Consider the following 55,507-nt stretch of genomic DNA (forward strand, 5'->3'; position numbering starts at 1 on the left):
GCCGCCCGGCACCGGGGTGATGGCGCCGGCGACCTTGGCCGCGCTGTCGAAGTCCACGTCGCCGACCAGCCGGGTGCGGCCGTCCTCCTCGATGCGGTTGATGCCGACGTCGATCACCGTGGCGCCGGGCTTGACCCAGTCGCCGGGGATCATCCGCGGCCGGCCGACGGCGGCGACCAGGATGTCGGCGCTGCGGCAGACCTCGGCCAGGTTCTTCGTGCGGCTATGCGCGATGGTGACGGTGCAGCTGTCGCCCAGCAAGAGCTGCGCCATCGGCTTGCCGACGATGTTCGAGCGCCCGACCACGACCGCGTTCAGCCCCGAGAGATCGCCCAGCCGGTCGCGCAGCATCAAGAGGCAGCCCAAGGGCGTGCAGGGCACCATGCTCTTCTGCCCGGTGCCCAGAAGGCCCACGTTCAGGATGTGGAAGCCGTCGACGTCCTTGGAGGGCTCGATGGCGTTGATCACCGCCTCGGCATCCATATGCGCGGGCAGCGGCAGCTGCACCAGGATGCCATGCACCGCCGGGTCGGCGTTCAGTTTCCCGACCAGCGCCAGCAGCTCCGCCTGCCCGGTCTCGGCCGGCAGCTTGTGCTCCCAGGAGGCCATGCCGGCCTCGCGGGTCTGGATGCCCTTGTTCCTGACATAGACCTCCGAGGCCGGATCCTCGCCCACCAGCACCACCGCCAGCCCCGGAACGATCCCCCGCGCCGCAAGACCCGCAACCGCATCGGCAACACGCCCCCGCAAGCCCAAGGCAAACGCCTTCCCGTCAATGATTTCTGCCGTCATACACTATCCTCCTTCGCTTTCCGCCCCTGCTGGCCGGTTCGTTCCGACCGCCATTGCGGATAGCGCAGGCACCGAGACCTGCAAACCCATACCTTGGCTGAGGCTTGCCCGGTTCCGGCCGCGCATGTCTTGCCATTTTCGCAACCTTTTTCAGGCCGTTCCCCGCCGGAGCCGGGCAGTTTTGCGACGGAAGGATGCGATTTTGCGACCCGGCCTGCGTCAGCCGAGCAGAGATTTTGCGACGGTGACGAGGCCGGTTGCCATCAGCCCGATGGCGATCAGCCCCAGGAACCAGCGCAGCGCCTGCGGCAGCGTGCCGCGGCCGCGCAGCCAGCGGCCGAAGGAATAGAGCACCAGCCAGACCGCCACCGACAGGACCAGCACGAGCCAGCCCGCCCGGGCAATATCCGAGCCGGTCCACCAGCCGAGAAACCCGACCAGCAGCCCGGCGAACATGGCCAGATACAAGAGCTTGTCCGCGACCATGCGCCGATAGCTGCCCGGCATGGCAAAGCGCGTGAAGCCCGAGATCAGCCCGCCGCCCGCCCGCAGCGCCGCCGCCGCCCGGGCGCCCAGCATGCCCAGGATGCCGTCGTCGGGCAGGTCGTCGATCATCCGCGACAGGATCGCCATGCTGCGGCTGCTCCAGCCGGCGATCTGCGGCGCGCGCGGCCCGATCGGCTTCAGCTCGCTGTAATTGTCGCGAAACCGCCCCAGGTCCAGTGCCGGGGCATCCTTGACCCCCAGCGCGCGGGCGGCGGTGTCCTCGAAGGCGTCCTCGTCGATCTGGGCGTCGCGCAGCTTGGCCTTCAGCAGCGCCAGCCGGCGGGTCTGGCCGGGCTTGTCGGCATATTCCTCGGCCAGGATGCGGTTCTGCAGCCGGTCGGTCCAGAGCCGGCGTTCCTCGGACGGGCGGTCCGACATCAGCGCGGCGACGATGCGCTCGGCCCCGTCGAGCCGGCCCCAGAGGATGTCGTGTTCGCGCCAGTCGCGGTTCAGGAAGCCGCCGAAGGCGCCGACCGCGATGCCGGCCAGCTTCGCGGGCCGCGGGTTCAAGGCGCTGTCGGCCGGGCTGATGCGGAACACCTCGACCTGGGCATGTTCCTGCACGTCCGAGCCTTCGAGGAAGGGGTAGGTCATCACGTCGTGCCAGTGGAAATCCTCGTAATCGGCCAGGATGTCCGGCAGGTCGTGCAGCCCCTCGCGGATGCGGGCGCTGCCCTTGTCGAATTCCCGCCGCATGTCGGTGCCGAGTTGCCGCAGCGCCCGGTCGACCAGCGGCCGGATCGCCGGCTGTTCATAGACCCTGCGCGCCAGCCCGTAGCGTTTTTCCAGCGTCGGCTGCTGCATGGCCTCGCTGTAATGGGCCGCGATCTCGGCGGTCAGCCGCGCGATCTCGTCCGGGGTCAAGAGCTTTGCGGCATCGGCCTCGCGCGGGTCGGCCAGGCGCCGCACCGCGACCAGTTCGCGCTCGACCAGCTTGCGGGCCGCGCGCAGCAGCGCGGGGGATTGCGGTGCCGGCAGATTGTCCGCGTCCAGCCTGTCGTCGATCTGCCGGCGCAGGTGGATCAGCCGTCGCAGCCGGAAGCCGATATCATAGCGCGACAGGAAGGCGTTCTCGGTCTCCCGGCCATCCTCGCGATAGGCCGAGAAATGCCGGTCGCGCCAGGCACGCAGGATCTGGCGCAGATACAGCGCCTCGTCCGAGTCCGGCGCATAGCCCGCCAGCCGGGCGACGATGGCGGTCAGGCTGTCGGTCGTGTCATAGACCCGCAGGTGGTGATAAAGCGCATAGCTGTCGCCATAGTCCCGGCCCGTCAGCAGGTCGGCCAGGTCCAGTTCGGTCAAGTCGCGGGGCTTTTCGCGCAATTGCTGCTCATGCGCAGACCGATGGATATGGCCCTTGTCCTGCTTCCAGCGCGCCTGCAGGGTGCCCAGCCGTTCCAGGCGGTTGTTCATCCGGGTGATGGTGCGGATGTCGTCGCGGATCACCTCGGTCCGCGGCAGGGTCGAGGCGGCCAGCCGGGCGTTCTGCAGGAAATCGACCGGCTCGGGCGGTTGCGGCCGCAGAACGCCGGTTCTCTCGTCGCGCTCGGGTCGCGGCGCCGGGAAGGGGTCGACGAACAGCAGCTTGCGTTCGCCCGGCAGGGTGGTGGGGCGGAACGGGATCAGGTCGATCGCATGGCTAAAGGGGCGGTTGTCCAGATAGCCGCCGTCGGCATAGATGCGCTGGTCGTAATCCGCCAGCCCCTTGCGGAAGAAGCGGCTGAACGCCTGGTCCTTGGCGCCATGCGGCATGTCGGCAAAGCGCATCGGCGGAAAGGCCACCGGAAAGGACGAGGTGCAGCGCGCCGCAAAGGCCAGCATGGCGTCGTTATCCGGGGTGAAATCGTTGTGCCGCTCCTGCTCGAAGGCAAAGTGAAAGACGGTCTTGTGGACCTTTTCCTCGAGCCGTGCGCCGGTCAGGTGGATTGGCGCCGGCACGCCGCGCAGGTCGGTGGCGGTCACGAACAGGTCGACCATTTCCGCCAGCGGCTGATCGTCGCCGCGGATCGCCGCGATGGTTTCCAGCAGCACGTCATACATATGTGCGCCGTCCAGAAGCGACTCGGTCGGGGCAAAGGGGTTCAGCGTCCCGGCGCCGTCGTTCAGCAGCTTGTCGATGTCGGCATCGACGGTCCAGGCCTTGCGCAGCACCGCCATGTCGCGGCTGCCGACCACCAGCGCCTTGGCCAGCGCCACGCCGTTGATGCCGCCGGCCGAGGTGCCCGAGATGATGTCGATGACGAAGCGCTTGCGCCCGCCGCGCGGGCCGGCCAGGGCGCGCGACAGATCGCGATAGATCCGCTCGCCCTCGTCCAGCGCCGTATCGGGCAGGTTCGAGCTGCCGCGCACCATGCGCAGCAGTTCCTGCGCGATGCCGTTCATGTAGATGGCAAGCGAGACGCCGCCGTAAAGCACGACGGCGAAACGCACCTCGCCGGTGGCCTCTTCAACCATGACACGCTCTCCCGAACCAAGGCGGCCCCGGTCGGCAGTCCCCGAGAGCCCTTCCGTTTCAGCAGGATAGGCGGATATGCCGCTTTTGTCTTGGCGAATTTCGCGCCTCAGGCGAGCGGGCGGTCGGCCAGGTCCAGCTCTTGCAGCGCGTCATAGGCGGCGATCACGGCGGCGCGCTGCGCCTCATGCGCGGCGGTGAAGGCATCGCCCAGCAGGGTCTGGTCGGGGTATTCGGTGATCAGCAGCAGCGGCGTCGCGGCGCGGGCATCCTCGGTCAGCACGCGGGCAAAGCCGCCGGGCGCCTCATGGGCAAGCCCGTGCTGGCGGGCCAGCGCCAGCTGCGCGGCATTGCGCGCCGCAAGGCCGGGCACCTGACGCAGCCGGGCCGCGACCGCCTCGGCCAGCCGGGCGGCGATGGCGCCCCAGCCGGGATGGTGGGATCAGGAAGAAGCCGCGCGGCATGGTCCAGCTTTCAAAGCCGCGCGGGACATAGCCGCTGAAGGGCCGCAGCCATTCATGCCCCGGATAGCCGTGCAGGCTGACATGCAGCAGCGCCCCCGACAGGTGATGCGCGACGGCGCGGATCTCGGCCTCTGCCCGGGGCGCATCGCGATATTCCAGATCGTCGCCGAGCGCGGTGTAGCGCGCGGCATGCAGCATGTGGCGCGGATTGTCGCGCGCCAGCTCCTGGCGCAGCGCATAGCCGTCGGGGTTTTCCAGCGGGCAGAGCGTGAAATGCGCGCCCTCGCGCCGCGCCAGGTCGCGCGCCGCCCGCAAGGCGCCGACCGGCCCCGAGACCTCGTTCGCGTGCTGCCCGGCCGAGATCATCATCGCCCGGTCGCGCCCCGGCAGATACAGCGCCGGCACCGCCCGCCCGGCGGTCGAATGCGCCTGGAAGCGCCGGCCCGGCAGCCGCGCCAATTCCTCGGCGATCTGCCCGGACGACAGCGGCTCGCGCGCATCGTCCAGCGCCTGCTGGCCGGGATCGGCCGGGCCGCTGTCCCAAGGCCGGGTCGCGATGCGCAGGCTGTGGTCGGGACCATGGCGGACGCTGGGCACGATCTGGCCCGGCCGCAGGCTGCGGTCGCCCGCGGGACGCGCCAGCCGCTGCCGGAACTGGTCCAGCGCCGAGAAATACAGGTCCTCGTGCAGCGCCTCGATGACCGAGACCGCCTCGTCGCCATGCCCCAGCGCCCGGTCGCGCACCGGCAGCGTCACCGCGATGTCGAGGCGCTGAAAGAACGGCTCGGAGAGCCAGGGCTGGGTGGCCAGGCAGCGCATGGCATCGCGGAAGATCGCCTCGCAATCGGTCAGCAGCGGCCCGCCCTGCCCGTCCTGCACCAGCCAGCCGCAGGGCGACAGCGCCGGATGGCCCGACTGGTCGCGGTGCATCCGGTTCGGCGCCAGCACCGTGACCTCGCGCCGCTCGCCCGAGACATAGCCCAGGCTGACGCGATAGGCCGGCATCGCGGCGCTGTCCGGGCCTTCGTGGAAATCGAAGGCGGTCAGCGGGAACAGCGCCGGCAGCGGATAGGCCTCCAGCAGGAAGCGGCCCGGCGCGGCCTCGGGGTGGCACGGGCAGGTGATGCTGGCCTCGGCCAGGCCGGCGGTCTCGATTTCCTCCAGGAAGGCGTGCAGCAGCGGCTTCAGCGCCGAGCGGCAGCGCGCCTTGACGCCGCGCCGGGCCAGCGCCAGCTCGGTGGCGCGGCGGGTGGGCGCATCGTCGAAGCTCCAGATCTCGGCCCGGGTGCAGGTTAGATCGCGGATCAGGCAGGACAGGGTGGCGGGATAGCGCGCCTGGAACAGCAGTTTCTCGGTCATCAGCCGGCCTTGCGCAGAACCTCGCAAAGCTGCGCGACCGAGGGCGCGAAGGGATTGCCCTTCATCGAGGAACTGGCCAGCGAGGCCTCGGCCACCGCTTGGTGCCGCGCCGGGTCCAGCCCCTGCGCCTGCAGGCCCGGCAGGCCGGCGGCGCGCGCCCAGCTCGCCAGGGTCCGCGGCGCATCGGCCGCCGTGCCGCCGAAACCCTCGGCGATGGCGCGGCAGATTTCCTCGACGCGGGCCGGGTCCGGGGCGTGGTCGCGGTTCATCGCCAGCACCGGGCCCAGAGCCGCGCCGCAGATCGCACCATGGGGGGCCGCGGTCACGCCGCCGATCACGCCCGCAAGGCCATGCACGGCGCCAAGCCCGCCATTCGCCAACGCGATGCCGCCGCACAGGCTGGTCCAGGCCATGGTATCGCGCGCCTGCGCGTCTTCCTCCTCCATCAGCTGCTTCAGCGCCCGCAGGCCCGGAAGGATCACCGGCCGCACCAGCGCATCGGTGAAGGGCGTGGCCTTGGCCGAGACATAAGGCTCGATCACCTGCGCCAGCGCGTCGAGGCCGGAGGCCAGCGTCACGCCGCGCGGGCAGCCATCGGTCAGCGCCGGATCGACGATGGCGAGGCGCGGCAGCATGCGTTCGTCGCGGATCGAGACCTTGCGGCCATGTTCGGGCAGGCCGATCACCGCATTGCGCGTCGCCTCGGCCCCGGTGCCGGCGGTGGTCGGCAGCGCGACATAGGGCAAGGGCGGCGCCGCCAGCGGCAACCCGCGTCCCACGACCTCGAGATGGTCCATGATGCCGCCCGGCGCCGGGATCAGCCCGGCCAGCGCCTTGCCCAAGTCCAGCACCGCGCCGCCGCCCAGACCCGCGACCCAGTCGGCGCCGAAAGTCTTGGCGCGGGCCAGCGCCTCCTCCAGCATCGGCATCGTCGGCTCGGCGCCGCAGGCGATGGGCAGGACTTCGGCCCCCTCGGCCCGCAGCGCCTGCAAGAGCCAGGCCGCGCGGGCCGGGTTCGCGCCATGCACCAGCACGCCGCGCGGCCCAAGCGCGCGGATCGCCGCCGGCGCCTTCTGCGCCTCGCCCCGGCCAAAGGCGATGCGGGCCGGCAGGGCAAAGGCGAAGGGCGCGATGGGGGTCATGGGGGCCTGTCCTTGAAAAACCGGCGGCAGGCTGCACCGCCCCTGCCGCGGGGTCAAGCGGCTTTCGTTTCGCCCCGGTTCGGCCCGCATCCGAACATCGGCGCCGCTGCATCGCGGCGTAGGGAACGCTTGCGCGCGCCCGCGCTTCGCCTAAGGTGAAACCGTTCCAGCCATGGAGAGCCCCTTGGCCCTCAGCATCCGCCAGAGCGAAATCCTTGAACTCGCCCGCGCCGAGGGCCGGGTGCTGGTCGACGACCTGGCCCAGCGGTTCGAGGTAACGCTGCAGACGATCCGCCGCGACCTGGGCGAAATGGCCGAGGCCGGGCTTCTGGACCGCGTTCATGGCGGCGCGGTGCCGCGCGCCGGGGCGGTGAACCTGGGCTATGAGGCGCGCCGGCGCATGCATGCCGAGGCCAAGGCCGCCATCGGCGCCGCCTGCGCCGCCGAGATTCCCGACAATTGCAGCCTGATCCTGAACCTCGGCACCACGACCGAGGCGGTGGCCCAGGCGCTGGTGCATCACTCCAACATCACCGTCGTCACCAACAACATGAATGTCGCCAATATCCTGCTGGCCAATCCGGGCTGCGAGATCATGGTCGCGGGCGGCGCGCTGCGGCGCTCGGACGGCGGGCTGGTGGGTGAGCTGACGACGCAGTTCTTCGAGCAGTTCAAGGTCGATTACGCGGTGATCGGCACCTCGGCCCTGGACCATGACGGCGACCTTCTGGACTTCGACCTGGCCGAGGTGCGGGTCAGCCGCTCGATCCTGCGCCAGTCGCGCCATGCCTTCCTGGTCACCGACCATTCCAAGCTGGGCCGCCCGGCGCCCGCCCGCATCGGCAGCCTGTCCGAGCTTGACGCGGTCTTCACCGACCGTCCGCTGCCCGAGGATCTGGCCCGGCGCTGCGCCGAATGGGGCACCGAGGTCCGGGTCTGCCCGCCGGGCTGAGCGCCCTCAGGTCACCGCCGTGCGCAGCGCGAAACGCGGGTCGCGCCAGCTTTCGCTCGCCAGCACATCGGCCAGCGTCTCGGCGGCGTCCAGCACGTCGATGTGGCGCGTGTAAAGCGGCGTGAAGCCGAAGCGTAGCGTCGCGGGCGCGCGGAAATCGCCGATGACGCCGCGCGCGATCAGCGCCTGCATCACCGCAAAGGCATGGTCGTGCCGGAACGCGACCTGGCTGCCGCGCAGCGCCGGATCGCGGGGCGATTCCAGCACCAGGCCGCAGCCCGCGCAAAGCCCCTCGACCAACTGGATGAACAGTTCGGTCAGCGCCACGCTTTTGGCGCGCAGCGCCTGCATGTCGACCCGGTCCCAGACCTCCAGCGCGCCCTTCAGCGCCCGCATCGACAGCATGGGCTGGGTGCCGCATTGAAAGCGGCGGATGCCGGGATCGCCCTGGAAGCCGGTCTCGAAGGCGAAGGGCCGCGCGTGCCCCCACCAGCCGCTGAGCGGCTGCCGCGCCTGGTCCTGGTGCCGCGTCGCGACATAGATGAAGGCCGGCGAACCCGGCCCGCCGTTCAGGTATTTATAGGTGCAGCCGACGGCGAAATCCGCCTCGGCCGCGTCCAGCGCGACCGGCAGGGCACCGGCGGAATGGCACAGGTCCCAGATGGCGAGGGCGCCGGCCTGATGGATCCGCGCCGTCAGCGCCGCCATGTCGCGCAGGGCGCCGGTCTTGTAGTTCACGTGATTGACCAGCACGGCCGCCACGTCGCCGTCCAGCATGTCCTCGATCCGCGGCGCATCGACGCCCTCCAGCCGCAGCCGCGTGCCGGGCAGGGTCGAGGCCACGCCCTCGGCGATATAGAGGTCGGTCGGGAAGCTGCCGGATTCGGCGACGATGCTGCGCCGCCCCGGACGCAGCGCCAAGGCGGCATGCAGGGCCTTGTAGATATTGACCGAGGTTGTGTCCGCCACCACCACCTGCCCCGGCGCCGCGCCGACCAGCCGGCCGATGCGGTCGCCCAGGTGCAGCGGCAGGTCGAACCAGCCGGCGCTGTTCCAGCTGCGGATCAGCCCCTGCGCCCATTCCTGCGTCGCGGCCCGGGCCAGTTCGGCTTGCGCCGCATGGGTTGCCGGGCCCAGCGAATTGCCGTCCAGATAGACCTCGCCCTCGGGCAGGATGAAGGCGTCGCGCAAGCCGCGCATCGGGTCGCTGGCATCCATCGCCGCGATGGCGGAACGATCCGGCAGGGTCATGGCATGGTCCTTGCGACGGGGCCCGGTCAGACGATGTCGACGAAGGCGTCCACCGCGGGGTCGTATTGTTCGAGCAGCCCGCCGGCGATGTCATGCAGCACGCCATGCAGCGACAGGTCGCCCGATTCGACCGCCGTCCTGATGAAGGGGAAGGTCATCAGGTTCTCCAGCGACACCAGCACCGCCTGCCGTTCCAGCGCGCGGACCTGCTGTTCGGGCGGCAGCTCGGCCACGCGGTCGTAGCCGGGGCGCAGGATGTCCATCCAGCGACCGACGAAGCTGGATTTCTCTTCCAGCTCCGGGGCATGGCCCGAGCACATGGCCAGGCAGCCCTGCACGCCGCCGCAGCTGGTGTGGCCCACCACCACCAGATGCGCGACCTTGAGCGTGTTCACCGCATATTCCACCGCGGCCGAGGTGCCGTGCTGCTGCCCGTCGGGCGCATAGGGCGGCACCAGATTCGCGATGTTGCGGTGAATGAAGAACTCGCCGGTATCGGCCCCGAAGATCGAGGTCACATGCACCCGCGAATCACAGCAGGCGATGACCATGGCGCGCGGATGCTGGCCGTCCTCGGCCAGGCGGCGATACCAGACGCGGTTTTCCTGAAAGGCGGTCGCCCGCCATCCGTGATAGCGTTGCACCAGGTAATTCGGCAGTGGACGGGCTTGGTTCATGGCTTCCTCATCTACCGTTCGTGCGGTTTGATAACCGCTGAACCGATAAAGTTCGAGAGGTTTAGCGCACCGCCCATAACCTTTTCTTGAGGGATTGGTGACAGATTGCGCGGACGTGACCGCCGCAGCTGCCGGAAGATGAAATGTCGAAAATCGCCATCCTGTCCATGAACGACGCCATTCGCATCGACCTGCAGCGGCTGGAACAGATCGTCCGCGAACTGGGCGAGGATTGCGCCGCCCAGGTGATCGGCGCCGCGCTGGAGGAACTGGCGCGGGCGCTGCGCCGCACGGTGCTGGCGGCGCAGGAAAGCGACCTGGGCGCGGTGGTCAACCATGCCGACCAGCTGTCGCGGCTGGCCTGGCAGGTCGGGCTGGTGACGCTGGCGGGCGTCGCGATCGACGTCGGCGCCTGCGCCGAACGCCGGGATGCGACGGCGCTCGGCTCGACCGTGGCGCGGCTGGAACGGATCGGCAACCGCTCGCTGACCCAGATCTGGGATCCCGGCGCGCCGTCGTGACTTGCGACCCGCGCGCGCCGAACGCTAGGCTGCGCGCAAGCAAACCCATAACGAGCCCTGCCGATGATTCCCGAATTTGCCGATCCCGCCGACCCGTCGCTGCCGCTCTGGCTGGTGCATAGCGGCGATGCCGGTCCCATGCTACCCCCGGGGCTCGGCGCGTTCGCCGAAAGCTGGGCCCGGGCGCAGGGCTTTGCCGGCAAGCCGGGGCAGCTCTGCCTGCTGCCCGCGGCCGACGGCGCGCTGGCCGGCGCGCTTTTTGGCTTGGGCGCGGCAGACCAGCCGCCGGGGCGCGAGCGTTTCCCGCTGGCCCGCGCGGCCGAGGCGCTGCCGGCCGGGACCTGGCGGCTGGAAAACCTGCCCGACGGCTTCGATGCCGGGCGGGCCGCCCTGGGCTGGCTTTTCGCGCAATACCGTTTCGACCGCTACAAGGCGGCCGAGCCGGCGCGCGCCCGGCTGGTCTGCCCCGCGGGCGTGGAGCCGCGCCGGCTGCTCGCCATGGCGGCGGGCGAATACCTGGCCCGCGACCTGATCAACACCCCGGCCTCGGACATGGGGCCTGCGGAGTTGGAAGAGGCCGCCCGCGCCCTTGCCGCCCGCCACGGCGCCACGGTCGAAGTGACGCGCGGCGCCGACCTGCTCGACGCGAATTTCCCCATGATCCATGCCGTCGGCCGCGCCGGCGCGCAGGAACCGCGGCTGATCGACCTGCGCTTCCCGGGCAGCGGCCCGCGCCTGACGCTGGTCGGCAAGGGCGTCTGCTTCGACACCGGCGGGCTCGACATCAAGCCCCCCGCCTCGATGGCGCTGATGAAGAAGGACATGGGCGGCGCCGCGAACGTGCTGGGCCTGGCCGAGACCATGGCGAGCCTTGGCCTGACCCGGGGCCTGTCGCTGCGGGTGCTGATCCCGGCGGTGGAAAACGCCATCTCCGCCAATGCCTTCCGCCCCGGCGACATCCTGACCAGCCGCAAGGGCCTTACGGTCGAGATCAACAACACCGATGCCGAGGGCCGGCTGGTGCTGGCCGATGCCCTGGCGCTGGCCGCCGAGGAAGCGCCCGCGCTGCTGATCTCGATGGCGACGCTGACCGGCGCGGCGCGGGTGGCGCTGGGGCCCGAGCTGCCGCCCTTCTTCTGCGACGACGACGCCACCGCCGCCGCGATCCAGTCGGCGGGCATGGCTGCGGCCGACCCGGTCTGGCGCCTGCCCTTCTGGGAGCCCTACGAGGCGATGATCGAGCCGGGCATCGCCGATCTCGACAACGCGCCCTCGGGCGGCTTTGCCGGCGCGATCACCGCGGCGCTGTTCCTGCGCCGCTTCGCCGCCGGCGCCGGGCGGTATGCGCATTTCGACATCTACGGCTGGCAACCCTCGGCCGCGCCAGGCCGGCCCAAGGGCGGCACCGGCCAGGGCATGCGCGCGCTGCTCGACGCGCTGCCGGAGCTTTTGGCATGAACGCCGGCTTCGACCGCCGCCTGACCCCGGCGACCGAGCGGGTGGCGCTGGAATCCCTGCGCGGCCGTCTGGCCCGCCCGGCTTATACCGCCGGACGCCCGGCGCGGCTGGCGGTGCCGGGCGCCGACCTGTGCCGCGCGCCGCAGGGCACCCGGGACCGCCAGGTGAATTTCGGCGCCGAACTGGTGGTGATCGACCAGCAGGACGGCTGGGCCTTCGTCCAGGCCCTGGCCGACGGCTATTGCGGCTGGCTGCGGGCCGAGGCGCTGGACCACGACCTGCCACAGGTCACCCATCGCGTCAGCGCCCCCGCGACGCATGTCTATAGCGGCCCCGACCTCAAGACGCCCGAGACCATGGCGCTGTCGCTGGGCGCGCGGCTGTCGGTGACCGGCGTGCAGGGCGGATTTGCCCGGCTGGCGCGCGGCGGCTGGGTGCCGGAGCAGCACATCGCCGACCAGCCGGCGCCCGACCCGGCGGCGGTGGCCGAGACGCTGCTCGGCACGCCCTATCTGTGGGGCGGCAACAGCCGCTGCGGCATCGACTGTTCGGGCCTGGCGCAAGGCGCGCTCATGGCCTGCGCCATCGCCTGCCCGGGCGACAGCGACATGCAGCAGGCGGGTTTCCCGCCCGCCTCCGGCGAGATCCGCCGCGGCGACCTGCTGTTCTGGCCCGGCCATGTCGCCATGGCGCTGGACGCCCTGCGCATGATCCACGCCACCGCCTTCGCCATGGCCGTCATCATCGAGCCCATCGCCGCAGCCATCGCCCGCATCGACGCCGCCGGGCAGGGCCCGTTCCGGGGCGCCCGCCGCCCCCCGGCCGGCGCCCGCGCCCCCTTCCCCTGACGCCCGAAAGGAAGCCCGCCATGGTCCATCTCTGGCTTCGCAGCGAATCGCGCGACAACGAGCAGCGCGCCGGCCTGACGCCCGAGGGCGCGCGCCAGCTCCGCGCAGGCGGCTTCCGCATCACGGTCGAGGATAGCCCGCATCGCATCCTGCCCACCGCCGATTACGCCGCCGCCGGGGCCGAGATCGCCGCCCCGGGCAGCTGGTCCGAGGCCCCCGCCGATGCCATCGTCTTCGGGCTGAAGGAGCTGCCTCCGGGCGGACCGCTGGTCCACCGCCACATCATGTTCGGCCATGCCTTCAAGGGCCAGCCGGCCGGACAGGCGCTGCTGCGCCGGTTCCGCGACGGCGGCGGGCGGCTGCTCGATCTGGAATACCTGACCGACGACAGCGGCCGGCGGCTGGCGGCCTTTGGCCATTGGGCGGGCTTCGCCGGGGCTGCCATCTCGCTGAAGGCCTGGGCGGCGCAGCGGCGCGGCACCATCTGCGGCCCGGTCGCGGCCTGGCCGACGCAGGAGCAGCTGAAGGCCGAGCTGCGGGCCGAGCTCGACGCGACCGGCGCGCCGCGCCCGTGCGCGCTGGTCATCGGTGCGCTCGGCCGGGTCGGCGGCGGCGCCCTGGCGCTGCTGACGGCGATGGGGGTCCAGGCGATGCGCTGGGACATGGCCGAGACCGCGGGCGGCGGCCCCTTCCCGCAGATCCTGGCGCATGAGCTCTTCATCAACTGCATCCTCGCCGGGCCGCAGACGCCGGTCTTCGTCGCCCCCGACGCGGTCGAGCCCGGCCGGCTGCTGACGGTGATCGGCGACGTCGCCTGCGACCCCTCCAGCGATTTCAACCCGGTGCAGGTCTATGACCGCGTGACCGACTGGGCGCAGCCGGTCACGCGGGTGGCCGAGGCGCCGCCGCTCGACGTGATGGCGATCGACAACCTGCCCTCGCTGCTGCCGCGCGAAAGCACGCTCGACTATGCCGCGCAACTGTTGCCGGTGCTGGGTGAACTGGACCGCGGCGGCCCGGGGCCATGGGCGCGCGCCGAGGCGACATTCGCCGCGCATCTGGCGCGGCTCGACTGAATGGCCCGCCGGATCGGAACAAGCCGCGCCGCCCGGGGTTGGGTGGCAGACCCGCGCCGCCCCGCGCGCGCCGCAGCAGAAAGGACGACGACATGACACCATTGCGACGCCCCGCGGCCCTTGCCCTGCTGGCGCTGATGCTGGCCGCCCCGGCCGCGCGGGCCGATTTCAACGACGCACCGCCGAACGCCAAGGGCCAGACCCCGGCGTTCCAGGGCCAGACCCGGGCGCCGGTCATGCCGCAGGCCCTGCGCCTGGCCCGGACCCCGCTGGTCGAAGGGCTGCACGACCCCTGGGGCATGGCGCTGCTGCCCGACGGCAGCCTGCTGATCACCGAAAAGCCGGGCAACCTGCGGCTTTACCGCGAGGGCACGCTCTCCGCACCGCTGAAGGGTCTGCCCGCGGTCGACGACGACGGCCAGGGCGGCCTTCTGGACGTGGCGGTGGCAGCGGATTTCGCCCGCACCCGGCAGGTCTGGTTCAGCTTTTCCCAGCCGCGCCAGGGCGGCGAGAACGGCACCGCCGTCGGCACCGGCCGATTGTCCCGGGACGGCACGGCGCTGGAAGACGTCAGGGTGATCTTCGAAGGCCAGCCCGGCATCGATTCGCAGCAGCATTTCGGCTCGCGCCTGGTCTTCGACCGCGACGGCGCGCTGTTCGTGACCACCGGAGAGCGCGGCCTGCCGCCCGAGATGCCGGTCGCGCAGGACAGGAACAACCACCTGGGCAAGGTGCTGCGCATCGACCCCGCGACCGGCGCGGCGCTGTCGGGCAATCCCTTCGCTAAGGGCGGCGGCCAGCCGCAGATCTGGTCCTTCGGCCATCGCAACATCCAGGCGGCGGCGCTGGATCCGCAGGGCCGGCTCTGGACCGTCGAGCACGGCCCGAACGGCGGCGACGAGCTGAACCAGCCGCAGCCCGGCCGCAACTACGGCTGGCCGATCATCAGCTATGGCCAGAACTATGACGGCAATCCCATCGGCGCCGGGCTGACGGCGCAAGAGGGGATGGAGCAGCCGGTCTATTACTGGGATCCGGTGATCGCGCCCAGCGGCATGACCTTCTATCAGGGCGCGATGTTCCCGGAATGGCAGGGTGACGCGCTGATCGGCGGCCTGCGCGCCGAGGCCGTGGTGCGGCTGAAGATCGAAAACGGTCGCGTCACCGGCGAGCAGCGCCTGGCCGAGGGCATCGGCCGCGTCCGCGACATCGAGGTGGCGCCGGACGGCGCGCTCCTGGTGCTGATCGACGGCGATCCGGGCAGCCTGGTGCGGCTGACGCGGCGCGGTCGCTAGCCTGGCTAGACCGGGCGCTGCAAGTCGTCCTCGGCCGCTTCGGGGGAAATGCCCAGCGCCTCCATCCCGGCCTCCAGATAGTCGGCCAGCTGCGGTTCGCCCAGCAGGTAATCCTCGGTCGGGCTGCGGCGCTCGGCCTTGGCGGTGGCGATGGCCTCCTCCAGGTCCTCGGGGCCGAAGGTGTCGCGACCGATCCACATCACGGCGACCAGGCTGGCCTGCTCGTCCTCGTTCAGGCTGGCGATGAACTCGGTCAGCTCGGTCTCGGTGCCGCGCCCGGTGCGCTGGCCGCTATGCGCCCAGGCGTTGACGCCGCTGTCGTATTCGCGGGCGCGGATGATGACATGGGCAAGTTTTTCGGGACTGATTTCCAGCATGGCGGCACCTCTCTTTCCCACTGTCGCGCCATGCGCGGCCGGGGTCAATCGGGATCGAAGCGATAGCCGAAGCGGGCGATGTCCTCGGCCGCCAGCCGCGCCACCAGGGCGGCGCCTTCGTCGTCATAGGCCGCGCGCCAGTCGCCGTGGCCCGAGCGATTCTCGTGCGGCAAAGGGCGCAGCGAGAAACCCAGATGCGCCTCCAGCGCCGGCAGGTCGGCGTCCAGATGTTCGAGCCGCAGGCAGAGCCCCGCGACCGGGCCCGTGCTGGCGGTCAGGTAATGCCGCGCCGGCACCGCAAGCTGGCGCTGCGTCAGCGGATGGCGCAGGAAATCGCGGAATTCCAGCGTCTTGGCCAGCCGGACCGAGGCGTGGTCGAAGCCCTGCCCGCGCAGCCAGCGGTGGTAACTGACCGCCCGCGCCCAAGGGTTCCTGACCAGCGTGAACACCCGGTAATCGGCAAAAATCGCCGGATCGACCAGCCCCTCGATATCGGCCAGCGTCGAATGCTTCCACAGCCGCCCCCGCGCCGGCGCGTCCTTGACGCGGCTGCGGCGATTGCGGCCCTTGGGCGTGTCGGACAGGATGATGTCGTCCTTTCCGACCCGCGCCTCCAGCGCCAGGGTCAGCGAGGTGCCGCCGGTTTTCGGAATATGCACGAAGACATAACGATGCCGGTGCGAGACGATCATCGCCCGAAGAGCCGCTCGATGTCCGAGAGCTTCAGCTCGATCCAGGTCGGGCGGCCGTGGTTGCACTGGCCGGATTTCGGCGTGCGCTCCATCTCGCGCAGCAGCGCGTTCATCTCGTCGCCGGACATGCGCCGGCCCGAGCGCACCGAGCCGTGGCAGGCCATCGAGGACAGCACCGCATCGACCCGCGCCCGCAGCCGGTCCGAGGCCCCCTGGTCGGCCAGGTCGTCCAGGATGTCGCGGATCAGCAGCGCCGCATCCAGCCGCCGGACCAGCGCCGGCACCTCGCGCACCGCGACGGCGCCGCCGCCGAAGGGCTCGATCACCAGCCCCAGCCGGGCCAGCTCGTCGGCAATGGACAGGATGCGCTGCGCATCGGCATCGGAAAGCGCGACGATCTCGGGGATCAGCAGCGCCTGGGTTGCGATGCCATTCGCCTCGGCCTGCGCCTTCAGCCGCTCATAGACCAGCCGCTCATGCGCGGCATGCTGGTCGACGATGACGATGCCGCCGGCGGTCTGGGCGATGATCCAGTTCTCATGCAGCTGCGCCCGGGCGGCGCCTAGCGGTGCATCCTCGGCCGGCACTTCCGGCTCGGGCTCGACGCGGGCGGTCGGAGCCTCGGCAAAGCCAGGCGCCTGGAAGGCCAGGCTTGCCGCGATCGCCGCCCCCGAGGGACGCGCCGGGGCATAGCTCGCCTGATATTGGCGCGGCGCCGGTTCGGGCCGCGCCGCCGCCAGCGCCGCGGTGGCCACGGTGGTGGAACTGCGATGCCCGGCGCCGGCCAGCGCGTGGCGCAGGGCGCTGACCACCAGGCCGCGGGCGATGTCGGGTTCGCGGAACCGCACCTCGGCCTTGGCGGGATGCACGTTCACATCGACCGCATGCGGCTCGCAGGTCAGAAACAGCACCGCCGCCGGATGCCGACCCGAAGCCAGCACGTCCATATAGCCGGCCCGCAGCGCCCCGGTCAGCAGCTTGTCGCGCACCGGCCGGCCATTCACGAACAGGTGCTGCGCCACGGCGGCACCGCGCGAATAGGTCGGCAGCGCCGCAAAGCCGGTCAGGCTGATGCTGTCCCGCTCGGCACCGATGGGCAGGGCATTGTCGATGAACTCGCGCCCCATGACCCGCGACAGCCGGGTCTGCAGGGCGCCAAACAGCTCGCCCTGCTCGGCATCGGCGCGGAACAGCAGCCTGCCCTCGTCCTCGTCGGTCAGGGTGAAGCCGACAAAGGGCTCGGCCATGGCCAGGCGGCGGATGACCTCGGCGACGGCCTGGGTCTCGGCCCGCTCGCTGCGCAGGAATTTCAGCCGGGCGGGGGTGGCGAAGAACAGGTCGCGCAGTTCGACCACGGTGCCGCGATTGCCGGCGGCGGGCTTGACCGGCCCGATGCGCCCGCCCGAGACCGCGATCTGCGCCGCCTCGAAGCCCTGCGCGCGGCTTGTGATCACAAGCCGGCCGACCGCGCCCAGGCTGGGCAGCGCCTCGCCGCGAAAGCCGAAACTGCGGATGTCCAGCAGGTCGCTGCCGTCGATCTTGCTGGTGGCGTGGCGGGCCAGCGCCAGCGGCAGGTCGTCGCCGGTCATGCCGCAGCCGTCGTCGCGGACCCGGATCAGCGCCTTGCCGCCCTTGGCGATGGCGACATCCACCCGCGTCGCGCCGGCGTCCAGCGCATTCTCGACCAGTTCCTTGACCGCCGAGGCCGGACGTTCGACCACCTCGCCCGCCGCGATGCGGTTGGCGGCGGCCTCGTCCAGCTGCCGGATCACAGGGCGCATCTTGTTTGCGTGACTGTTCATGCCCCCAGATCTAGCATCTCGGCCACAGATTCGCCAGCCGCCCGCGCGCTTCGCTCCGGCCTTCTTTGTTGTTCAAATACCCCAGCCACCGCGCCGTCAGTCGCTGGCGGTGACCCCCTCGGGCCGACCGACCAGCACGAAGCGGATCTGGTCGGAATGCAGCAGCCGCTTCGCCACGCGCTGCACATCGGCCGCCGTCACCGCCGCGACCTTGGCATTGCGGGTGTTGACGTAATCGGCGGGCAGGCCGATCAGCTGCATCCCGGCGAGAATCCCGGCAATCTTGCCATTGCCGTCGAAGCGCAGCGGGTATTCGCCGGTCAGGTAGGTCTTGGCGTCGTTCAATTCCTTATCGGTGACGCCGCCCTCGGCGAAGCGGTCCCATTCGCTGCGGATCAGGCCCACCGCCTCGGCCACCTTGTCATTGGCGCTGGCCATGCCGCCCTGCCAGGTCTCGCCGTAAAGCCCGTTGGCCAGGCCGGTGCCGACGCCATAGGTCAGCCCCCGCTTCTCGCGGATCTGGTCCATCAGGCGCGAGGAAAACCCGCCGCCGCCCAGGATATGATCGGCGACATAGGCGGCGAAATAATCCGGGTCCGACATCGGCAGGCCTGCTTGCGCAAAGCTCACCACGGTCTGCGGGCTGTCCCAGTCGATCACCGTCACGCCGCCCTTCAGCGCCAGCGTGGCCGGCTGCGGCAAGGGCGCCGAGCCCTTTTCCGGCAGCCCGCCCAGCACCTTGTCGATCAGCTTGCCCAGGTCCTCGGCCGAAATGTCGCCGGCGGCGGCCACGACCACGCGGTCGCGGGCCAGCACCCGGTCCTTGGCCGCGACCAAGTCGTCGCGGGTCAGCGCCGCCACCGATTCGGCGGTGCCGTTGATCGAGGTCGCATAGGGATGCGCTCCCCAGGCCAGCCGGGCCAGTTCCTTGGTGGCGATGCTCTGCGGATCGGTCGCCTCGGAGCGGATCACCGCCTGCAACTGCGCCCGCACCCGTTCGACCGCATCGGCATCGAAGCGCGGCTCGACCAGGGCCGCGCGCAGCAGGTCGGCGGCCTGGTCGCGATTCTCGGTCAGCATGCGGGCGTTGACGGTCAGCGCGTCGTCGCCGATGTCGAAGCGGTTCTGCGCGCCCAGCCCCTCGACCGCCTCGGCATAGGCGACCGAATCCATCGCGCCCGCGCCCTCTTCCAGCAGCGCGGTCATCAGGCTCATCTCGCCGCGCTTGCCGGGCGCGTCCAGACTGGCGCCGCCCTTGAACATCAGCGACAGCGCGGTGAAGGGGATCGAGTGATCCTCGACCAGCCAGGCCTTGATGCCGCCGGGCGAGGTGATCTGCTGGATCTCGATGGCGCTGGCGGGCAGGCCGGCCAGGGCGACGAAGACGAAGGTGACAAGCGCGCGGATCATTCGACATCTCCGGTCTGGGCAGCGGGCAGGGGCTGGGGCGCGGCCGAGGCATCGGCGCCGGGCTGCGGCAGCAGCCAGCCGGTCACGGTCGCGGGGTTTTCCAGCACCAGCTTCGCGGCGGCGGTGATGTCCTCGGGCGTGACGGCGGCCAGCACGTCGGGCCAGTCGTTCACGTCCTCGACCGTCAAGCCGGTCGCCAGCCCCTGGCCATAGTCATAGGCGCGGCCATGCGCCGAATCCTGGGCATAGACCCGGGCGGCGCGGATCCGGGTCTTGACCCGTTCCAGCTGCGCCGCATCCGGGCCGTCGGCCAGGAACTTCTTCAGCGCCGCATCCAGCGCCGCCTCGGCATCGGCATTCTCGACCCCCGGCGCCGGCACCATCGACAGGCCGAAGGTGGTCGGATCGACCGAAAACCCGTCATAGGAGGCATCGACGTAAAGCGCCTTGCCGGTCAGCACCAGTTCGCGCGCCAGCACCGAGGTCTGGGACGAGCCCGCCAGCAATTCCGCCAGCACGGTCAGCGCGGCGGCGGTCTTCTGATCGTCGTGCCGGCGCTGCGGCGCGATCACCGTGCGCAGCATCACCGGCTGGGCGACACGGGCATCGACCCGCTCCATCCGGCGGGGCGAGCGCTGCACCGGCTCTTGCGGGCGCGGCAGCCTGGTCGAATCGGGCTTGGCGGCGACGGAGCCGTAATATTGCTCGGCCAGTTCGCGGGCCTTCTCGGCCGTCACGTCGCCGGCGATGACCAGCACCGCGTCGTTCGGGGCATAATGCGCGTCATACCAGGCGATGGCGTCGTCGCGGGTCAGCCCCTCCATCTCCTGCCGCCAGCCGATCACCGGCCGGCCATAGGGATGGTTGTAGAACTGCACCGCGCTGCGTTCCTCGGAGAATTGCGCGCCGGGGTCGCTGTCGGTGCGCTGCGAGCGTTCCTCCAGCACCACCTGGCGCTCGGCCTGCCAATCGTCCTCGCCGATGCGAAGGTTCGCCATGCGGTCGGATTCCATCTCCATGACCAGCGGCAGGCGGTCGGCGGCGATGCGCTGGAAATAGGTGGTGTAGTCGTAGCTGGTAAAGGCGTTGTCCATGCCGCCGTTCGCGGTCACGGTCTTGGACAGCTCGCCCGGGCCCAGCTTGTCGGTGCCCTTGAACATCAGGTGTTCCAGGTAATGCGCGATGCCCGACTTGCCCGGCTGTTCGTCGGCCGAGCCGATCTTGTACCAGACCATCTGCACCACGACAGGCGCACGGTGATCCTCGATCACCACGGCCTCGAGGCCGTTTTCCAGGGTGAAATGGCTGATGCCTTTCGGCATTTCGGCCAGCGCGGGGCTGGCGGCCAGCACCAGCGCCAGCGGGGTCAGGCGGGCAAGGATCGTCATGGGCAGGCTCCGGTTCCGGGTCGCGCCCAGACCCTGCCCGCGAAGCCCCGGCCGCGCAAGCCCGGACCCCGTCATCTAAGCGTGATCTAGTCGCGCAGCACCGGCGCGTTGTCGGCGGGGCGCACGGCCTCGACCTTGGCCACGCCCGCGGGCGGCGCCGAGGGCAGCAGCACCCCGGTCGGGCGCCAGCGCTCCAGCTCGGCCCAGCTGTCCAGCGTCATCGGCTCATAGGCGCGGTAATAGACATTGGTGCGCGCCAGCACCTCGAGCAGGCGGCGCGAGTGCCGGCTGCGCCAGGCGACATCCTCTTCGGCCGTGACCTGGCGGATGCCGGCGTCGCGACCCAGCCGCGAGGCATAGGAGATCAGCGCGCCATCGGCGGCGCCCACGCCCTGCGCCGCCAACTGGCCCGGATTGCCGCCCAGCGCCGCCACCGCATCGGCCTGCGGCGTCGGATCGGTGCTGTTCGCGCCGCCCGGCGTCGGGGCCGGCAGCGCCGACAGGTCGGTCGGCATGGTCAGCGGCTTGGTCGGCAGGATGGCGAATTCGTCGGGGCTGGAGCGGCCGGACGAGATGTTCATCAGGTGCGGATCGGTGCTGCAGGCCGCCAGGCCCAGCATGGTCATCATCAGCGCGATCGCCCGCATCTTTGCGTCCCTCATGTTCTTCTGGCGCCGTTCTAGCGTGAATTCCCGGCCCCGTCACGGGTCTTGTCGTCCAGCGCCAACTCGGGCTCGTCGGGGCCGGCCGGGGCCGGGTTTTCGGCCGGCGCGGGTTTCGGCACCCGCGGCTTGGGCGGCGCGCGGCGCTTCTTCGGCTCGGGCTTCTTCTGCGGCGGCAGCAGCACCAGCCCCAGCGCGCCGGCGAAGATCGCGATATCGGCGACGTTGAAGCTGTAGGGATTCTGCCAGCCCGGCAGCGACATGTTCAGGAAATCCGCCACGGCGCCATAGGCCAGCCGGTCGACGACATTGCCCAGCGCCCCGCCGATCAGCAGACCGGCCGAGACCTGGGCAAAGCGCGAGGGCTTGGCCCGCCCGATCCAGACCGCCACCCACAGGCAGACCGCCAGCGCGATGGCGATCAGCACCAAGCGCATCACGTCCACGTCGCTGGCGAACAGGCCGAAGTTCATGCCCTGGTTCCAGGCCATGCGCAGGTTCAGCCAGGGGTCGATCAGGTCGATCTCGCGGATGCGGTCCAGCTGCATGACATGCACGACCAGGTATTTCAGCGCCTGGTCCAGCAGGAAGACCAGCGCCGCGGTCAGCAGGACCGGCCGCCAGACGCGCGGCGGCGGCGCCTTTCTGCTGCGCCGCTTCGGGGCCACCGGGCTTTTCCGGGGCTTCGAGGTCGCCGGCGCCGCCATCAGTGCCGGAAGTGCCGCTGGCCGGTAAAGACCATCGCCAGGCCCAGCCGGTCGGCGGTCGCGATCACCTCGTCGTCGCGCATCGAGCCGCCGGGCTGGATCACCGCCTTGGCCCCGGCCTCGGCCAGCGCTTCGATGCCGTCCGCGAAGGGGAAGAAGGCGTCCGAGGCCACGGCCGAGCCGATGGTCAGCGCCTGGGCCAGGCCCAGCACCTCAGCCATGTCCTCGGACTTGCGCTTGCCGATGCGGGTCGAATCGACCCGGCTCATCTGGCCGGCGCCGATGCCGACCGTCGCCAGGTCCCTGGCATAGACGATGGCGTTCGATTTCACATGCTTGGCCACGGTCCAGGCAAAAAGCAGGTCCTGCAGCTCGGCCTGGCTGGGCTGGCGCTGCGTCACCACCTTCAGGTCCGAGGGCAGGATCACGCCATTGTCGCGGCCCTGCACCAGGAAGCCGCCGGCGACCTGGCGGAAGCTGATCCCAGGCGCCCTGGCATCGGGCAGCCCGCCGGTGGTCAGCAGCCGCAGGTTCTTCTTGGCCGCGAAGATTTCCTTCGCCTCGTCGGTGGCGTCGGGGGCGATGACGACCTCGGTGAAGATCTCCGTGATGGCTTTCGCCGTCTCGCCGTCCAGCACCGTGTTCAGCGCGATGATGCCGCCGAAGGCCGAGGTGCGGTCGCAGTCGAAGGCGCGCCGATAGGCGTCCACGGCACTGTCGCCGCGGGCCACGCCGCAGGGGTTGGCGTGCTTGATGATCGCCACCGCCGGGCCTTGGCCTGGATCGAACTCGGCCACCAGCTCGAAGGCGGCGTCGGTGTCGTTGATGTTGTTGTAGGACAGTTCCTTGCCCTGCCATTGCCGGGCGGTGGCGACGCCCGGGCGGTCCGAGCCGTCGCGATAGAAGGCCGCCGACTGATGCGGGTTCTCGCCATAGCGCAGGGTCTGGGCCAGTTCGCCGGCAAGGGCGCGGCGGCGCGGCGCCGTCTCGCCGATCTGCGCCGCCATCCAGGTCGAGACCGCCGCGTCATAGGCCGCCGTTCGCGCATAGGCGATCTGCGCCTGGCGCTGGCGGAAGGCGAAGCTGGTGGTGTCGTCGTTCGCGTCCAGCTCGGCCAGCACGGCGGCATAGTCCTGCACATCCACCACCACGGTGACGAAGGCGTGGTTCTTGGACGCGGCGCGGATCATCGCCGGGCCGCCGATGTCGATGTTCTCGATGCAGTCGTCGTAATCGGCGCCCTTGGCCACGGTGGCCTCGAACGGGTAGAGGTTCACCACCAAGAGGTCGATCATCTCGATGCCGTGGCTGCGCGCCGCCGCCATGTGCTCTTCGTTGTCGCGCAGCGCCAGCAAGCCGCCGTGCACGACCGGATGCAGCGTCTTGACGCGGCCGTCCATCATCTCCGGGAAGCCGGTCACATCGGCCACGTCCCGGACCGTCAGCCCGGCCTCGCGCAGCGCCTTGGCGGTGCCGCCGGTCGAGAGCAGCTCGACCCCCCGCGCCGAAAGCGCCCGCGCGAAGTCCAGAAGGCCGGTCTTGTCGGAAACGGAAATCAGCGCGCGCTTCAGCGGAATGCGGTCGGTCATCGGTCGGGCCCCGTGATGGATTGGCGGATTTGGCCTGTCACCTAGCGCCGGAACGGGCCAAGGTCCAGCCGATCTGGATGGCGCGACCCTGCAGGCTGGCGGAAATCACGATCTGGCGCGACGGGCGCGGCTCGGCCAGCGCCCGGTCCAGCAGGCAGGAGGCCTCGAGCCGGGCCTGCCCGACGCCGTCATGGGCAAAGACCCATGCGTCGCCGGTGGGCAGGGTCAGATGCACCTCGGCGCCGGCCATGCGGGCCTGCACCTCGGGATGCAGGTGGAAGCGGATCTCGAAACCCAGCCCGTCCTCGGGGCGGACCTGGTCCAGCCGCGCCTGGGCGCTGGCGTCCAGCGCCGCCAGCGAATCCTCGCCCTTGAGGCCCAGCCCGTCGGGGTCGAGCCAGAGCTCGCGCAGATGGGTCAGCCCGTGGCTCGCCAACCAGCCGTCGTGGCCGGCCAGCAGATGCGCGGGCTCGGGCGCATGGGCGGGGCCGAAATCGGGCGCGGTCAGGTTGCCCAGCGCGTCGCAATCGCCGGCCCAGACCAGGTCCGGGCGCTCGGTCAGGATGTCGGGCTCGCCCTCTTGCCGGTTCGGGTTCAGCCGCGACGACGAGAGGCCCGCGAGGCACAGCGCCGAATGGCAGGGCGTGGCCCGGCTGGCCTTGGCCCAGAGCGCGCCGAACCCGTCGCCGGGGCCGCAGTTCACGATCAGCGGCTGGCGCGCCACGGTCAGCTCGAAAGCCAACGTCGAGGCATGCGCCCGCACCGCCGCCGGACCGCCGGGCGGCGGCGCCGCATCGAGGATCAGCGTCGTGCGCGCCCGCGCCATGCGGGCAAACCCCATGGCGAGCCCGTGCGCGGGCAGCGCCGCGCCCTCGGCCGCGCGCAGGCAGCGGTCCAGCCGCCCCGCCGCGCCGCGCCCGCCGCCGTGGAAGCAGGGCAGCGCGCCATCGGCATGGCGCAGCGCCCGCAGGACCGGCGCGATCTGGCCGATGATGCCGCGCAATTCGGCCGGCGCGTCGAGCCCGGCCTCGTCCGCGACCTCCTGCGCCCAGACCAAGAGCGCCATAGCATCCAGCAGCGATTCGGGCGCCCGCGCCTCGGCCAGGGTGTCCAGCCCCATGGCGTCGGCCTCTTCGGCCAGCGCGATCAGCGCCGGCAGCGCCAGCGTCTGGCGGTCGCGCAGATACATGGCGCCGATGGCGAGCCCGGCCAGCGCCTCGAGCCGCGCCAGCCCGTCCTCGCTGTCATACCAGCTGTCGCGCAGGTGGTTCAGGTGCTGGTCGAGGGCGCGGAAATACGGCCCGGCGCCGTCGCGGTCGAGCCCGGGCAGGATCATCCCGGCATGGAAGATCCAGCGCAGCACGCGGCGGCCGGCGATCTCGGGCGCCCATTCCGGCGCATCGGGCCGGGCCTCGGGGTGGCGGCGGATCCAGCGCAGCACGTGATCCTGCGCCACCGCGCGGGCCTTGGGCGTACCGACCGCGGCCAGGTCGTCGAGCCAGCCGAAGCCGTTCAGCTCGGCCGCGATGCTGGCGGGCAGGTCGGCGGCGAAGAAATCGCCGCTGACGGCGATGCCGCCCAGGTGCATCTCGCCGGCGACGATATGCTCGCCCCGGCCGGGGTGTCCTATGGCCTTGGGTTCGGGGCGGCGCAAAAATCCCCTTGGCGCGGCAGCGATTTCGGTCATGGGCAACGCATTGATTAGGACAGCGCAACCTTAGGGCGGCTAAGCGGATTTCCGCAAGCGCGCGATGAAGAAGCCGTCCATACCGCCGCGTTCCGGCCACAGGTCGGGCCGCAGCCGCAAGCCGCCCTGTTCGGTGATCCAGCCGGGCTCGATCCCCGGTGCCTGCGGCGGCTCGACGGTCAGGCCGGGGTGGCGCGTCAGGGCGGCGGCCAGTTGCTCCTCGCCCTCGGCCGGCAACAGCGAGCAGGTGGCATAGACCAGCCGGCCGCCGGGCTTGAGCAGCGTCATCGCGTGGTCGATCAGCCGGGCTTGCAGCGCGGTCAGGTCGCGCAGGCCGGCGCCGTCGCGGATCAGCGGCAGTTCGGGGTGGCGGCGGATGGTGCCGGTGGCCGAGCAGGGCGCATCCAGCAGCACCGCATCGAGCGGCGCCTCGGGGCGCCAGGTCAGCGCGTCACCGGCGACGATTTCGGCGGCAAGGCCACAGCGGGCAAGGTTTTCGGCCACGCGGGCCAGCCGCGATTCCGAGATGTCCAGCGCCGTGACCCGCGCGCCCGCAGCCGCCAACTGCAACGTCTTGCCGCCCGGCGCGGCGCAGAGATCGGCCACGGTCTCGCCCGGCTGCGGGTCGAGCACCCGCACCGCCATTGCGGCGGCGGCGTCCTGCACCCACCAGTCGCCGGCATCATAGCCCGGCAGGGCCGAGACTTGCGTGCCGGCCGGCAGCCGGTGCGAGCCGGTCGGCAGCGCCTCGCCCGGGCAATCCGCGGCCTTGGGGGTCAGGTCCAGGGCCGCGCCGGCCTCATGCGCGGCCTCGATGGCGCGGGCGACGGGTTTGCCCCAGGCGGCGATCACCGGCTTGCGCAGCCAGCCCGGCATGTGCTGCGGCGGCAGGCCGGCCCAGGCCTCGGCCGAAGCCGCGACCTTGCGCAGCACCGCGTTCACCATGCCCGAGGCCGCCTGGCCCTTGGGCCCGGAGGCGCGGGCCAGCGCCACGGCGGCATTGACCGCGCCATGCGGCGCCTCGCCCAGCGCCAGCATCTCGACGGTGGCAAGGCGCAGGATGCGCTGGATCTCGGGGCGCGGGCGGCGGGCGAGGAAGGGGGCGAGCAACGCATCGGCGCGGGCCTGGCGCCGCAGCACCTCGCGCGCGAGGCGGCGGGCGCGGGCGCGGTCGGGGGGCGCGGCGCCCTCGATCAGCGCCGCGGCCTCGTCGAGCGTCGCGCCCTCTTCCACCGCGGCGAGCAGGCGCAGCGCGCCCGAACGCGCGCCGTCCCTGCCCGATCTGTCCTGTGACTTGTCCAAACCCGACCCCTTGCCTAGATTGGCAGGGTCTAGCGCGAAGCAGGGGAAACCGCCATGACCGACCGCAAGGATCTGCCGCCCGCCGCACAACGCGCCCTGGCCGAGGCCGAGGCGCGCCGCAAGGCTGCCGCGCCGCTGGAACTGCCCGTCGAACTGGGCGGCCGCGACGGGCCGGAGCCAGTGCGTTTCGGCGATTACGAGAAAAAGGGCCTCTGCGTCGATTTCTGAACCGTTTTCGCCCCGCCGCCCGGTCGGCATGGGTATTTGGAAAACGGAAAGAATCCAGCCGCTGGCGAATCCGTGATCCGCTGCGGGGTGGCCGTTTACTTGCCATTGGGATTTGGCCGCTAAACAATGCGGCAAACCACCAAACCGCAAGGGACGGCAGATGGCCTTCGGGCAAGCGATCTTCAGACAGGCGGCGCTGGCCCTGCTGCTGGCCGGGCAGGCCTTGGCCCAGCAGGGCGAGCGCGGGCCGCAGGGGCCGCGCGAGGTCGGCGTCATGGTCGCGGCCGAACAGGACGTGCCCTATACCGTGACCCTGCCCGGCCGCGCCATCGCCTTTCAGCAGACCGGCATCCGGCCGCAAGTCGGCGGCGAGGTGCTGGAGATCGCCTATGATCCCGGCAAACCGGTCAAGGCCGGCGACGTGCTGTTCCGGCTGGACCCCGAGACGCTGGCCGCCGCGCTGGCCGCCGCCGAGGCCGCCGTGGCCGGGGCCGAGGCCAGCCTGACCCAGGCGCAGAACACCGTCACCCGTTATCGCCGGCTGGAGGGCTCGGGCGTGTCCGCCGTCGACCGCGCCAATGCCGAAGTGGCGCTGAAACAGGCCGAGGCCGACCTGAAATCCGCCGAGGCCGCGCGCGACGCCGCCCGGCTGTCGCTGGACCGGACCGAGATCCGCAGCCCGCTGGACGGGGTGCCGGATGTGCCGCAGGTCTCGGTCGGCGACCTGGTCACGGCGAGTCAGTCCGAGGCGCTGACCACGATCACCCAGCTCGACCCGATCTATGTCGACGTCTCCGAAAGCTCGGCCCGGCTCTTGCGCAACCGGGCGCGCATCGACGCCGGGCAGCTGATGACCAATGGCGAGACGCCGGCCGAGCTGATCCTCGAGACCGGCGAGACCTACCGCGGCAGCGGCCGCATCGTCAGCCCCGGCATCCTGGTGTCCACCACCACCGGCACCGTGCCGATCCGGCTGCGCTTCGACAATCCGCAGGCGCTGATCCTGCCGGGCCAGTTCCTGCGCGTCCGGCTGACCCAGGGCAGCACCCGCGCCGTGCTGGTGCCGCAGCGCGCCACGCGGCGGGCCACCGACGGCACCCTGACCGCCTTTGTCGTGCGCGAGGGCAAGGCCCAGCAGGTCACGCTGAGCGAGCAGGGCAGCTGGAACAACAGCTGGATCGTCAGCCAGGGCGTCAGCCCCGGCGAGCAGCTGATCCTGGACGGGTTGCAGGACCTGCGCCCCGGCACCGCGGTCACGACCGTCCCCGTCACCATCGACGCCGAGGGCGTGGTGCGCGAGGCGGTGGAAGGCTGATGGCGAAATTCTTCATCCACCGGCCGGTCTTTGCCTGGGTGCTGGCCATCGTGACCATGCTGGCCGGGGCTTGGGCGGTTCTGGGCCTGCCGATCTCGCAATATCCCGACATCGCGCCGACCACGGTGCGCATCACCGCCAATTACTCCGGCGCCACGGCGCGGGCGGTGCAGAATTCCGTCACCACGCCGATCGAGGACGTGCTGACCGGGCTCGACGGGCTGCTCTACACCACCTCGATCTCCTCGACCGGGCGCTCGGCGCTGGTGCTGACCTTCGACGACAGCGTGACGCCGACCGATGCCTTGAACGAGGTGCAGGCCAAGGTGCGCTCGGTCGAGGGGCGGCTGCCCGGGCCGGTGCAGAACGACGGGATCAGCATCAGCCGGACCTCGACCTCGACGCTGATGGTCGGCGCGCTGGTCTCGACCAGCGGCAAGCAGTCCACCATCGAGCTGGGCAACCTGTTGGAGCAGGTGGTCGAGGGGCCGGTCAAGCGCACCGAGGGCGTGGGCGGGGTCAATGTCTTCGGCTCGGGCTATGCGATGCGGATCTGGATGGACCCGCTGCGGCTGGCGCAGTTCCAGCTGACGCCGACCGACATCACCACCGCCGTGGCGCAGCAGAACAGCACCGTCTCGGTCGGCGCGCTGGGCAGCCAGCCGGTGGTCGCGGGCCAGCAGTTCACCGCCACGGTCACGGCGCAAAGCCAGCTGACCTCGGTCGAGGATTTCCGCAACATCCTGCTGAAGACCGGCGCGGACGGCGCCGCCGTGCGCCTGGGCGACGTGGCCGAGGTCGCGATCGGCCAGGTCAGCTATGGCCGCGATTCGCGCTTCAACGGCATGAACGCCTCGGGCTTCGCGGTGCAGCTGGCCTCCGGCGCGAATGCGGTCGAGACCTCGAACGGCGTGCGCGCCACGCTGGACGGGCTGGCCTCGGCCCTGCCCGAGGGGGTCGAGCTGCGCGTCGCCTATGACACCGCCCCCTTCGTCGAGCTGTCGATCGAGAAGGTCTGGCACACGCTGCTGGAAGCCATCGTGCTGGTCTTCCTGGTCATCCTGATCTTCCTGCAGAACTGGCGCGCGACGCTAATCCCGATCATCGCCATTCCGGTCGTGCTCTTGGGCACCTTCGCCATGCTGGCGGCGCTGGGATATTCCATCAATACGCTGACGATGTTCGCCATGGTGCTGGCCATCGGCCTGCTGGTCGACGACGCCATCGTCGTGGTCGAGAACGTCGAGCGCGTCATGGCCGAAGAGGGGCTGGACCCGGTCGCCGCCACCGAAAAGAGCATGGGCCAGATCAGCGGCGCGCTGATCGGCATCGCCCTGGTGCTGTCGGCGGTGTTCCTGCCGATGGGCTTCATGCCTGGCTCGACCGGGGTGATCTACCGGCAGTTCTCGGTGACCATCATCACCGCCATGGTGCTGTCGCTCGCCGTGGCGCTGATCCTGACCCCCGCCATGTGCGCCACGCTGCTGCGCCGCGGCCATGGCGCGCCGCGCTTTGCCCCGGCGCGCTGGTTCAACGCCGGGTTCGAGCGGCTGACCGCGGGCTATTCCGCCACCGTGCGGCGCAGCCTGCGCCGGCCGCTGCTGGTCATGCTGGTGCTGGCGGCGATCAGCTATGGCGCCTTCGACCTGTTCGGGCGGCTGACCACGACCTTCATTCCCTCCGAGGACCAGGGCGTGCTGCAATCGCGCATCACCCTGACCGAGGGCTCGACCGCGCAGCAGACCGCCGCCGTGGTGCGCGAGATCGAGGATTACATGCTGACCGAGGAAAAGGACGTGGTCAGCTCGGTCTTCGTGGCCATGGGCTTCGGCAGCTCGGGCACGGCGCAGAACCAGGCGACGATCTATGTCCGGCTGCATCCCTTCGACCAGCGCGCCGATCCCTCGCAATCGGCCCGCGCGCTGGCGCAGCGCGCCAACCGGCATTTCTCCGGGCATCGCGCCGGGCGGATCTTCTTCATGCAGCCGCCGGCGATCCCGCGGCTGGGCGACACCTCGGGCTTCACCATGTATGTCATGGACCAGGCCGGCGCCGGCATCGAGGCCCTGACCGAGGCGGCCGAGCGGCTGGAGGAACAGGCTGGCCAGGATCCGCGGGTGCAGAACCCCGAGGCGCAGAACTCCGAGGACGACGCGGCGCTGAGGATCGACATCGACCAGCAGAAGGCGGAAAGCTTCGGCATCTCGGTCCCGGCGGTGAATTCGATGCTGTCGACGATCTTTGCCGGCACCGAGGTCAACGACTTCGCCCTGGGCGCGCAGCTGCGCCCGGTGATCGTGCAGGCGGCGGCGGCGAACCGCATGCAGCCCGAGGATATCGACAGCTGGTATGCCCGCAATGCGCAGGGCGAGATGGTGCCCTTCAACGCCTTCATGACCACGCGCTGGGAGCCGGTCGAGCCGCGGCTGGCGCGCATCGACGGCGTCGACGCCATCGAGATCGAGGGCGAGCCCGGCCCCGGTTTCAGCTCCGGCAGCGCCATGGACGCGATGGAGGAACTGGTCGCCGCCCTGCCCGGCAATTACGGCATGGCCTGGACCGAGTTGTCCTATCAGGAACGCCAGGCCGGCAACCAGGCGCCCTGGCTGTTTGCGCTGTCGGCGCTGGTGGTGTTCCTGTCGCTGGCGGCGCTTTACGAAAGCTGGTCGATCCCGTTCTCGGTCATGCTGGCGGTGCCGGTGGGGGTGCTGGGCGCGGTGGTGGCGGCCCTGGCCTTCGACCAGTCGAACGACGTCTATTTCAAGGTCGGCATCCTGACCACCATCGGCCTTGCCGCCAAGAACGCCATCCTGATCGTCGAATTCGCCCGCGACCTGCAGCAGTCGGGCCGCTCGGCCGTCGAGGCGGCGGCGCTGGCCGCGCGCCAGCGGCTGCGGCCGATCCTGATGACCTCGCTGGCCTTCATCCTGGGCGTGCTGCCCCTGGCGGTGGCGCGGGGCGCCGGGGCCGGGGCGCAGAATTCCATCGGCATCGGGGTCATGGGCGGGATGATCGCCGCGACCTTCCTTGGCATCTTCATGGTGCCGGCCTTCTACGTTACGGTGCGCCGACTGACTGACAGGAGGGCCTCGCGATGAACGACCACCCCAGACTGACCTCGCTGGCGCATGGCGGCGGCTGCGGCTGCAAGCTGGCGCCCTCGGTGCTGCGGGAGTTGCTGGCGGGCCAGCCGGTGGCCCAGGCCTTTCCGCAGCTGCTGGTCGGCACCGAGACCTCGGACGACGCGGCCGTGTATCAGGTGGATGAGAATACCTGCGTCATCGCCACCACCGATTTCTTCATGCCGATGGTGGACGACCCGCGCGCCTTCGGCCGCATCGCCGCGACCAATGCGATCTCCGACGTCTATGCCATGGGCGGGCGGCCGATCATGGCGCTGGCGATCCTGGGCATGCCCATCGACAAGCTGGCACCCGAGCAGATCCGCGAGATCCTGGAGGGCGGGCGCGAGATCTGCCATCAGGCCGGCATCCCGGTCGCCGGCGGCCATTCCATCGACGCGCCCGAGCCGATCTATGGCCTGGCCGTCATCGGCCTCTGCCACCCGTCCGAACTGCGCCGCAATGCCGATGCGCGGCCGGGCGACGCGCTGATCCTGACCAAGGGGCTGGGCGTCGGCATCTATTCCGCCGCGATCAAGAAGGGCGCCTTGGACCAGGCCGGCATCGACGAGATGGTCGCCTCGGCCACCACGCTGAACAAGGTCGGGGCCGAGTTGGCCAAGCGGGCCGATGTGCATGCCCTGACCGACGTGACCGGCTTCGGCATCCTGGGCCACGGGCTGGAAATCGCCCGCGGCGCCGGGCTGCGGCTGCATCTGGACCAGGCGGCGCTGCCCTTGCTGAGCCGCGCGGCGGAACTGGCCGAGGCGGGATTCGTCACCGGCGCCTCGCTGCGCAACTGGGCCGCCTATGGCGCCGAGGTGGCGCTGCCCGAGGGCTTGGCCGATTGGCGCCGGCATCTGCTGACCGACCCGCAGACCTCGGGCGGGCTGCTGGTCGCCGTGGCCCCCGAGGCGGCCGAGGCGGTGCTGGCGCAAATTCGCGCCGCCGGTCACCCGCTGGCCGCCGTGGTCGGGCATTGCGCTGCGGGCGAGCCGGGAATCGCCGTCGCCTGACGGTTCTTTGGGTATTTATGGAGCAAAGAAGTCCGGTCTGGGGCAGGAACCGCCGCCGCCGGCCGGCGTTGGGCCGGCAGGAGGATCGACCCCATGTCCCGGATCACGTCCCTGATCGCGATGCCCGCCGCCGTGCTGGGCCTGACGCTGGCGCTGGCCGCGCCGCTGGCGGCCCAGACCGCCCCGCAGACCCCGGCCCAGGCCGCGCCAGAGAAGGGCGTCGCGCCCACCTCGGTGCCCAGTCCGGCGCAGCCGGTGGCGTCGCGCGCCGGCGAATGCCCGCCCGCGGCCGCCAAGGCCGAGCCGGCGACGCCGCAGCAGGGCGGCGCGGGCGACGGCACGGCGCCCGAAAATACCGGCTCGACCGGCTGGACCGGCGGCACCGGCGGCTCGCAGATCGGCACCAACCCCTCGGGCGCCACCCATGCCACCAAGACCTGGCACGCGCCAACCGCGCGCGGCCTGGACCTGAAGGGCCGGCCCGAGCCCGCCCCCGCTTGCTGAGCACAGATTGACGCGCTCGCCCGCGGCGCCGAAGATGCCGGCGCAACAACGGGGACCACGATGACCGAGAGCCAAGCCGCCTTTGGCGAGATCCATTCGCCCTATTCCGAATCGCTGGGCATGCAGATCGTCTCGGCCACGCTGGAGGAGGTCACGCTGCGCATGCCGGTCACCCGGCCCCTGACCAACCGCAACGGCGTGCTGCATGGCGGCGCGATCATGAGCCTGGCCGACCACGCCGCCGGCACCGCGACCTATCTGCGCCTGCCCGAGGGCGCCGCCACCACCACGCTGGAAAGCAAGACGAATTTCCTGCGCCCGATCCGGCTGGGCGACGTGGCCGAGGCGCGGCCGAGGCCCCTGCATTTGGGCCGCACGACGATGATCTGGCAGACCGACATCCTGCGCGGCGACGGCCAACTAGCCGCCGTGGTGATCCAGACCCAAGTGGTGCTGGAGTGGCGGGATCCGGCCTAATCCGCCGCGCCGAGCACCAGCTCGACCGGGGCCAGCCCCTCGATGCCGCCCGCCAGCCGGTCGCCCGGACCCACCGCGCCCACGCCCGCCGGCGTGCCGGTCATGATCAGGTCGCCCGGCGCCAGATGATAGTAATGCGACAGGTCGGCGATCAGTTCGGGAATCGACCAGACCATGTCGTCGATGCGGGCCTGCTGGCGCAGGGTGCCGTTGACCGCCAGCCGGATGGCCTGCGCCGCCGGGGTGAAATCCGCGGCCGGCGTCAGGGCAGCCAGCACCGCCGAACCCTCGAAATCCTTGCCCAGCGACCAGGGCCGCTGCTTCGCCTTGGCCTTGGCCTGCAGGTCGCGCCGGGTCATGTCCAGCCCGGCGCCATAGCCCCAGACTGCCGCCATCGCCCGCTCCGGCGCCACCCGGAAGGCCGGCGCGCCGATGGCCACGACCAGCTCGATCTCGTGATGCAGATCCGCGGTCCCGGGCGGATAGGGCAGCACCGCGCCGCTTTCCAGCAGCGCCCGGGCGGATTTGGTGAAATAGAACGGCGCCTCGCGGTCGACCGCGCCGCCCATCTCGGCGGCATGGGCGGCATAGTTGCGCCCGACGCAGAAGATGCGGTTCACGGGAAAGCGGCCGGCCTGCCCGGTGACGGGCAGCGCGGCGACGGGGGGCGGGGCGAAAAGATAGGCGCTCATGCCTGCGACCTTGCCACGGCCACATCCTTGCGGCAATGGCGTCGCCCGCCGTTGCCCAGCCGGGAATTTCGTGGCAAGAGGTGCCATAGCCAACCGAAAGCAGAGTTCGCAGAATGACCGATTTCGCGCAGCGACGCACCATGATGGTCGACACCCAGGTCCGTCCGAACGAGGTGACCAGCTATCCCGTGATCGAGGCGATGCTGGCCGTGCCGCGCGAACAGTTCGTTCCCGATTCGCGCCGCGACGTGGCCTATGCCGGCGAAAACATCGACCTGGCCCCCGACCGCGTCCTGCTGGAGCCGCGCACGCTGGGCCGGATGATGGATGTGCTGGCGCTTCAGAACAGCGACCTGGTGCTGGACGTGGCCTGCGGCTACGGCTACGGCGCCGCCGTCATGGCCCGCATCGCCGAGGCCGTCGTCGCGGTCGAGAGCGACGAGGCCATGGCCGCCGAGGCCGAGTCCCGGCTGGCGGCGCAGGACGTCTTCAACGTCGCCGTGGTCAGGGGCCCCCTGGCCGAGGGCTGCGCCAGCCAGGCCCCCTATGACGCCATCCTGGTCGAGGGCGCCATCGAGATCTTCCCCGACGCCCTGGCCGAGCAGCTGCGCGAGGGCGGCCGCGTCGTCGCCCTGTTCCGCGAGGGCAATCTCGGAACCGTGCGCCTGGGCCGCAAGCTGGACGGCCGGGTGAACTGGCGCTTTTCGTTCAACGCCGGCGCGCCGCTTCTGCCGGGCTTCGCAAAGCCGCGGGGCTTCGTCTTGTGAGTGCCGACAGGAAAGGCCATGGCATGTTTCGCGATACGCTGAGGAAATGGCGGCGCCCGCTGCTGGCGGCCCTGCTGGCGGGGGCAACCGCGCTGCCCGCCACGGCCGAGACCTTGGCCGACGCCATGGTCGATGCCTATCGCCACTCGGCGCTGCTGGACCAGAATCGCGCCGTGCTGCGCGCCGCGGACGAGGATGCGGCGGCCGCCATCGCCGCCCTGCGCCCGGTGCTGCAATGGGTCGCCGAATACACCTATCAGAACATCGAGGGCTTCGACGCCAACAGCGCCAGCATCGGGCTGCAGGCCTCGATGACGCTTTACGACTGGGGCCGCAACGCCATCGCCATCGACATCGCCAAGGAAAGCGTGCTCGGCACCCGCGCGGCGCTGGTGGGGGTGGAACAGGACGTGCTGCTGGGCGCGGTCGAGGCCTATCTGAACGTGCGCAGCGCCACCGAGCAGGTCGAGCTGCAGGCCAATTCCGTGCGGGTGATCGGCCAGGAACAGCAGGCCGCGACCGACCGTTTCGACGTGGGCGAGATCACCCAGACCGATGTGGCGCAGGCCGATGCCGCGCTGGCCGAGGCCCGCGCCAGCCTCGCCTCGGCCGAAGGCGACCTGCAGATCGCGCGCGAGAATTACCGCGCCGCCACCGGCAAGATGCCGGGCACGCTGGCGCCGCCGCCGCCCTCGCCCAAGCTGCCGGCGACGCTGGAGACGGCGCGCGACATCGGCCGGCGCACCCATCCGCTGATCCGCCAAGCCCAGCGCGAGGCCGCCGCGGCCGAACTGGGCGTCGCCGCCGCCGCCGCCGAGCGCAACCCCGAGCTGACCGGCTCGGCCGGGCTGACCAAGCAGCATAGCCGCTCGCAGGGTGTCTTGGGCGGGGCGAGCTCTACGTCCCGGGACAGCGCCTCGGTATCGCTGAGCCTGTCGCAGACGATCTATTCCGGCGGCCGCCTGCCCGCCGCGCATCGCAAGGCGATGGCGCAGCGTGATTCGGTCCGGGCGGCGCTGCTGAACGTCTCGCGCCAGGTCGATCAGGCCGTCGGCACCGCCTGGGCGGGAATCGACGTGGCCCGGGCGCAGATTCGCGCCATCGATGAACAGATCGTTGCCGCGCAGCAGGCCTATAACGGCGTGCGCGAAGAGGCGACGCTGGGCGCAAGGACGACTCTGGACGTCCTGGACGCCGAACAATCGCTGCTGGAGGCCCGCGCCAACAAGATTACGGCGGAAGCCAATCTCCAGTTAGCACATTATCAACTATTGTCCGCTATGGGTTTGTTGACGGTGGAAAACCTGAAACTGGGGATACCGACCTATGACCCATCGGCCTATTACAACGCGGTGCAGGACGCACCCTTTACCAGCAGGCAGGGCGAAAGCCTCGACCGCGTCTTGCGCGCGATCGGCAGGGACTGAGCCCGCCCTCGAATCCGGGGGCGCATCATGCAGCATGAGCTGATGCGCCATCCGGCGCCGCCCCCCGGGACGGACAATGTCGGCGACGTGCTGGCCTCGATTCGCCGGCTCATCGCCCAGGATGAGGCAGGCTGCCGCATCCCGAACCAGGCGCTGAACACGCTTCCCGCCCAGGACATCGCGCCGCGCATCCGCGTCGAGCCGATGGCTCCGGTCCCGCCCGCGGCTGCGCCGCTGGTGCTGGACAGCACCGACCTGATCGCCACCGCTGCGGATGAGGAGGCGCGCGAAACCACCGCCGCAGCGGCCGACCCGGAGACGGCGGTGGCGGAACGCGGGACGGAAATGCTGTCAGCCATGCCGGCGGATGTCATGGAGGAAGCCATGGCGGAGCCCGTGGCCGAAGCCTCGGCCGATGCCCAGCCAGAGGCCCGGGACAGCGACTTCGGCGACTGGCTGAAGCTGCCCCTGACCGGACCGACCCATGCGGCCTTTGCCGCCGCCTGGCCGCAGCCGCTCGCGGCCGAGGCCGGCGCGGACGATCCCGTCGAAACCGCATTTCCGGATGCGGCCGCCGAGCCGATCCAGGCCTTCGGTCCCTTCCTCGAACACACCACCACCACAAACGCGCAAATGGAGGAAACCATGCTGCATGCACATTCCACCGTGACCCCGATCAATCCCCTGGCCGAGGCGCATGCCGCCGCCGAGGCGCTGAACCGCGAAAGCGAACAGCACCTGTTCGCGCCGCAGGACAAGGACGCCCAGAAGGGCACCCACCTGCGCGGCATGATCCGCGAGGCGATCCGCCAGGAGCTGCAGGGCGAGATCGGCAACCGGCTGAGCCGCAACCTGCAACAGATGATCCGTCACGAGATCGAACTGACCCTGCGCCAGATGTGCGAACAGGAATGACGGCCCCGACCGGCGGTCCCGCATCCCCGGATCGGAACCGCCGCGTCGCCGCGCGCAACCGCGGGGCTGCGGCCGAGGCTGGCCCGCCGGCGAGAGCGGCGAAGCTGCGGCGTTCGGGCATCGCAAAACGGCGCGGGGCGCGCCAGCGGGACCGGTAGCGGCGGCTCGCGCCGGGCCATCGGCCCAAAGCGGGCCCAAGGGCACCGGCTTCGCGCCGCCGCACCGGCCCGGCCTCCAGCCCCTGACCCGGCCTGCCTTCGGCCCTGCCCCGGTCAGTTCAGGTATTTCTCGGGATCGACGCTGTCGAAGCCGTTGCGGACCTCGAAATGCACGACGCCCTGGCTGCGCACCTTGCCAAGGCTCGTGCCGGCGCTGACGGCCTGGCCCTTGCTGACGGCGACATCCTCCAGACCGGCATAGACGGTCATCAGGTTGCCGTCATGACGCACCACCACGATCGGCACATTGTCGGTGTCGCGGGTGATCGCCGCCACGGTCCCCGACCCGGCGGCGGCCACCGTGCTGCCGGCAGCGGCCGAGATGTCGATGCCCTCGTTCTTGCCCTTCTGATAGGTGCGGATGATCGCGCCATTGGCGGGCATGCGGAACCGGCCATTGCCCGAGGCGGCGGTGCGGGTCTTGCCCAGGTCCGGGCTTGCGGGCTTCGCCACCGGGCTGCCGGCGGGCGTGGTCCTTTCGCTGGGCAGCGGCTCGGCCGAGGAGGGCGGGCGCGGCGTCGGGCTGCCGCTGCCGGGCGCGGTCACCACCGCGGTGGCCGAGGGCGCCTTGCCGCCCGCCACCGGGATCAGCAGCCGCTGCCCGGTGCGCAGCGTCATCGACGACGACAGCCCGTTCCACGCGGCCAAGTCATTGACCGAGACATTGTATTTGCGGGCGATGGACCAGGCGGTCTCGCCGGTGGCGACGACATGCTGGCGCGGCTGGCTTGCCGCCGGCTGGGTCGGCGTGCCCATGCCCCCAGCCGCCGCCGGCTGCCGGACACCCTGGCCGGCGAAGGGATCGCTGACCATCCCGGTCGAGGTGGCGACCGGCGCTCCGCCCGCCACCCGGCGCGGCAGGGCGACCACGGCGCCGGGGTTCAGCACGGTATTGGCATTGATCGCATTGTAGCTCGCCAACTCGCCCGCGTTCAGCCCCAGCCGCGCCGCGATGGTGGCGACCGTGTCGCCCTGGCGGGCGATGGCGACCTGGTAGCCGGGATAGGAGATCACCCCGCGCTGGTCCGGGGCCGGCCGCGGTTGCGCCTGCGCCGCCGCCTGGGCGGTGTCGAACCCGCCGCCCCAGCCGCGCAGGTCGGGATCGAAATTGCTGAAATCCAGCCCGCCCTGCGGCCCGCAGGAGACCAAGCCCGCCACGGCGCCGGCGGCCAGCGCCCATTGCCTGATTTTCGCCATCTGCCCGTTCCTCACTCAGTACGGCCGGGGGTCATGTCTGTCCCAACCCCTCGACCAGCGGCACGAAGCGCACTTGCCGCAATTCGTCGTAATCATAGCCGTTCTCGTCGCGCCGCACCCGGATCAGCGTCTGCACCGCATCCGACTGCCCGACCGGCACCACCATGATACCGCCGATCTTCAACTGCGCCAAGAGCGGCCCGGGCGGATCCTCGGCCGCCGCCGTCACCATGATGCGATCAAAGGGCGCCTGCTCGGGCAGCCCGTGCGAGCCGTCGGCAACCATGGCGGTGATGTTGGTCAGGCCGAAATGGCGGAAGATCGCCTCGGCCTCGGCGACCAGCCGGCGGTGGCGGTCCAGCGTATAGACCCGGCGGCAGAGCAGCGACAGGATCGCCGCCTGATAGCCCGAGCCGGTGCCGATCTCCAGCACCTTGTCGCGCGGCCCCACCTGCAGCGCCTGGGTCATCAGCCCGACGACCGAGGGCTGGCTGATGGTCTGGCCGCAGGGGATCGGCAGCGGCGTGTCGTCATAGGCGCGATCCTCGAAATGGCCGCGCACGAATTCGCCGCGGTCGATGCGCTCCATCGCCTCGAGCACGCGCGGATCGGTGACCCCGCGCTGCCGCAGCGCGAACAGGAAGCGCATCTTGCGTTCGGCAGTCTGGGGATCGTCGCTCATGCCCGGGTTCAGCCCTCGTCCAGCAGGCCGCAGAGTTCGGCCAGGGTCTTGTGACAGGTCAGGTCCGGCCGCATCGGCGTCAACGAGATATAGTCGCGCATGTTCGCGTCCACGTCGCTGTCCGGCGTCGCCGGCGCGGTCTGCGAGCCGCCCATCACCCACAGGAAGCGCCGGCCGTTCGGCGCATGATAGGGCTCGATCTCGAAGCGCACGCCGTAGCGGCGGCCCTGCGGCGCCACGCGGGTGCCCTTGACCGAACCCGCATCGCAGGGCGGGAAGTTCAGGTTGTAGAACAGCCGGAAATCCGCGTCCGAGGTCCAGTCGCCATGGTCCAGCAGCCGCCGGATCAGCCGCGGCCCGTGCACCCGGGCGCATTCGAACGGATCCTCCAGCCCGGCGGTGCGGCTGCCCATGTATTGCGACAGCGCGATGGCGGGCAGGCCCTGCAGCGCCGCCTCCATCGCGCCGCCGACCGTGCCGGAATACATCACATTCTCGCCCGAGTTGTTGCCCCGGTTCACGCCCGACAGCACCAGGTCGGGCGGGTTGTCCTTCATTACATCCATGGCCGCCAGCACGCAATCGGCCGGAGAGCCCTCGGCGGCAAAGCGGCGCGGGCCCAGCTCGGCGATCAGCGTCGGGTGGACATAGCTGATGCAATGCGCCACGCCCGATTGCTCGAAGGCGGGGGCCACGGTCCAGACCTCGCCGCCGGGGCCGGCGACCTCAGTCGCGATCTCGTGCAGGGTCACGAGGCCCGGAGCGTTGATGCCGTCGTCATTGGTGATCAGAATGCGCATGTTCGTCCCTGTGCGGCGAAGCGCGCGGGCAGCGCCGGTGCCGCCCGCATCATCGCCGGTTATCTGCCGGTGGTGCAATGCTTATCCATGCCACGGCGCTGCGACAACCCGCAGGCGACATGCGCGGGACGTTTGACGCGAAGCCCGGGCCGAGGCAGGATCGAAAGAAGAAACGGGCCGGGCAGGATATGCAGATCTATCTTCCCATCGCCGAGGTGGTGGTCAACAGCTTCACGCTGGTCGGCCTGGGCGGCATTGTCGGGCTGATGTCGGGCCTGTTCGGCGTCGGCGGCGGCTTCCTGATCACGCCGCTTCTGTTCTTCATCGGCATCCCGCCGGCCATCGCGGTGGCGACCGGGGCGAACCAGGTCGTGGCCTCGTCCTTTTCCGGCGTGCTGGCGCATGTGAAGCGCAAGACCGTCGATTTCCGCATGGGCTGGGTCCTGCTGGGCGGCGGCCTTGTCGGCTCGTCGCTGGGGGTGCTGCTGTTCAACCTCTTGTCGCGGCTTGGTCAGGTCGATCTGGTGGTGCAGCTCTGCTATGTCGTCTTCCTGGGCCTGATCGGGGCGATGATGCTGCAGGAAAGCCTGCGCGCGCTGCGCCGCACCCGGGTCAGCGGCCCGATCAAGCCGATGCGCCGCAACCAGCACGGCTGGGTGCACAAATGGCCGCTGAAGATGAAGTTCCGCGCCTCGGGCCTGTATATCAGCGCGATCCCGGTGCTGCTGGTCGGGGCGGCTGTCGGCGTGCTGGGCGCGATCATGGGGGTCGGCGGCGGCTTCATCATGGTGCCGGCGATGATCTATCTGCTGGGCATGCCGACCAAGGTGGTCATCGGCACCTCGCTGTTCCAGATCACCTTCCTGTCGGCCTATACCACGCTGATGCACGCGGTCTCGTCGAACACCGTGGACGTGATGCTGGCGGTGCTGCTGATCGTCGGCGGCGTCATCGGCGCGCAAATCGGCACGCATTACGGCGCCCGGCTGCGGGCCGAGCAGCTGCGCATCCTGCTGGCGCTTCTGGTGCTGGCGGTCTGCGGCAAGCTGGCGCTGGACCTGTTCCTGCGCCCGGACGACCTCTATTCCATCACGCCGGGGATCCTGAAATGATCCGGCGCGCCGCCCTGGCCTGGCTGGCCCCGCTGCTTCTGGCGCTGCCGCTGTCGGCGCAAGAGGCCGAGCGGCAGGAACCGCCCGAGCAGATCGTCGCCGGCCTGTCGCGCGACGACGTCGACATCACCACGAATTTCGACGGTTCGGACATCATCATCTACGGCGCCATCAAGCGCGAGACGCCGATCCCGCCCGGCGAGCCGCTGGACGTGATCGTCACGGTCGAGGGGCCGGCCCGCGCCATCACCGTGCGCCACAAGGAGCGGCGCTTCGGCGTCTGGGTCAACACCGGCCGGGTCGGCATCGGCGCGGCGCCCAGCTTCTACGTGGTGGCGACGACGCGGTCGCTGGGCCGGATCCTGAACCCCAAGGACGACCAGCGCTTCCGCATCTCGATCCCGCTGGCGATGCGGGCCTTTTCCGGCCAGGCCGACGTCCCCGACGTGGTGCCCTATACCGAGGCCTTCGTGCGCCTGCGCCGGCGCGCCGACCTGTATCGCCAGGACGACGGCGCCGTGCTTCTGGCGCAGCAGACGCTGTTTCGCGCCGATGTGCGCCTGCCCGCCAACCTGATCGAGGGCTTCTACAGCACCCGCATCTTCCTGTTGCGCGACGGGCTGGTCACCGACAGTTTCCGCGCCCCGATCGAGGTGCGCAAGGTCGGGCTGGAGCGCTGGCTCTATCGCCTGGCGCTGGACCAGCCGTTCCTTTACGGCATCATGTCGCTGGCCATCGCGGTGGCGGCGGGCTGGGGCGCCTCGGCCGCGTTCCGGCAGATCAAGCGGCCCTAGGGCGAGATCTCGCCGCGCCGGAACGGGCCAAGCTCGGCCAGATAGCCCATCTCGGCATCCACCGCCTGCCGCTCGCGGTGCAGGAAATCGGCGATGGCGTCATGGAAGCCCTGGTCGCGCACCCAATGCAGCGAATGGGTCCGGGTCGGCAGATAGCCGCGCGCCAGCTTGTGCTCGCCCTGCGCCCCGGCCTCGACCCGCGCCAGGCCATGCGCGATGGCCCAGTCGATGGCGCGGTGATAGCACAGCTCGAAATGCAGGAAGGGGTGGTCCTCGACCGCGCCCCAATAGCGGCCGTAAAGCGCGTCCGGCCCGATCAGGTTCAGCGCCCCGGCGATGGGACGGCCGTCGCGCTCGGCCAGGACCAGCAGGCAATCGTCGCGCATGGTCTCGTGCAGCCGGTCGAAGAAGGCCCGCGTCAGATAGGGCCGGCCCCATTTGCGCCCGCCGGTGTCCTGGTAGAAGCCCCAGAAGGCGTCCCAATGCGCGGGCTCGATCTCGTCGCCGCGCAGGCTGCGGATGGTGCCGCCGAAGGCCTGGGCGCGCTGGCGTTCCTTGCGGATCGCCTTGCGCTTGCGCGACGACAGCTGCGCCAGGAAATCCTCGAACGTGCCATAGCCCTGGTTCAGCCAATGGAACTGCTCGCTGGCGCGGGACAGGAAGCCGGCGGGTTCGGCCAGCTCTGCCTCGGCTTCGGTGCAGAAGGTGACATGCGCGCCCGACAGGCCGGATTGCCGGGCGATCTGCGCCATGGCCTGCAGCAGCGCCAGCCGCACCGGCGCCTCGGGCGCGATCAGCCGCGGCCCGGTCACCGGGGTAAAGGGCACCGCGCATTGCAGCTTGGGGTAATAGCGCCCGCCGGCACGCTCATAAGCCTGCGCCCAGGCGTGGTCGAAGATGTATTCGCCCTGGCTGTGGGTCTTCAGATAGCAGGGCGCGACGCCCGCCACGCGGCCATCGACCCGCGCGACCAGATGCGAAGGATGCCAGCCCGTGCCCTCGCCGACCGAGCCGGACGCCTCCAGCGCCGACAGGAAGCGATGCGTGGTGAAGGGATTCGCCGCCGCACCGCAGCCGTCCCATTCGGCGGCGGGCAGGGCAGAGATCGCGGGCAGGACGGAGACGGTCATTTCGCTCATGCGGCGAAACATAGGCGCGCCGCCCGGCTTTGTCAGCGGGCGGCGGCAGGTTCAGGCGGTTTCTTCAGGCCGTTTCGGGCCGGTAATGCTCGAAGGTGATGTTATCGGCGACGCGACGCGCCTCGGCCTCTTCGGCCGGGCTGCGGATGGTCCAGCACAGCACCGGCACATTGCGCGCCTTCAGCGCCACCACCGCCGGATTGTCCAGATCGACCCGGTCATGCGAGATGAAGCTGGCGCCCACAGCGTCGAAATCCGCGATCGCCGCCAGCCGGGTGCGGGTTTCGGCGTCCAGCATCTGCCACTCGCCCTCCTCATAGCCGCAGGTGGTCAGCCCGACCGCGATCTCGGGCGCCGCCTCGTGGAAGGCCGCGACGACATGCGGGTTGAAGGACATGACCGCGACCGGCCCGTCGTAGCCGGCCAAGGCCTCGGCCACCCGGCGCGGCAGCGCCCCCACCTCGGGCCCCGAGGCGATGGTCGGATCCTTGATCTCGATCAGCAGCGGCACGCGGCCGGCGACCTCGTCCAGCATCTCGCGCAGCGTCGGGATGGTCTCGTCGGTTTCCAGCAGGTGCAGCCGCGCCAATTGCGCCGGGGTGCTGGCGGCAACGGTGCCGTTCTCGATATCGGTCAGCCGCGCCAGTTCGTAGTCGTGGAACACCATGGGCGTGTCGTCCATGGCGCGCTGGATGTCGCATTCGATGGCATAGCCCTCGGCGATGGCGGCGCGAAACGCCGCCATGCTGTTTTCCGGCCGGCTGTCATTGTGCAGCCCGCGATGCGCGACGGGCAGGCGCAGGAAATCGGGGTGCAGGTCCATCATTCGATCTCGAAGACGGCTTCGATCTCGACCGCGACGCCGCGCGGCAGCGCCGGGGCCGAGACGGCGGCCCGGGCATGGCGGCCCTTGTCGCCAAAGACCTGGACCATCAGGTCCGAGCAGCCGTTCACCACCTCGGGCTGTTCGGTGAAATCGCCGGTCGAGTTGACGAAACCGCCCAGCTTGACCACGCGCTTGACCCGGTCCAGCGAGCCCAGCGCCGCCTTGGCCTGCGCCAGCAGCGACAACCCGCAGCCGCGCGCCGCCTCGGCGCCCTCGGCCGTGGTCAGCTCCGCGCCGACCCGGCCCTTGGCGGCCGAGATCTGCCCCGAGACGAACAGCATCTGCCCCGCGATCACATAGGGGACATAGTTCGCCGCCGGCGCCGGGGCGTCGGGCAGCGTGATCCCAAGCTCTGCCAGTTTCGTCTCGATGGTCATCGCATCCTCCTACCAGTCGATGTAATCGCGGAATTCGCTCATGGCGAGCCGCCAGCTCGCCAGCGTCTCGTCGAAATTCTTGCGCCCGATGCCGTCGCCCGCAAGGCCAATGTCCATTTCCAGGAAGGCGTCGCCGCTATCCGACACCACGACTGTCGCAAACGGGTTCGACAGGTTCCACTGATTGGCCAGTTGCGGCGTCATCGGTGCCGGCAGGGTGAAGCCCGACACGAACTGCATCCGCTGGCACAGCGGCTGGCAGTCGTAGAAATAGACGTTGAAGCGAATGTCGTCGATCTGGCTTTCCAGCACCGGCAGCCCTTCCAGATCGGCGCCCCGGCTGACCGGCAGGCCGCTTTGCGCCATCAGATCGCCGATCTGCTTGGGGTCGCCCAGCACCGGCGCGGAAAGCTCGGCCATAGCCGGAAAAACCGGAAGAAACGCCAGAATGGCGAGGGGAAACAGGGCACGCATCACGGACTCCGGGGAAGCTCAGCGCTGATAGCGCATCGCGCGTCAGGCGACCAGAGCCTCGGCGCGTTTCAGGTCCACGGAAACCAGCTGGCTGACGCCCTGTTCGACCATGGTGACGCCGAACAGCCGGTCCATGCGCGCCATGGTCACGGCATGGTGGGTGATGACCAGGAATCGCGTGTCGGTGCGCCGCGTCATCTCGTCCATCAGGTCGCAGAACCGGGTGACGTTGGCGTCGTCCAGGGGCGCGTCCACCTCGTCCAGCACGCAGATCGGCGCCGGATTGGCCAGGAAGACGGCAAAGATCAGCGCCAGCGCGGTCAGCGTCTGCTCGCCGCCCGAGAGCAGGCTGAGCGTGCTGAGTTTCTTGCCGGGAGGCTGGCACATGATCTCCAGCCCCGCCTCCAGCGGGTCGTCGGATTCGACCAGCACCAGCCGCGCCTCGCCGCCGCCGAACAGATGCGTGAACAGCGTGGTGAAATTGGCGTTGACGGTGTCGAAGGCCGAAAGCAGCCGCTCGCGCCCCTCGCGGTTCAGGCTGCCGATGCCCTGGCGCAGCTTGCGGATCGCCTCGGTCAGGTCGGTCTTTTCGGCGGCAAGCCGGTCGCGTTCGGTTTCCAGCTCGCGCTTGTCCTCGTCGGCGCGCAGGTTGACGGCGCCCAAGGCGTCGCGTTGCTGGCGCAGGCGAGCGATCTGCTCTTCCAGCGCGTCGGGGGCGATGTCCTCGACCTCGCCCAGCAGTTGCAGCAGCGATTGCGGCGTGGCTTCCAGTTCCTCGTGGATGCGCGCCTTGGCGGCGGATTCGGCCTCGGTCGCGGCCTCGGCGCGGGCCTCGCGGGCGGCGCGGGTCTCGCGCGCGTCCGAGGCGGCGCGTTCGGCGTCGCGTTCGGTCTCGGCGGCCAGGCGCAGCGCCTGGTCGGCGGCGGATAGCGCGGCGCGGGCACGGGCCAGCCGGGCGCTGGCCTGCGCCTCGGCCTCGGTCAGAACCGCGCGGCGCTCGGCCAGGATCTCGGGCTGGGCCTCGGCCGCTTCCAGCTCCTCGGCGGCAGCCTCGCGCCGGGCCGAGAGTTCGGCCGCACGGCTGCCGGCCTGGTCCAGCCGCAGGCGCCAGCCGGATTCCTCCTTGGCGATTTCCTGCTGGCGTTTCGTGCGGGCCTGGGCCTCGCGCCGCAATTCCTCCAGCGCGCCGCGCCGGGTCATGGTGGCGATGCGCGCCGCCTCGACCCCGGTGCGGGCATATTCCACCGCCGCCGCCGCCGCGCCGCGGTCGGGCAGCTCGGCAAGCTGGCGCTCGGCCTCGGCCAGCCGCGTTCTCGCATCCGCGGCGTCGTCGCGGTGGCGCGCCAGCTCGGCCCGGGCCGATTCGGCGCGGCTTTGCGCCATGGACAGGTCGGATTCGGCCCGGGTCACGGCGCGCACGGCGTCGGACAAGCCGCGCTCGGCCTCGCGCCGGTCGTCGCGGGCACGTTTCTCGGCCTCGGTCGCGGCGGTGTGACGGTCGCGGGACGTCTGGTGGGCGGCCTGTGTCCGCGCGGCACAGGCCTGCGCCGCCTCGGCCTGGGCGGTCAGCTCGGCCAGCTGGTTGACCTTCTGCAGATGCAGCGCCGCGGCGGACGAGGCCTCACCCGCCATCACCCGCAGCCCGTCCCAGCGGAACAGATCGCCCGCGCGCGTGACCAGCCGCTGCCCCGGCAGCAAGCCGGCCTGCAGCGCCGCGCCGGTCGCGGCATCGGCCACCAGCCCGACCTGCGACAGCCGCCGGGCCAGCGCGGCCGGGGCCTCGACATGCGCGGCCAGCGTATTCGGCATGGCTTCGTCATAGGGCGGCAGCGCGTGCCAGCCCGAGCCCTCGGTCGCCAGCCCGGCGCGCAGATCGTCGCCCAGCGCCGCGCCAAAGGCCGCCTCATAGCCGCGCGCCACGCGCACCAGGTCCAGCACCGAGCCGCCGCCCTGGCCGCGTTCCACCAGCCGCTTCAGCGCCGCCATCTCGGCATTCAGCGCCGAGACCTCGCCCTCGGCCTCGGCCCGGGCGGCGCGGGCCTCGGCTTCCTCGGCCTCCAGCCCGGCGCGGGTTTCCTCGGCAGCGGCCAGCCGGTCCTCGGCCTGCTCGACGCGGTCGCGGGCGGCCTCCTGCGCCTCTTCGGCGGCCTCGCGCGCGGCCTCGGCCTCGGCGCCGGTGTCGGCGGCGCGGGCCACGGCGGCCTCGGCATCCGCGGCAGCGCGCGTGGCGCGGTCCAGCATCTGGCGCAGGTCATGGGCCAGCCGCTCGGCCGAATGGTGCCGCGCGGCCAGCCGGGCGGATTCGTCGGTCAGCTCGGCCAGCTTGGCCTCGACCTCGCGCAAGGCCTCGGCGGCCTCGGCGGCGGCTTCCGAGGCGATGGCCAGCCGGTCGTCATGCCCCTGCCCGGCCTTGTCGAGCTCGCGCTTTTCCCATTCCAGCCGCGCGATCACCTCGCCCGCGTCGCGGTTCAGCGCCGATTCCCGCTCGATGTCGCGGTCGAGCTGGGCGATGCGCGCCAGCAGGGTCTGGATCGCCTGGCTCGCACGGGCCTCGGCCTCGTCCAGCGCCTCGCGCTCGATGGTGGCGCGAGACAGGATGGCGCTCGCGACCTGCTCTTCTTCGCGCAGGGGCGGCAGCTTCGCCTCGGCCTCTTCGCGGCCGGCGATGGCGCGGCGGGCCTGCGCCTCAGCCTCGCCGGCGGCGCGGATCGCCTCGCGCAGGGCCTCGGCCGTGGCCGCCTTGACCTGCTCGGCCTCGGCCCAGCGGCGATAGAGCAGCACCCCCTCGGCCCGACGCAGGGCGGAGCCGATCTCGCGATAGCGCGCGGCGGCGCGGGCCTGGCGGGCGAGGCTCGCCGCCTGGGTGGACAACTGGTCCAGCGTGTCATCGACGCGGGTCAGGTTGGCCTCGGCCGCGTTCAGCTTCAGCTCCGCCTCGTGCCGGCGCTGGTAAAGGCCCGAGATCCCCGCCGCTTCCTCAAGGATGCGGCGGCGCGCCTTGGGTTTGGCGTTGATGAGTTCGGAAATCTGCCCCTGCCGCACCAACGCCGGCGAATGCGCCCCGGTCGAGGCATCCGCGAACAGCATCTGCACGTCCCGCGCCCGCACCTCCTTGCCGTTGATGCGATAGGCCGAGCCGGCGTCGCGGGTGATGCGGCGGGTGATGTCCAGCGTGTCGGCATCGTTCATGCCGGCCGGGGCAAGCCGGTCGTGGTTGTCGATGGTCAGCGTGACCTCGGCATGGGCGCGGGCCGAGCGGCGCGCGGTGCCGGCGAAGATCACGTCCTCCATGCCCTCGCCGCGCATGGCGGTGGGGCGGTTCTCGCCCATGACCCAGCGCAGCGCCTCCAGCAGGTTCGACTTGCCGCAGCCGTTCGGGCCGACCACGCCGGTCAGGCCCTCGTGGATGACCAGGTCGGTCGGGTCCACGAAGCTCTTGAATCCGTTGAGGCGAAGGCGGTCAAAGCGCAAAAGCGGCCATCCGGCTGGGGCAGAATTGGGGAATTCTTGGCAATCGCACCCGCAAAGTCAACCGAAACCCCCAGATATGGCGGGATCGGCTTGGTTATCCACAAGATTTAAGGGCTCAACACAAGACCAAGGCGGTGCTAACCTGCCGCCATGATCCCTGCGCTTGCCATCCTTCTGTCGTTCCAGCTTGTCGGTGAGGTCGCCACCCGCGGCCTGGGCCTGCCGCTGCCCGGGCCCGTCTTGGGGCTTCTGCTGCTGGTCGGCAGCTGCGCCCTGCGCCCGGCGCTGGCCGAAATGCTGCGCCCGGTCGTCACCGGCCTGCTGGCCAACCTGTCGCTGTTCTTCGTGCCGGCCGGGGTCGGCGTCATCGCGCATCTGGGCCAGTTCCGCGACGACGCGCTGGCCATCGTGCTGGCGCTGACCGTCTCGACGGCGCTGGCCATCGCCGTGGGCGCGCTGGTGTTCGCCGCCGTCGTGCGCTGGCGGGGCGGGGCCGAGGAATGACCGACGCCGCGCTGATCTGGAGCTATCTGTCGCAAGAGCCGCTGTTGTGGCTGACCGCGACGCTGATCGCCTATTTCCTCGGCGACAGCTTCTTTCGCCGCATGAACCGGCAAAGCTGGGCCAATCCGGTCCTGGTCGCGGTGATCCTGCTGTCGCTGGTGCTGTGGCTGACCGGGACCGGCTACCAGACCTATTTCGAGGGCGCGCAATTCGTCCATTTCATGCTGGGCCCGGCCACGGTCGCGCTGGGGATGCCGCTTTACGACAACCTGCGCCGGGTGCGCAAAGCCCTGGCTCCGCTGGTTGCGGCGCTGGTCGCCGGCTCGGTGACGGCGGTGGTCTCGGTGCTGGCGATCGGCAAGGCCTTCGGGCTGAACGAGGTGATGCTGGCCAGCCTCGCGCCGAAATCGACCACCGCCCCGGTCGCCATCGGCATCGCCGAGGGGCTGGGGGGCGAGCCGACGATCACCGCCGTGCTGGTGCTGCTGACCGGGATCTTCGGCGCGATCATCGCCACGCCGCTCTTGAACGCGCTGGGGATCCGCGACTGGCGCGCGCGCGGCTTTTCGCTGGGCGTGGCCGCGCATGGCATCGGCACCGCCCGCGCCTTCCAGGTGAACGAGACCGCGGGCGCCTTCGCCGGCATCGGCATGGGGCTGAACGCGGTGCTGACCTCCATCATCGCACCGCTGGCGCTGCACCTGTTCCAATAAGAAAGGCCGCCCCGAAGGACGGCCGGAAAGGCGCGGTTGCGAGGGGGATCAGGCCGCTTCGGCTTCCTCGGCGGCGTGGCGACGCTCGCTTTCCTCGCGCGACAGCGCGACCGAGGTGCGCACGCCTTTGGCGACGAATTCCATCAGGCCCTTCACCACCCGCTCGTTCGGGTCGATGCCGGCACAGGACAGCACCTCGCGCCCATCGCGCGAACGCGCCCAGCGGGCGATCTGGTCGGGGCCGTTGCCGTATTTCTTGTCATCCGCGATCGCGTCGTCGAGCGCAGCCAGCACCACGGCCGCAAACAGCTTGCGGGCACGCTGACCTTGTTCGAAATTGAAAGCCGAGCCATCCACGAAATCGCGCATATTCGTTATCCTGTTGTTCTTTTATTGCCTTGCAGCTTGGCCTTATTGCCAAAATCGCTGCACCTCTTGCCTCGTTAGGCGGCAGGGGCCGGCTTAGCCGATCCGTGCCGTGATTCGGTATGCCCTGCGCCGCATGACCGCCATGCACCAGATGCAAGCCCCGGCGGATTAGCCTCAATAACCGCGAAAAGCAACGATCTTGCGACAGTTGGACACCCCCTGCCGCCCTTGACAACGCCGTAAAGGCGTTTCGGTTGCCTTGGGACACGGCAATGGATATAGGTCCCCGCAAGGGCGGTTCAACCCCGTGACCCGCCAATGATTCCTCAATATTTCCAAGGTAATCCGAATGGCCAAGATCAATGGCAACGAAATCAAGCCGGGTGTCGTCCTGGAACATGACGGCGGGCTTTGGGCCGCGGTCAAGGTCAGCCACGTCAAGCCCGGCAAGGGCGGCGCCTTCGCCCAGGTCGAGCTGAAGAACCTGCGCGACGGCCGCAAGCTGAACGAACGCTTCCGCTCGGAGGACAAGGTCGAGCAGGTCCATCTGGAGTTCAAGGACCAGCAATTCCTTTATGAAACAGACGGCAAGCTGGTCTTCATGGACAGCGAGACCTTCGAGCAGACCGAGCTGGACGCCGATCTGCTGGGCGACCGCCGCCCCTTCCTGCAGGACGGCATGATGGCCGCTGTGGAATATTATGGCGACGAGGCGCTGTCGGTGCGCATTCCGCAGAAAGTGATCTGCAAGGTCGCCGAGACCGAGCCGGTGCTGAACGGCCAGACCGCCGCGAAAAGCTTCAAGCCGGCGATCCTGGACAATGGCGTGCGGGTGATGATCCCGCCCTTCGTCGGCGTGGACGAGGCCATCGTCGTCAATACCGAACTGTTCGAATATTCCGAGCGCGCCTGAGTGCCGCCGCGGGCCGGGGTCCGATGACGCAACGTCACGGATCCGGCCCGGCTTTCATGCGTTACCTCCGCCGCATCAACACGGAGCAATCGCATGAGCCAACCCACCATCCCCGTCGCCCATGAAGACTACGGCAGTTCCGGCCGCTATGTCGTCAGCCTGCCCGGCGTCTCGGGGGAGGCAGAGCTGACCTGGCGCAACGGCGGCCCGGGCATCATCGTCGCCGACCACACCTATGCCCCCGACGCCATGCGCGGCACCGGCGTCGCCGCCGCCATGGTGCGCCGGCTGATCGCCGATGCCCGCGCGCGCGGCGTGATGATCGTGCCGGCCTGCAGCTATGTCCGCGCCCAGTTCGAGCGCCATCCCGAGTGGTCCGACCTGCTGGCCGACGGCTGACGGAATTCCCGCTCCGGCCATGTTAGCGCAAACCATCATGACGGTTTTGATATGCAGATCTTCTTTCAGAATATTTGACGGACATATCGGGCAGGACTAGCCTCACGTTCAGGCCGGCGGTCCATGACCGTTGCGGCGCCGAATGTCCGGGCCCGCCCGCATTCGCGTCCCGCGCCGACACAAGGGAAGGCTCCGGCCGGACAGGACCGTGGAGGCGGCCACCGGCACGGCGCGCAATCGACAGGGAATCGATAGGGAGGAGTCATGCTGAATCTCAGGAAACTCGCCGGGGCGCTGGCCTCGGTGGCGGTGCTGTCTCTGCCGGGGCTGGCCGCGGCCGAAGGCATGGTCGGGATCTCGATGCCGACCAAGACCTCGGCGCGCTGGATCGACGACGGCAACAACATGGTCAAGCAGTTCCAGGAAGCCGGCTACCAGACCGACCTGCAATATGCCGATGACGACATCCCGAACCAGCTGTCGCAGATCGAGAACATGATCACCAAGGGCGTGAACGTGCTGGTGATCGCCGCCATCGACGGCACCACGCTGTCGAATGCGCTGGCCAATGCGAAGGCCGCCGACATCAAGGTCATCGCCTATGACCGGCTGATCCGCGACACGCCGGACATCGACTATTACGCCACTTTCGACAACTTCAAGGTCGGCGTCGAGCAGGCCAATACGCTGGTCGAGGGGCTGAAGGCCAATTTCCCCGACGTGAAGCCCTGGAACGTCGAGCTGTTCGGCGGCTCGCCCGACGACAACAACGCCTTCTTCTTCTACGACGGCGCCATGTCGGTGATCCAGCCGCTGATCGACGACGGCTCGATCGTGATCCCCTCGGGGCAGATGGGCATGGACAAGGTCGGCACGCTGCGCTGGGACCCGGCCACCGCCCAGTCGCGCATGGACAACATCCTGTCGGCCAACTACACCGACAAGCATGTGAACGGGGTACTCTCGCCCTATGACGGGCTGTCCATCGGCATCCTGTCCTCGCTGAAGGGCGTCGGCTACGGCTCGGGCGACATGAAGATGCCCATCGTCACCGGCCAGGACGCCGAACTGCAATCGGTCAAGTCGATCCAGGCGGGCGAGCAGTATTCGACCATCTTCAAGGACACCCGCGAACTGGCGAAAGTCACCGTCGGCATGGTCGACGCCATGATCAAGGGCGAGGAACCGCAGGTGAACGACACCAAGACCTATGACAACGGCGTCAAGGTCGTGCCCTCGTTCCTGCTGGAGCCGGTCGCCGTCACCGCGAAGAACCTGCAAGAGGTCCTGGTCGGCTCGGGCTACTATACCGAAGACCAGCTCAAGTGATCCTGGCGCGCGCCGCCGGCCCGACCGGCGGCGCGCTTCCTAAGAAGGGGGGACCGGGATGGACGCCATTCTGGAAATGCGGGGGATCACCAAGGAATTCCCCGGGGTCAAGGCACTCGACAACGTCAACATGACCGTGCGCCGGGGCGAGATCCGCGCCCTGGTCGGCGAAAACGGCGCCGGCAAGTCCACGCTGATGAAGGTGCTTTCGGGCGTCTATCCGCATGGCAGCTACCAGGGCGAGATCCTGTACAACGGCCAGCCCATGGCCTTCCGAGACATCAAGGACAGCGAGGAAAAGGGCATCGTCATCATCCATCAGGAACTGGCGCTGGTGCCGCAGATGTCGATCGCCGAGAACATCTTCCTGGGCAACGAGATTGCCACGCGCGGCGTCATCGACCGCCAGGAGACCAACCGCCGCACCGCCGAGTTGCTGGCCAAGGTGGGCCTGCGCGAAAGCCCCGAGACCAAGGTCGGGTCCCTCGGCATGGGCAAGCAGCAGCTGATCGAGATCGCCAAGGCGCTGTCGAAAAAGGTCGACCTGCTGATCCTGGACGAACCGACCAGCTCGCTGAACGAACATGACAGCGACGCGCTCTTGCGCCTGCTGGCGGGGTTCCGCGACCAGGGCATGACGGCGATCCTGATCTCGCATAAATTGAACGAAATCAGTCAGGTCTGCGACAGCATCACCGTGCTGCGCGACGGCTCGACCGTGGCGCATCACGACGGCATGGTCGCGGAATCGCAGATCGTCCGCGACATGGTCGGCCGCGCCATGGACGACCGCTATCCGCCGCGCGAGCCGAAGGTCGGCGAGGTGGTGATGCAGGTCCGCGACTGGAACGTCGCCGACCCGCTGCGCGAGGGGCGGCTGCTGGTCAAGAACGCCAGTTTCGAGCTGCGCCAGGGCGAGGTGCTGGGCATCGCCGGGCTGATGGGCGCCGGCCGCACCGAGCTTGCCATGAGCATCTTCGGCCGCTCGATGGGCGACTGGAAATCGGGCAGCGTCCGCATCCACGGCCGCGAGGTCGAGCTGACCACCGTGCCCAAGGCCATCGCCGCCGGCCTCGCCTACGTCACCGAGGACCGCAAGTCGCTGGGCCTGGTGCTGGAGGACTCGATCCGCCGCAACATCCCGCTGGCGAACCTGGCCGGGATTTCCACGCGCGGCGTGGTGGACCGGCAGCGCGAGGGCGCCGTCGCCCGCGACTATCGCAAGCGCATCAACATCCGCTCGCCCTCGGTCGAGCAGAAGACGGTGAACCTGTCGGGCGGCAACCAGCAAAAGGTCGTGCTGGCGAAATGGCTGTTTTCCGAACCCGAGATCCTGATCCTGGACGAGCCGACCCGCGGCATCGACGTCGGCGCCAAATACGAGATCTATACCATCATCCGCGATCTGGCGGCCTCGGGGAAATCCATCATCGTGATCTCCTCCGAGATGCCCGAGCTTCTGGGCATCACCGACCGCATCCTGGTCATGAACGAGGGCCGGCTGGTCGGCGAACTGCCCACCGCCGAGGCGACGCAGGAAAAGATCATGTCCATCATCATCCGCTCGGGCCACGACCTGACCGACGAATCGGTCACGGCCCAGGAAATCGAGGCAGAGGCCGCCCATGTCTGACACGACCGAGACCCGCCAAGGCGATACCTTCGGCTTCATCCGCCGCAATATCCGCGAATACGGCATCCTGTTCGCGCTGATCATCATCATGGCCTTCTTCCAGGTCGTGACCGGCGGCATCCTGTTCCGGCCGGTGAACCTGACCAACTTGTTCCTGCAGAACAGTCATATCGTCATCATGGCGGTGGGCATGCTGCTGGTGATCGTGGCCGGCCATATCGACCTGTCGGTCGGCTCGGTCGCGGCCTTCGTCGGCGCGCTGGCGGCGCTGATGATCGTGCGCATGGGCCTGCCGATCCCGCTGGTCGTGGTGCTGGCGCTGGTCGCCGGCGCGGTGATCGGCGGCATCCAGGGCTATTGGATCGCCTATTGGAAGATCCCCAGCTTCATCGTCACCCTGGCCGGGATGCTGGTGTTCCGCGGGTTGACCATGTGGATCCTGCAGGGCCAGAACATCGGCCCCTTCCCGCGCGGCTTCCAGATGATCGCCTCGGGTTTCATTCCGGACCTGTTCGGGCCGGACAAGCCCAACACCCTGTCCCTGATCCTGGGCTGGGGCGCGGCGGCGGTGATCCTGTGGCTGCAGATCCGCGGCCGCAAGCGCGAAGAGGCGGTGGGCATCGCCGACGAGCCCTTTGCCTTCTTCGCCGCCAAGAACGCGCTGATCTTCCTGGCGATGGTCTGGATGACCTGGGCGCTGGCGAATTTCCGCGGCCTGCCCAATGTCTTCATGGTCATGGCGGTGCTGGTCGCGCTTTACGCCTTCCTGTCGGAACGCACGACCATCGGCCGGCGCATCTTCGCCATCGGCGGCAATGCCAAGGCGGCCAAGCTCTCGGGCATCAACTCGGAGCGGGTGGTGTTCCTGACCTTCATGAACATGGGCATGCTGGCGGCGCTGGCGGGGCTGGTGGTCTCGGCCCGGCTGAACTCGGCCACGCCCAAGGCCGGCGTCGGCTTCGAGCTCGACGTGATCGCGGCGGTGTTCATCGGCGGCGCCTCGATGGCGGGCGGCGTCGGCACGGTGATCGGCGCGGTGGTCGGCGCCTTCATCATGGGGGTGATGAACAACGGCATGTCCATCTTGGGCATCGGCATCGACTATCAGCAGGTCATCAAGGGGCTGGTGCTGATGGCCGCGGTGATCTTCGACGTCTCGAACAAGTCGAAATCGTGACACCCGACTGGATCGCCGTCGACTGGGGCACGACCCGGCTGCGCGCCTGGGCCATGCAGGGCGCGCAGATGCTTCAGGCGCGCGCCTCGGACCAGGGCATGGGCCGGCTTTCGCCCGAGGGGTTCGAGCCGGCTCTGCTGGCGCTGGTCGCCGACTGGCTGCCGGCCCAGGGCACCATCCCGGTCCTGGCCTGCGGCATGGTCGGCGCCCGCGGCGGCTGGGCCGAGGCGGCCTATCGCCCCGTCCCCTGCCCCCCTCTGGACCCGCGGCGGGCGATCCGCCCCCCGGTCACGGACCCGCGCCTGGACCTGCGCATCCTGCCCGGCCTGTCGCAGGCCGATCCGCCCGACGTGATGCGCGGCGAGGAGACCCAGATCGCCGGCTTCCTGGCCGGGAACCCGGGCTTTC

The 55,507-nt window shown here is 70.1% G+C and carries 52 protein-coding genes (1 of these 52 cut by a window edge); 25 read left to right on the forward strand and 27 right to left on the reverse strand.

The features are described from left to right. From folD to E3D03_RS01255, 5 genes are all read right to left on the reverse strand, one after another. Positions 1-792, reverse strand: a 792-nt coding sequence (gene folD / locus E3D03_RS01235; RefSeq protein ID WP_263565461.1) for a bifunctional methylenetetrahydrofolate dehydrogenase/methenyltetrahydrofolate cyclohydrolase FolD, incomplete at its 3' end; no start/stop codon positions are given. A 219-nt stretch (positions 793-1,011) separates the two neighbouring features. Continuing rightward, a complete protein-coding gene (locus E3D03_RS01240) occupies positions 1,012-3,792 on the reverse strand; it encodes a patatin-like protein (protein ID WP_263565462.1) in 2,781 nt (926 codons plus the stop codon). A gap of 107 nt (positions 3,793-3,899) precedes the next feature. Next, positions 3,900-4,163: a hypothetical protein gene (locus E3D03_RS01245; RefSeq protein ID WP_263565463.1), complete on the reverse strand. Its 264-nt coding sequence runs from the start codon at positions 4,161-4,163 to the stop codon at positions 3,900-3,902. Beyond that, positions 4,096-5,613: a M14 family zinc carboxypeptidase gene (locus E3D03_RS01250; protein WP_263565464.1), complete on the reverse strand. Its 1,518-nt coding sequence runs from the start codon at positions 5,611-5,613 to the stop codon at positions 4,096-4,098. Before E3D03_RS01250 ends, E3D03_RS01245 begins: the two co-directional genes overlap by 68 nt. Continuing rightward, positions 5,613-6,746, reverse strand: coding sequence for an iron-containing alcohol dehydrogenase (locus E3D03_RS01255; protein WP_263565619.1), 1,134 nt, complete (start codon positions 6,744-6,746; stop codon positions 5,613-5,615). Before E3D03_RS01255 ends, E3D03_RS01250 begins: the two co-directional genes overlap by 1 nt. Before the next feature lie 193 nt (positions 6,747-6,939). Here E3D03_RS01255 and E3D03_RS01260 point away from each other — a divergent pair, with 193 nt between their 5' ends. Further along, positions 6,940-7,707, forward strand: a complete 768-nt coding sequence (locus E3D03_RS01260) for a DeoR/GlpR family DNA-binding transcription regulator (protein ID WP_062562278.1) — start codon at positions 6,940-6,942, stop codon at positions 7,705-7,707. A gap of 6 nt (positions 7,708-7,713) precedes the next feature. Here the strand turns inward: E3D03_RS01260 and kynU are convergent, their stop codons facing one another. Together kynU and E3D03_RS01270 are read right to left on the reverse strand one after the other, a co-directional pair. After that, positions 7,714-8,958, reverse strand: a complete 1,245-nt coding sequence (gene kynU, locus E3D03_RS01265; protein WP_263565465.1) for a kynureninase — start codon at positions 8,956-8,958, stop codon at positions 7,714-7,716. 26 nt (positions 8,959-8,984) lie between these two features. Beyond that, positions 8,985-9,635 carry a carbonic anhydrase gene (locus E3D03_RS01270; RefSeq protein ID WP_062561508.1) on the reverse strand — a complete coding sequence of 217 codons (651 nt, stop codon included), beginning with the start codon at positions 9,633-9,635 and terminating at the stop codon, positions 8,985-8,987. Positions 9,636-9,778: 143 nt separating this feature from the next. On the opposite strand from E3D03_RS01270, the gene E3D03_RS01275 reads away from it, so the two are divergent. The 5 genes from E3D03_RS01275 (at position 9,779) to E3D03_RS01295 (ending at position 14,833) form a co-directional block, all read left to right on the forward strand. Next, positions 9,779-10,156 (forward strand): hypothetical protein, encoded by a 378-nt coding sequence (locus tag E3D03_RS01275; RefSeq protein WP_263565466.1) that lies wholly within the window; start codon positions 9,779-9,781, stop codon positions 10,154-10,156. A 63-nt stretch (positions 10,157-10,219) separates the two neighbouring features. Then, a complete protein-coding gene (locus E3D03_RS01280; RefSeq protein WP_263565467.1) occupies positions 10,220-11,614 on the forward strand; it encodes a leucyl aminopeptidase family protein in 1,395 nt (464 codons plus the stop codon). Then, entirely contained in the window at positions 11,611-12,462 is an 852-nt protein-coding gene (locus E3D03_RS01285) for a C40 family peptidase (protein ID WP_263565468.1), read from the forward strand. Before E3D03_RS01280 ends, E3D03_RS01285 begins: the two co-directional genes overlap by 4 nt. A gap of 20 nt (positions 12,463-12,482) precedes the next feature. Beyond that, the gene (locus tag E3D03_RS01290; RefSeq protein WP_263565469.1) at positions 12,483-13,538 is read left to right on the forward strand and encodes a saccharopine dehydrogenase; all 1,056 of its coding nucleotides are present in this window, start codon (positions 12,483-12,485) and stop codon (positions 13,536-13,538) included. 92 nt (positions 13,539-13,630) lie between these two features. Continuing rightward, positions 13,631-14,833: a PQQ-dependent sugar dehydrogenase gene (locus tag E3D03_RS01295; protein WP_263565470.1), complete on the forward strand. Its 1,203-nt coding sequence runs from the start codon at positions 13,631-13,633 to the stop codon at positions 14,831-14,833. A 5-nt stretch (positions 14,834-14,838) separates the two neighbouring features. On the opposite strand, the gene E3D03_RS01300 is transcribed toward E3D03_RS01295, so the two are convergent. The 10 genes from E3D03_RS01300 to E3D03_RS01345 form a co-directional block, all read right to left on the reverse strand. Next, complete coding sequence (locus E3D03_RS01300; RefSeq protein WP_062561513.1) at positions 14,839-15,210, reverse strand: DUF3775 domain-containing protein; 372 nt, start codon at positions 15,208-15,210, stop codon at positions 14,839-14,841. A 44-nt stretch (positions 15,211-15,254) separates the two neighbouring features. Continuing rightward, entirely contained in the window at positions 15,255-15,902 is a 648-nt protein-coding gene (locus E3D03_RS01305; protein WP_263565471.1) for a sulfotransferase family protein, read from the reverse strand. Next, positions 15,899-17,683 (reverse strand): DNA mismatch repair endonuclease MutL, encoded by a 1,785-nt coding sequence (gene mutL / locus E3D03_RS01310; RefSeq protein WP_411969777.1) that lies wholly within the window; start codon positions 17,681-17,683, stop codon positions 15,899-15,901. Before mutL ends, E3D03_RS01305 begins: the two co-directional genes overlap by 4 nt. 117 nt (positions 17,684-17,800) lie before the next feature. After that, positions 17,801-19,114, reverse strand: a complete 1,314-nt coding sequence (locus E3D03_RS01315) for a M16 family metallopeptidase (protein ID WP_263565473.1) — start codon at positions 19,112-19,114, stop codon at positions 17,801-17,803. After that, positions 19,111-20,502 carry a M16 family metallopeptidase gene (locus E3D03_RS01320; protein WP_263565474.1) on the reverse strand — a complete coding sequence of 464 codons (1,392 nt, stop codon included), beginning with the start codon at positions 20,500-20,502 and terminating at the stop codon, positions 19,111-19,113. Before E3D03_RS01320 ends, E3D03_RS01315 begins: the two co-directional genes overlap by 4 nt. Positions 20,503-20,588: 86 nt before the next feature. Then, positions 20,589-21,149: a DUF3035 domain-containing protein gene (locus E3D03_RS01325; RefSeq protein ID WP_263565475.1), complete on the reverse strand. Its 561-nt coding sequence runs from the start codon at positions 21,147-21,149 to the stop codon at positions 20,589-20,591. Positions 21,150-21,181: 32 nt separating this feature from the next. Then, a complete protein-coding gene (gene lspA, locus E3D03_RS01330; RefSeq protein WP_318013679.1) occupies positions 21,182-21,832 on the reverse strand; it encodes a signal peptidase II in 651 nt (216 codons plus the stop codon). 38 nt (positions 21,833-21,870) lie between these two features. Then, on the reverse strand, positions 21,871-23,460 hold the full coding sequence (purH, locus tag E3D03_RS01335; RefSeq protein ID WP_263565476.1) for a bifunctional phosphoribosylaminoimidazolecarboxamide formyltransferase/IMP cyclohydrolase: 1,590 nt from the start codon (positions 23,458-23,460) through the stop codon (positions 21,871-21,873). A 37-nt stretch (positions 23,461-23,497) separates the two neighbouring features. After that, entirely contained in the window at positions 23,498-25,147 is a 1,650-nt protein-coding gene (locus E3D03_RS01340; protein WP_263565477.1) for a heparinase II/III family protein, read from the reverse strand. Between the two features lie 39 nt (positions 25,148-25,186). After that, complete coding sequence (locus tag E3D03_RS01345; RefSeq protein WP_263565478.1) at positions 25,187-26,449, reverse strand: RsmB/NOP family class I SAM-dependent RNA methyltransferase; 1,263 nt, start codon at positions 26,447-26,449, stop codon at positions 25,187-25,189. Between the two features lie 54 nt (positions 26,450-26,503). On the opposite strand from E3D03_RS01345, the gene E3D03_RS01350 reads away from it, so the two are divergent. From E3D03_RS01350 to E3D03_RS01375, 6 genes are all read left to right on the forward strand, one after another. Beyond that, complete coding sequence (locus E3D03_RS01350) at positions 26,504-26,677, forward strand: DUF1674 domain-containing protein (protein ID WP_062561522.1); 174 nt, start codon at positions 26,504-26,506, stop codon at positions 26,675-26,677. A 160-nt stretch (positions 26,678-26,837) separates the two neighbouring features. Beyond that, entirely contained in the window at positions 26,838-27,992 is a 1,155-nt protein-coding gene (locus tag E3D03_RS01355; protein WP_263565479.1) for an efflux RND transporter periplasmic adaptor subunit, read from the forward strand. Then, positions 27,992-31,090: an efflux RND transporter permease subunit gene (locus E3D03_RS01360; RefSeq protein WP_263565480.1), complete on the forward strand. Its 3,099-nt coding sequence runs from the start codon at positions 27,992-27,994 to the stop codon at positions 31,088-31,090. Before E3D03_RS01355 ends, E3D03_RS01360 begins: the two co-directional genes overlap by 1 nt. Continuing rightward, a complete protein-coding gene (selD, locus tag E3D03_RS01365; protein ID WP_263565481.1) occupies positions 31,087-32,130 on the forward strand; it encodes a selenide, water dikinase SelD in 1,044 nt (347 codons plus the stop codon). Before E3D03_RS01360 ends, selD begins: the two co-directional genes overlap by 4 nt. Positions 32,131-32,223: 93 nt before the next feature. Beyond that, positions 32,224-32,634 carry a hypothetical protein gene (locus E3D03_RS01370; protein ID WP_263565482.1) on the forward strand — a complete coding sequence of 137 codons (411 nt, stop codon included), beginning with the start codon at positions 32,224-32,226 and terminating at the stop codon, positions 32,632-32,634. Positions 32,635-32,694: 60 nt separating this feature from the next. Next, a complete protein-coding gene (locus tag E3D03_RS01375; RefSeq protein WP_263565483.1) occupies positions 32,695-33,111 on the forward strand; it encodes a PaaI family thioesterase in 417 nt (138 codons plus the stop codon). Here E3D03_RS01375 and E3D03_RS01380 read toward each other — a convergent pair. Beyond that, positions 33,108-33,803, reverse strand: coding sequence for a fumarylacetoacetate hydrolase family protein (locus E3D03_RS01380; RefSeq protein ID WP_263565484.1), 696 nt, complete (start codon positions 33,801-33,803; stop codon positions 33,108-33,110). The genes E3D03_RS01375 and E3D03_RS01380 overlap by 4 nt on opposite strands. A gap of 113 nt (positions 33,804-33,916) precedes the next feature. Between E3D03_RS01380 and E3D03_RS01385 the strand changes: the two genes are divergently transcribed. Genes E3D03_RS01385 through E3D03_RS01395 form a run of 3 tightly spaced genes read left to right on the forward strand, consistent with a single transcriptional unit; the run spans position 33,917 to position 36,912 of the window. After that, entirely contained in the window at positions 33,917-34,570 is a 654-nt protein-coding gene (locus E3D03_RS01385) for a protein-L-isoaspartate O-methyltransferase family protein (RefSeq protein ID WP_263565485.1), read from the forward strand. A gap of 23 nt (positions 34,571-34,593) precedes the next feature. Beyond that, a complete protein-coding gene (locus E3D03_RS01390) occupies positions 34,594-35,997 on the forward strand; it encodes a TolC family outer membrane protein (protein ID WP_263565486.1) in 1,404 nt (467 codons plus the stop codon). Between the two features lie 27 nt (positions 35,998-36,024). Further along, entirely contained in the window at positions 36,025-36,912 is an 888-nt protein-coding gene (locus E3D03_RS01395) for a hypothetical protein (protein ID WP_263565487.1), read from the forward strand. Positions 36,913-37,184: 272 nt separating this feature from the next. Here E3D03_RS01395 and E3D03_RS01400 read toward each other — a convergent pair whose 3' ends face one another. Genes E3D03_RS01400 through surE form a run of 3 tightly spaced genes read right to left on the reverse strand, consistent with a single transcriptional unit; the run spans position 37,185 to position 39,809 of the window. After that, positions 37,185-38,327 carry a LysM peptidoglycan-binding domain-containing protein gene (locus E3D03_RS01400; RefSeq protein WP_263565488.1) on the reverse strand — a complete coding sequence of 381 codons (1,143 nt, stop codon included), beginning with the start codon at positions 38,325-38,327 and terminating at the stop codon, positions 37,185-37,187. A 31-nt stretch (positions 38,328-38,358) separates the two neighbouring features. Then, positions 38,359-39,009, reverse strand: a complete 651-nt coding sequence (locus E3D03_RS01405; RefSeq protein WP_062561531.1) for a protein-L-isoaspartate(D-aspartate) O-methyltransferase — start codon at positions 39,007-39,009, stop codon at positions 38,359-38,361. 8 nt (positions 39,010-39,017) lie between these two features. Further along, the gene (gene surE / locus E3D03_RS01410) at positions 39,018-39,809 is read right to left on the reverse strand and encodes a 5'/3'-nucleotidase SurE (protein WP_263565489.1); all 792 of its coding nucleotides are present in this window, start codon (positions 39,807-39,809) and stop codon (positions 39,018-39,020) included. Positions 39,810-39,997: 188 nt separating this feature from the next. Between surE and E3D03_RS01415 the strand changes: the two genes are divergently transcribed. Both E3D03_RS01415 and E3D03_RS01420 read left to right on the forward strand, forming a co-directional pair. Further along, on the forward strand, positions 39,998-40,921 hold the full coding sequence (locus E3D03_RS01415; RefSeq protein ID WP_263565490.1) for a sulfite exporter TauE/SafE family protein: 924 nt from the start codon (positions 39,998-40,000) through the stop codon (positions 40,919-40,921). After that, a complete protein-coding gene (locus E3D03_RS01420) occupies positions 40,918-41,715 on the forward strand; it encodes a TIGR02186 family protein (RefSeq protein WP_263565491.1) in 798 nt (265 codons plus the stop codon). The genes E3D03_RS01415 and E3D03_RS01420 overlap by 4 nt, the downstream gene beginning before the upstream one ends. Here the strand turns inward: E3D03_RS01420 and E3D03_RS01425 are convergent. From E3D03_RS01425 to E3D03_RS01445, 5 genes are all read right to left on the reverse strand, one after another. Beyond that, positions 41,712-42,854 (reverse strand): GNAT family N-acetyltransferase, encoded by a 1,143-nt coding sequence (locus E3D03_RS01425; RefSeq protein WP_263565492.1) that lies wholly within the window; start codon positions 42,852-42,854, stop codon positions 41,712-41,714. The two genes, E3D03_RS01420 and E3D03_RS01425, sit on opposite strands and share 4 nt — an antisense overlap. Positions 42,855-42,918: 64 nt before the next feature. Next, entirely contained in the window at positions 42,919-43,680 is a 762-nt protein-coding gene (locus tag E3D03_RS01430; RefSeq protein WP_263565493.1) for a glycerophosphodiester phosphodiesterase family protein, read from the reverse strand. Further along, on the reverse strand, positions 43,677-44,117 hold the full coding sequence (locus E3D03_RS01435) for a RidA family protein (RefSeq protein WP_263565494.1): 441 nt from the start codon (positions 44,115-44,117) through the stop codon (positions 43,677-43,679). Before E3D03_RS01435 ends, E3D03_RS01430 begins: the two co-directional genes overlap by 4 nt. 9 nt (positions 44,118-44,126) lie before the next feature. Next, on the reverse strand, positions 44,127-44,537 hold the full coding sequence (locus E3D03_RS01440) for a YbjN domain-containing protein (RefSeq protein ID WP_263565495.1): 411 nt from the start codon (positions 44,535-44,537) through the stop codon (positions 44,127-44,129). A 96-nt stretch (positions 44,538-44,633) separates the two neighbouring features. Continuing rightward, positions 44,634-48,062 carry a chromosome segregation SMC family protein gene (locus E3D03_RS01445; protein ID WP_263565496.1) on the reverse strand — a complete coding sequence of 1,143 codons (3,429 nt, stop codon included), beginning with the start codon at positions 48,060-48,062 and terminating at the stop codon, positions 44,634-44,636. Between the two features lie 150 nt (positions 48,063-48,212). Here E3D03_RS01445 and E3D03_RS01450 point away from each other — a divergent pair, with 150 nt between their 5' ends. Both E3D03_RS01450 and E3D03_RS01455 read left to right on the forward strand, forming a co-directional pair. After that, positions 48,213-48,566: a CidA/LrgA family protein gene (locus E3D03_RS01450; protein WP_062561539.1), complete on the forward strand. Its 354-nt coding sequence runs from the start codon at positions 48,213-48,215 to the stop codon at positions 48,564-48,566. After that, the gene (locus tag E3D03_RS01455) at positions 48,563-49,279 is read left to right on the forward strand and encodes an LrgB family protein (protein ID WP_017999148.1); all 717 of its coding nucleotides are present in this window, start codon (positions 48,563-48,565) and stop codon (positions 49,277-49,279) included. The genes E3D03_RS01450 and E3D03_RS01455 overlap by 4 nt, the downstream gene beginning before the upstream one ends. A 48-nt stretch (positions 49,280-49,327) precedes the next feature. Here E3D03_RS01455 and E3D03_RS01460 read toward each other — a convergent pair whose 3' ends face one another. Beyond that, positions 49,328-49,648 (reverse strand): DUF6280 family protein, encoded by a 321-nt coding sequence (locus E3D03_RS01460; protein WP_020951971.1) that lies wholly within the window; start codon positions 49,646-49,648, stop codon positions 49,328-49,330. A 349-nt stretch (positions 49,649-49,997) separates the two neighbouring features. Here E3D03_RS01460 and efp point away from each other — a divergent pair, with 349 nt between their 5' ends. The 6 genes from efp to E3D03_RS01490 form a co-directional block, all read left to right on the forward strand. Continuing rightward, entirely contained in the window at positions 49,998-50,561 is a 564-nt protein-coding gene (efp, locus tag E3D03_RS01465; protein ID WP_017999146.1) for an elongation factor P, read from the forward strand. 93 nt (positions 50,562-50,654) lie between these two features. After that, positions 50,655-50,960: a GNAT family N-acetyltransferase gene (locus E3D03_RS01470; protein ID WP_263565497.1), complete on the forward strand. Its 306-nt coding sequence runs from the start codon at positions 50,655-50,657 to the stop codon at positions 50,958-50,960. Positions 50,961-51,224: 264 nt separating this feature from the next. Further along, complete coding sequence (gene chvE, locus E3D03_RS01475; RefSeq protein WP_062561542.1) at positions 51,225-52,289, forward strand: multiple monosaccharide ABC transporter substrate-binding protein; 1,065 nt, start codon at positions 51,225-51,227, stop codon at positions 52,287-52,289. 58 nt (positions 52,290-52,347) lie between these two features. Beyond that, positions 52,348-53,922 carry a multiple monosaccharide ABC transporter ATP-binding protein gene (gene mmsA / locus E3D03_RS01480; protein ID WP_263565498.1) on the forward strand — a complete coding sequence of 525 codons (1,575 nt, stop codon included), beginning with the start codon at positions 52,348-52,350 and terminating at the stop codon, positions 53,920-53,922. After that, positions 53,915-55,099 (forward strand): multiple monosaccharide ABC transporter permease, encoded by a 1,185-nt coding sequence (mmsB, locus tag E3D03_RS01485; RefSeq protein ID WP_062561544.1) that lies wholly within the window; start codon positions 53,915-53,917, stop codon positions 55,097-55,099. The genes mmsA and mmsB overlap by 8 nt, the downstream gene beginning before the upstream one ends. Continuing rightward, positions 55,096-55,507: the 5' end (the start) of a 2-dehydro-3-deoxygalactonokinase gene (locus E3D03_RS01490; protein ID WP_263565499.1), read on the forward strand. The gene runs 491 nt beyond the window's last position; only the first 412 of its 903 coding nucleotides appear in the window; the start codon lies at positions 55,096-55,098; its stop codon lies off the right edge, out of view. The genes mmsB and E3D03_RS01490 overlap by 4 nt, the downstream gene beginning before the upstream one ends.

The organism is Paracoccus sp. DMF (assembly GCF_004407025.1).
In the GTDB taxonomy this organism is placed as follows: Bacteria; Pseudomonadota; Alphaproteobacteria; order Rhodobacterales; family Rhodobacteraceae; genus Paracoccus; species Paracoccus aminovorans_B.

What these genes read in the sequence shown, in the direction of transcription:
- E3D03_RS01240 (WP_263565462.1), bottom strand. Translation starts at nt 3,792, where the DNA reads ATGGTTGAAGAGGCCACCGGCGAGGTGCGTTTCGCCGTCGTGCTTTAC.
- E3D03_RS01250 (WP_263565464.1), bottom strand. Translation starts at nt 5,613, where the DNA reads ATGACCGAGAAACTGCTGTTCCAGGCGCGCTATCCCGCCACCCTGTCC.
- kynU (WP_263565465.1), bottom strand. Translation starts at nt 8,958, where the DNA reads ATGACCCTGCCGGATCGTTCCGCCATCGCGGCGATGGATGCCAGCGAC.
- E3D03_RS01270 (WP_062561508.1), bottom strand. Translation starts at nt 9,635, where the DNA reads ATGAACCAAGCCCGTCCACTGCCGAATTACCTGGTGCAACGCTATCAC.
- E3D03_RS01275 (WP_263565466.1), top strand. Translation starts at nt 9,779, where the DNA reads ATGTCGAAAATCGCCATCCTGTCCATGAACGACGCCATTCGCATCGAC.
- E3D03_RS01280 (WP_263565467.1), top strand. Translation starts at nt 10,220, where the DNA reads ATGATTCCCGAATTTGCCGATCCCGCCGACCCGTCGCTGCCGCTCTGG.
- E3D03_RS01285 (WP_263565468.1), top strand. Translation starts at nt 11,611, where the DNA reads ATGAACGCCGGCTTCGACCGCCGCCTGACCCCGGCGACCGAGCGGGTG.
- E3D03_RS01290 (WP_263565469.1), top strand. Translation starts at nt 12,483, where the DNA reads ATGGTCCATCTCTGGCTTCGCAGCGAATCGCGCGACAACGAGCAGCGC.
- E3D03_RS01295 (WP_263565470.1), top strand. Translation starts at nt 13,631, where the DNA reads ATGACACCATTGCGACGCCCCGCGGCCCTTGCCCTGCTGGCGCTGATG.
- E3D03_RS01300 (WP_062561513.1), bottom strand. Translation starts at nt 15,210, where the DNA reads ATGCTGGAAATCAGTCCCGAAAAACTTGCCCATGTCATCATCCGCGCC.
- E3D03_RS01305 (WP_263565471.1), bottom strand. Translation starts at nt 15,902, where the DNA reads ATGATCGTCTCGCACCGGCATCGTTATGTCTTCGTGCATATTCCGAAA.
- mutL (WP_411969777.1), bottom strand. Translation starts at nt 17,683, where the DNA reads ATGCGCCCTGTGATCCGGCAGCTGGACGAGGCCGCCGCCAACCGCATC.
- E3D03_RS01315 (WP_263565473.1), bottom strand. Translation starts at nt 19,114, where the DNA reads ATGATCCGCGCGCTTGTCACCTTCGTCTTCGTCGCCCTGGCCGGCCTG.
- E3D03_RS01320 (WP_263565474.1), bottom strand. Translation starts at nt 20,502, where the DNA reads ATGACGATCCTTGCCCGCCTGACCCCGCTGGCGCTGGTGCTGGCCGCC.
- E3D03_RS01325 (WP_263565475.1), bottom strand. Translation starts at nt 21,149, where the DNA reads ATGCGGGCGATCGCGCTGATGATGACCATGCTGGGCCTGGCGGCCTGC.
- purH (WP_263565476.1), bottom strand. Translation starts at nt 23,460, where the DNA reads ATGACCGACCGCATTCCGCTGAAGCGCGCGCTGATTTCCGTTTCCGAC.
- E3D03_RS01340 (WP_263565477.1), bottom strand. Translation starts at nt 25,147, where the DNA reads ATGACCGAAATCGCTGCCGCGCCAAGGGGATTTTTGCGCCGCCCCGAA.
- E3D03_RS01350 (WP_062561522.1), top strand. Translation starts at nt 26,504, where the DNA reads ATGACCGACCGCAAGGATCTGCCGCCCGCCGCACAACGCGCCCTGGCC.
- E3D03_RS01355 (WP_263565479.1), top strand. Translation starts at nt 26,838, where the DNA reads ATGGCCTTCGGGCAAGCGATCTTCAGACAGGCGGCGCTGGCCCTGCTG.
- E3D03_RS01360 (WP_263565480.1), top strand. Translation starts at nt 27,992, where the DNA reads ATGGCGAAATTCTTCATCCACCGGCCGGTCTTTGCCTGGGTGCTGGCC.
- selD (WP_263565481.1), top strand. Translation starts at nt 31,087, where the DNA reads ATGAACGACCACCCCAGACTGACCTCGCTGGCGCATGGCGGCGGCTGC.
- E3D03_RS01370 (WP_263565482.1), top strand. Translation starts at nt 32,224, where the DNA reads ATGTCCCGGATCACGTCCCTGATCGCGATGCCCGCCGCCGTGCTGGGC.
- E3D03_RS01375 (WP_263565483.1), top strand. Translation starts at nt 32,695, where the DNA reads ATGACCGAGAGCCAAGCCGCCTTTGGCGAGATCCATTCGCCCTATTCC.
- E3D03_RS01380 (WP_263565484.1), bottom strand. Translation starts at nt 33,803, where the DNA reads ATGAGCGCCTATCTTTTCGCCCCGCCCCCCGTCGCCGCGCTGCCCGTC.
- E3D03_RS01385 (WP_263565485.1), top strand. Translation starts at nt 33,917, where the DNA reads ATGACCGATTTCGCGCAGCGACGCACCATGATGGTCGACACCCAGGTC.
- E3D03_RS01390 (WP_263565486.1), top strand. Translation starts at nt 34,594, where the DNA reads ATGTTTCGCGATACGCTGAGGAAATGGCGGCGCCCGCTGCTGGCGGCC.
- E3D03_RS01395 (WP_263565487.1), top strand. Translation starts at nt 36,025, where the DNA reads ATGCAGCATGAGCTGATGCGCCATCCGGCGCCGCCCCCCGGGACGGAC.
- E3D03_RS01400 (WP_263565488.1), bottom strand. Translation starts at nt 38,327, where the DNA reads ATGGCGAAAATCAGGCAATGGGCGCTGGCCGCCGGCGCCGTGGCGGGC.
- E3D03_RS01405 (WP_062561531.1), bottom strand. Translation starts at nt 39,009, where the DNA reads ATGAGCGACGATCCCCAGACTGCCGAACGCAAGATGCGCTTCCTGTTC.
- surE (WP_263565489.1), bottom strand. Translation starts at nt 39,809, where the DNA reads ATGCGCATTCTGATCACCAATGACGACGGCATCAACGCTCCGGGCCTC.
- E3D03_RS01415 (WP_263565490.1), top strand. Translation starts at nt 39,998, where the DNA reads ATGCAGATCTATCTTCCCATCGCCGAGGTGGTGGTCAACAGCTTCACG.
- E3D03_RS01420 (WP_263565491.1), top strand. Translation starts at nt 40,918, where the DNA reads ATGATCCGGCGCGCCGCCCTGGCCTGGCTGGCCCCGCTGCTTCTGGCG.
- E3D03_RS01425 (WP_263565492.1), bottom strand. Translation starts at nt 42,854, where the DNA reads ATGAGCGAAATGACCGTCTCCGTCCTGCCCGCGATCTCTGCCCTGCCC.
- E3D03_RS01430 (WP_263565493.1), bottom strand. Translation starts at nt 43,680, where the DNA reads ATGATGGACCTGCACCCCGATTTCCTGCGCCTGCCCGTCGCGCATCGC.
- E3D03_RS01435 (WP_263565494.1), bottom strand. Translation starts at nt 44,117, where the DNA reads ATGACCATCGAGACGAAACTGGCAGAGCTTGGGATCACGCTGCCCGAC.
- E3D03_RS01440 (WP_263565495.1), bottom strand. Translation starts at nt 44,537, where the DNA reads ATGGCCGAGCTTTCCGCGCCGGTGCTGGGCGACCCCAAGCAGATCGGC.
- E3D03_RS01450 (WP_062561539.1), top strand. Translation starts at nt 48,213, where the DNA reads ATGATCCCTGCGCTTGCCATCCTTCTGTCGTTCCAGCTTGTCGGTGAG.
- E3D03_RS01455 (WP_017999148.1), top strand. Translation starts at nt 48,563, where the DNA reads ATGACCGACGCCGCGCTGATCTGGAGCTATCTGTCGCAAGAGCCGCTG.
- E3D03_RS01460 (WP_020951971.1), bottom strand. Translation starts at nt 49,648, where the DNA reads ATGCGCGATTTCGTGGATGGCTCGGCTTTCAATTTCGAACAAGGTCAG.
- efp (WP_017999146.1), top strand. Translation starts at nt 49,998, where the DNA reads ATGGCCAAGATCAATGGCAACGAAATCAAGCCGGGTGTCGTCCTGGAA.
- E3D03_RS01470 (WP_263565497.1), top strand. Translation starts at nt 50,655, where the DNA reads ATGAGCCAACCCACCATCCCCGTCGCCCATGAAGACTACGGCAGTTCC.
- chvE (WP_062561542.1), top strand. Translation starts at nt 51,225, where the DNA reads ATGCTGAATCTCAGGAAACTCGCCGGGGCGCTGGCCTCGGTGGCGGTG.
- mmsA (WP_263565498.1), top strand. Translation starts at nt 52,348, where the DNA reads ATGGACGCCATTCTGGAAATGCGGGGGATCACCAAGGAATTCCCCGGG.
- mmsB (WP_062561544.1), top strand. Translation starts at nt 53,915, where the DNA reads ATGTCTGACACGACCGAGACCCGCCAAGGCGATACCTTCGGCTTCATC.